Genomic DNA, 55937 nt, shown 5'->3' with positions numbered 1-55937 from the left:
AACGCGCGACTTACGATCGCGACCGGCCGTTCACCGCCTGGCTCTACGCCATTGCCCGCTATCGGCTGATCGACCATTTTCGCAGGCGGCGCCTGTCGGTGTCGATCGAGGATGTAGAGACGATCTTGATCGTCGAGGGGTTCGAGGATGCGGCATCGGCACGCATGGATGTGGACGCGCTGCTCTCCACTCTGTCCCCCAAGCAGGCGCGCGCGATCCATGATACGCATGTCGATGGCCTCAGCATATCCGAAGCCGCCGCCGGCGCCGGCATCGGGGAATCCGACGTTAAGGTATCCGTGCATCGTGGACTGAAGGCGCTCGCCGCCCGTATCCGGGGAGAGCGGACATGAAGACCGAAGACCTCATCCGTTCCCTCAGCCGCGACGCGCCGCGCGTATCGCGAAGAGCGATGGGTCGCAGGATTGGGCTTGGCATCGTGGGTGGTGGGCTCGTCACGGCGCTGCTGGTAGCGAAGGTTCTGGGCATCCGGCCCGATCTCCACACCGCAATGCACGGCTTCTCGTTCTGGATGAAGTGGACCTACACCGCTTCGCTGGGCATCGGCGCAATCGTTGCCGTCATTCGCCTGTCGCGCCCGACATCCTCCGGCTTGCGCGGATTGTGGTGGCTGATCGTGCCGGTCCTGCTGCTTGCCGGGATCGGCATCGCCGAGCTTGCCGCCACCCCGTCGCGCGAATGGCTCGGCATGTGGCTGGGGGCGAGCTGGAAGGTCTGTCCGTGGCTGGTGCTGACGTTGGCAATGCCGATCTTCATCGGCCTGCTGTGGTCCTTCCGCCGTCTCGCGCCCACGCGCCTGCGCGAAGCGGGCGCTGCTGCGGGACTTGCGGCAGGGGCATGGGCAGCGACGATCTATTGCCTGCATTGCCCTGAAGTATCGGCGATCTTCGTGCTCACCTGGTACAGCCTGGGCATCCTGTTGGCCGCACTTGCCGGTGCCTTTCTGGGGCCGCGTCTTCTTCGTTGGTAGGTGTGTGTAACCGGGGCCGACGCACCTGCGTAGGAGAAGGGCCAATCCGGCAAATCTACCTACAGGAGAGCATCATGACCCCATCCAAAAGCACTGCCACCGCAGGTTTCGCCGCCATGGCCGCCCTCATCGCCCTGTCCGGCACCGCAGCCACCGCGCCTGCCTTTGCCAAGAGCAGCGCCAAGCAGGTCGAATGTTTCGGCGTCAACGCCTGCAAGGGCCAGTCAGACTGCAAGACCGCCAGCCATGACTGCAAAGGCCAGAACGACTGCAAGGGACAGGGTTTCAAGTCCGAGAGCGCCAAGCAGTGCGCAGCCGATGGCGGCAGCCTGACCCCGCCGAAGTGATCGAGCGGCCCGGCCGTCGCTTCTGTCGTTGGCCGGGCTATTTTTCAGGAGCAATACGATGTTCGCGACCCACCGGTTCGGCCTTGGCCTGCGCAAGCCGCACTACAGCGATTTCCTGGACGGCGAAGCAGCCGTCCCGGTCGATTTCGTCGAGGTGATCTCGGAGAATTTCATGGTCGATGGCGGGCGCCCCCTCGATGTGCTGCGCCGGGTTCGGGAGCGTCATCTGGTGGCCCTGCACGGCGTCTCGATGTCGATCGGCTCGGCAGATGGTCTAGATCTGGACTACCTCGGGCGCCTGCGCTCGCTGGTCGATGCGATTGATCCGTTGTTCGTCTCTGATCACCTGAGTTGGTCGCGAATCTGTGGTTTCAACTCGCACGACCTGCTGCCGCTGCCCTATACGGCCGAGGCGCTGGACGTGGTCTGCGCTAATATCGATCGGGCGCAGGACTGTCTGGGCCGCACGATTCTGATCGAGAACCCGTCGAGCTATCTGGCACTTGAGGGTGAGATGAGCGAATGGGCCTTTCTCGCCGCACTGTGCCAGCGAACCGGCTGCGAGCTGTTGCTGGACGTGAACAACATCTATGTCAGCGCCCGCAACCACGGGTTCGATCCCGTCGCTTACCTTGCAGGCATTCCGGCAGACAGGGTGCGTCAGATCCATCTGGCCGGCCACAGCCAAGGCCGCGAGCTGCTGATCGACACCCACGACAAGCCGGTGCCGCCGTCGGTCTGGTCGCTATATGCCGAAGCGATCGCCCACATCGGCCAGGTCGCGACGATGATCGAACGTGACGACGCTATCCCCCCGCTTGCCGACCTGCTGGCCGAACTGGACACGGCGCGCCGTATCGCCTGCGATCCGGCGAGGAGGACAGCATGAGCCTTCAGGCCCTGCAGGCAGGATTCCGCGAGTGGCTCACCAACGAAGCGCGGCCCGCTCCTCTCTGCGCAGCCCGGTTCGAGGCCGGCTTAAGCATCTATCTCAATAACTACCGTGCCCAGCTGATGGATTGCCTGCAAGAAAGCTATGGCAACGTCCACGCCTGGCTGGGCGATGCCGCTTTCGAGGCTGCGGCAGCCACGCATATCGACCGCGCCGCGCCGACCAGCTGGACGCTGGATGCCTACGGCGCGGACTTTGCAGTCACGCTCCGGCGGCTCTATCCGGGCGATCCGGAGGTCGCGGATCTGGCTGTTCTGGAACACGCGCTGGCACAGGCCTTCACCGCGCCGGATGCCGCTCCACTCGATCCGGCCAGTCTGGGCGCGATCGAGTGGGATCACGCCCGGCTGCACTTCGTCCCCAGTCTGACCCTGCTGACCACGACCAGCAATGCCGCCGCGATTTGGTCGGCCCTTTCGCAGGGCACGGCGCCACCGGCAGCGCAGCCGCTTCCTGAACCGACGACGATCCTCGTCTGGCGTGAAGGGTTCACACCGGCCTTCCGCACACTCGAACCGGCCGAAGGGCAAGCGTTGGCAGGCCTGTCGAAGGGGGGCACGTTTGGCGCATTCTGTGCCGAATTGGTGGCGCATGTAGGGGAGAAAGCAGGCCCTGCAATGGCAGGCGCCTACCTCCGGCAATGGCTGTCCGACAGCATCGTTGCCGAAATAGCTGACGCCAAACTGTAACTCGGCAAAGTTGCATTGCGTAGGCCTTCCTTTAAAGGAAGGAGCTATTATCGCGGATTTGAGCAGATTGACGACTGCCGCACTGTTCCTTCAGGGAGACGGGACCGCGGTGCCACTTCGGCTGATCGTCGGCTTCGGCTTCTTGGAGCATGGCTGCCTCTAACTGTCGCGCTGGCCGGAGCACTTCGAGACGATCCTTCATGGCATGAGCGGCAGGATCGGGTTCGGAATCTTGGGTAATATCTCCTGCAACCTGCCGTTCTTCAGATGATCCATTACCTGATAAGCAAAACTCCGGACGATCCCGTGGCCAGAAAGAACTACGTCGATGCCGGCTTGCGTGCTGTTGACCGAGAGGTGCGGCCTGATCGAACTCCTATGTCCGTCTACAGCGCCGCTTACCGGTCTTTCCGTCGCTGATCTTTCTAGCCTTCGTGCGTCCAGATTTGTTTGCCCATTCAGGATTTTCGAGACGGGCCGTGAAGAGATCGGTGGATCCCGTGGAAAGGTTTCGGGAAAACCGCGAACCCCTATCTCGGCACTGCTTGAAGTTTCAAGGACAAGCGAACGTTGTCAGTTTCAGAAACCATGGCCCTTGCGTCATGCTTTTCCGGTCTTCAATAGCGACAGCCGGGTGTTCGCCATTAATGGCGGCAGGTTTTGTAGCATCGGTCGGGCCGCCGTTGCATCTCAGACCACGCCCGGAGTCCGTCTGGCCCTCGCTCGCCTCAAATCCCCCAGTGCGCTTCGTCGTTTTCTCGACGGTCAGGCCAATGCCGGCCTGATCCTAATGGCGATGGCAGCGCTTGCGCTCGTCCTGGACAATTCGCCTCTTGCCCCGGACTATGAGGCAATCCTGCGTTTTCATGTCGGACCACTTTCTCTGGCGCATTGGATCAACGATGCGCTCATGGCGGCGTTTTTCCTGCTGGTCGGACTGGAAATCAAGCGCGAAATGCTCGACGGGCAGCTCGCCTCGTGGCCGCGGCGTCTCTTGCCCGGCATCGCCGCGCTTGGCGGAATGCTTGTCCCCGCATTGCTGTTCTTTGGCCTCAATAGCGGTGAAACGGCGCGCGGATGGGCCATTCCTACTGCGACGGATATTGCTTTTGGATCTCGCTGCTCGGCACCCGTGTTCCGGCATCGCTAAAGGTATTCCTTGCAGCCTTGGCGATCATTGACGACCTCGGCGCTGTCATCATCATCGCGCTCCTCTATACAGCGCAAATCTCCATGGTTGAGCTCGCTTGCGCGGGCGAAGTCGTGACGATCCTGATCGCTCTCAACCGCCTGAAAGTGCTCAGGCTGCTGCCTTACTCACTCGTCGGCGCATTGCTGTGGTTCTTTGTTTTCCGCTCGGGTATCCATGCAACATGGCCGGTGTCGCGCTGGCCCTGACCATTCCGCTTGATATCACGCCGAGGAAGCACGACAGCGACGCCGCCAGTCCACTGCACCGGCTCGAAAAGGCGCTGCACGTGCCGGTGGGCTTCATCATCGTCCCGCTGTTCGCCGCTCGTAAACGCAGGTGTCCCGGTACTCACCCTGCCGCTTCGCGCGCTTGCCGAGCCGGTGACGCTTGGCGTCGCAGTGGGGTTGCTTCTCGGCAAGCCGATTGGCGTCTTCGGATTTACCGCGCTTGCTGTCTGGTTTGGTCTTGCCGATGCGCCTGCCCACGCAAGCCGGATGCAGATGCCGGGGGTCGCCCTGCTGTGCGGCATCGGTTTCACCATGAGCCTGTTCATCACGCTGCTGGCGTTCCCCGGTGCTCCGATACTCCAGTCAGAAGCGAAAATCGGTATACTTGCAGGCTCCCTCCTCTCGGGGCTGGCCGGCTTCATCGTTTTGCGCCTGGCGCACCGGGAAATCCCGGATCAGGCGTAAAGGAGCGAGAGGGTTAGCGCGCGCAGCCCACGACGAGCGCAACCAGCGGCGCACCCATGTGCGCGTAGTCGCTGAACCGGTAGCCTCCGGGCCCCGTGACCAGGAGATTGTTCTGATGACCGTTCGGCGTCAGGAAATCCGACGAGGCGCCGATCAGCAGCGCCAGCAGCGCGGCATCTGGACTTACATGCAGGAGGTTTGCTGCATCGATCGCCAGTGGCCCCGGCCTGTCCGATCGGATCAGGAACGCATGCAACGCTATGCTGATCTCCGTTAAAGTCCGCTGGTATCAATCCCGTGCGATGCGATGCGTGGATATCTATTGGCTCCGCTCGCATGGCCCCAGTGCCGCCAGAACCATGCGATAGTCTGCGTAAGCTTGCTGTTTGGAGGGGAAAGCGCCCGAGACGTAAGCACTTTGCGGAGGTGACGCCGGAAGGAAACAGGCAAGGTTGTACCATTCGAGCGTGTCTTTGGTGGGGGGATGCAGATCGCCTCCCGTCAGTTCCGAAAACGAGACACCCCAGTTTTCGGGCTGGCCGGGCATGTGACGCACGGCGATGGTCACCGGCCCCTTTTTCGTATCAAGGAAGATCTGCGTGCGACCCTGCCCCGCAAGATTTCCGGGAACATAGCCCAGTTCCCTTACACCGGTTACGGGGGCTGGCGCACGCGGCGAGACCAGCGCACGAAGTACCCCGCGCAGGCGGCTCTCCCGTTCTGGAGACCAAAGCTGCTGCGCGGCGGGTTCCACCAGCTTGATCTCTTTGGGTCGACCAGGCACGCGCGATGCGAAAAGGAAAACATCCTTCCCCATCCAATCGGTGGCGCTTTGCGCTGAAGCTTCGGGCAGATCGACCAGATACTGCAGCGAACCACCGATCCCGTTCTTGCCGTATAGCAGCGCCCGCGTGCTGGCTTCGGCATAGTAGCGACGATGATTTGGCAGCCCTGTGCCCGGTGCAGTGCCCGCTACGGGCTTCAATTGCGTTATCCGCGCAAGCACGACAAGGTCGGCCTTTTTCGAGAGCTCTACTGTGTCCACGTAGGTTGCCTGGTCCGCGGAAAGGGAACGGACCTGCGCACGCGAGGCACTGGATATGAGCGAGCAGGTGGCGGCCGCCAGGCCGATCAGCAGGATTGGGAGGCGAGCGGGCATAGTTCAGGGGTTCCGCTGAAAGGATACAGGGGTGGGCGAGAGGAACTTGCCTTCAGGGCTACGCCCTGGACCTCGCGAGAGAAAGGCAAAATCTGCCCCCGTTGGCCGCTGGAAAACCCTCAGCCCGAATTCCGGCATGACTGCGAGCAGATGGTCGAAGATGTCGGCCTGGATCGTTTCGTATTGCGCCCAGACGGTAGTTGTTGCGAAAGCGTAGATTTCGAGCGGAAGGCCATTCTCGCTGGGCGCCAGCTGACGCACCAGCAGGGTCTTGTCGTCGGCGATATCCGGCCGCGCTTTCAGATAGGCCAGTACATAGGCGCGGAAAGTGCCGAGGTTGGTCAACCGCCGTGCATCGAGCACTTCGCTGGGAGCATGCTCCCGGTTCCACCCCTGCACTTCGTCCTGACGCTGCCGGAGATAATCGCGCAGCACACCGAACCGCGCGAATTTCGCAAGGTCGGCCTCACCGAGAAAGCCGATCGAACTCTGGTCGATCATCAACGCTCGCATGATCCGGCGGCCGCCGGACTCGGACATGCCGCGCCAGTTGCGGAAGCTCTCCGTAATCAGGCGATAGGTGGGGATCGTGGTGATCGTCTTGTCGAAATTCTGAACTTTCACGGTGTGCAGGGCGATGTCGATCACATCGCCGTTGGCATCGAGCTTGGGCATCTCGATCCAGTCGCCAACGCGGACCATGTCGTTGGAACCAATCTGCACGGACGCGACGAGCGAGAGGATCGTGTCCTTGAAAACCAGCATGAGAACCGCCGCCATGGCGCCGAGGCCCGACAAGAGCAGTAGCGGCGACTGGTTCATCAGCGCCGCCAGCATCAGGATCGCGGCTGCGGCATAGACCAGCAGGTTGGCCACTTGGACATAGCCTTTGATCGGCCGGTTCCTGGCATCGGGGCGGCGCTGGTAGAGCTCGTTGCCGAGAGTCAGCGTCGCCGTGACGGCAAGGGCAAGCGTCAGGATGATGATCACTGCGCAAAGGCTGTGGACGAGCGAAACGAACTCCATCGGCAGGCCAGGCACAGCGGCGATGCCCACTTGCACGATCACGGTCGGCAGGATGTTCGAAAGGCGCGCGGCGATGGCGCCGACATGGCGGGCTTCCGCTTCGAACGGGCTACGCCCGAGCAGGCGAAGCACGCCCTTGAGCACGATCCGCTTGGCGACCCAGTTCGCCAGGGCCGCACCGGCCAGTAGCGCCAGCAGGGCGATGCCCGTCTGCATCCAGGGCTCGCTCGCCCAGGGCAGGTCCAGGGTTGGAAAACGGAAAGTCGATGGGGATCGGGTAGGCAAGACGGTTCCTCAAAAGGATCGGTACGGCGACCTGTTCAAGTCCTTGGCAGTGGTTTTCCGGCGCTCTCGGGTGTTAATTCCAGCGCGAGAAGACCGCAGAGGCAGGCCAGTATCATGACGTAGGCCGGTACGAGCGGGTTGCCCGTCACATCGATGAGCCAGGCGTTGAATAGGGGCGCCGTGCCTCCGAACAACGAGGTAGACAGGTTGTAGGCCAGCGCAAAGCCCGCAAATCGTACCGAGGTGGGGAAGAAGGCCGGGAAGGTCGCCGAAATCGTGGCGAGTTGGGGCACATAGAGCAGGCCGAGCAGGACGTAGCCGATCGCCGCCTGTACCGGGCCGATGCCCATAAGATGGTAGAGCGGGATGACCAGCAGGGTGAGCCCCAGCAGCGATGCCCGCCACATCGGTTTGCGACCGATCCGGTCGGACAGGGCTCCTGCAAACGGGAGCAGGAGCATCATGAACAGCATGCCCGAGATCGGCACGATCAGAGCCGTGTCGGTGGCAAGGCCGAGGCGGCGCTCCAGATATGTCGGCATATAGCTCAGCAGCGTGTAGTTGACCACGTTGAGGGCGATGACGAGGCCGCTCATCGCCAGCAGGGGGCGGCGATAGCGGGAAAGCAGGTGGCGAAGTCCGGCTGGTTCCGCCTCTCCGCTCTCGCGCTGCGCCTCCGCTTCCTGGAACAGCGGCGTCTCCGCCATGCGCGCCCGCAAGTAGAGGCCGACCAGCCCCAGCGGACCGGCCAGCAGGAACGGCAGGCGCCAAGCCCATTCGCGCATCGCCGTATCCCCCAGCAGCAGCGAGAAGCTCAGCATCAGCAGCGCGCCGGCGCTGAAACCGGCCAGAGTGCCGACTTCCAAGAAGCTGCCGTAGAAGCCGCGCTTCTCGTCCGGGGCATATTCGGCCATGAAGATCGCGGCACCGCCGTATTCGCCGCCGGTGGAGAAGCCCTGCACCATGCGCAGGACCACGAGCAGCGCGGGTGCCCAGCCGCCGATAGCGGCATAGGAGGGGATGAGGCCGACGCCGACAGTGGCACCGGCCATGAGCAGGATCGTCAGGCCGAGCACGGCCTTGCGGCCATAGCGGTCTCCCAGCGGCCCCCAGAAGAGGCCGCCCAGCGGACGCACCAGGAACGAGATCGCAAAAGTGGCAAGCGCGAATAGCGTCGCCTCCGCCGTCTCGCCGGGAAACAGGGCGGCGGAAATGTAGCTCACGCCATAGGCGTAGATACCGTAGTCGAACCACTCGGTGGCATTGCCGATGGCGGATGCGCAGATGGCTCGGCGCAAGTCGCGCGGTTCGGCTCTCCCTGTTACGGCTGGCCCTGTTACGGCAGGCAGTATTCTGGCGGGCGGATTCAATGACGGCTCCCTGTTTGTCCGGACTCGTCCGGTGCCGCGGATGTTTCCGGGGCGAGCGGATCGAGCGAAGCGGCCAGCGGCGAGGTGCGCGGCAGGCCGACGTAGCTTTCCTGAAGGTGGGCGGGCACGGGGTCCGACTTCGCCTGCCGCAGCAGTGCGAACGAAAGCGCGGCGCTCGCGCAGGCGGCGATGAACAGGAACAGTCCCGAAGCGCCGGTCATGGACACGGCCAGGGATCCCGTGGCCGGTCCGGCAGCGGCGCCCAGCGAATAGACGAGCACGAGACCGCCGCTCGCCGCCACGCGCTTTTCCGGCACGAGGTGGTCGTTGGTATGGGCCGCGCACAAGGGATAGAGCGCGAAACTCAAGCCTCCGAACAGGGCGCCGAGCCCGAGCAGCAGCATCCCCGCCTGCGCCGTGAGGGCGATCGCCAGCGCGGCGGCCAGCGTTCCGGCGAAAGCGAGCACGATCACCTTGCGGCGGTCGATGCGGTCGGACAGCCAGCCGAGCGGCCATTGCAGCACCACGCCGCCCAGGATCACCACGCTCATGAAAAGGGTGGTCTGCGAAAGATCCATGCCCAGCCGGCGCGCGAACACGGCGCCGAGCGCATAGAAAGCGCCGAGCATCACCCCGGTCAGCCCGGCACCGACCATACCGAGAGGCGAGGTTTGGTAGAGTTCCCGAAACGGCAGCGGCGCGAAATCGCCGGTTTCGGGCGCGGCGATACGGGTCAGCAGCACTGGAATCGCCGCCAGGGAAATCAGGATCGATCCCACCAGCAGCGGCACTGCCGGTCCCCCCGCTCCCAGGCGGATAAGGAACTGCCCCGCCGCCTGCCCGCCGTAGAGCATGATCATGTAGCCGGCCAGCACCATGCCGCGACGATCGGGTTCGGCGCGCTCATTCAGCCAGCTTTCCACGCAGACGTAGATCCCCGCGAGGCACAGGCCATCGAGGAAGCGCAGCGCGCCCCAGAACACCGGGTTGGTGTGGAGCGCATAGGCCAGCGTATCTGCGCTGAGCAGCGTGACGAACGCCGCGAAGGCCCGGATATGGCCGATGCGCCCGACCAGCGCGGGCACACGAACCGACCCCAGGGTGAGGCCGGCGAAATAGGCGGTCCCGACGAGACCTATCGCCAGCGCACCGCTTCCCGCCCGCTCCAGCCGCAGCGCGACGAGCGTGTTGAGGAACCCGCCGCCCGCCATGAGCAGGAAGATGGCGATCAGCAGGCTGCGGACGGGAAGGATGGCCTTTAGCATGACAATGCTAGCATGATGATGCGGCGCCCTTTCCACCGAGCGGGGAAAAGGGCGCGTTTTCCGGTCAGGCCGCGGCGCGGTCGGTGGCGGTGCCCGCCTCGACCAGCGCGGCGTGAAGGGCACGGACGGCTTCCTCGAAGTCCGGCGCCGCAACGATGAACTGGACGTCCACGTTACGGATCTGGTGCTGGAGCGCGACGAGGCCGATGCCCGCGCCGTCCAGTGCGGCAAGAGCGCGGGGCACCAGTCCGGGCTCCGACAAGTCGGTGCCGATCACCGAAACCATCGCCACTTCCTGCGCGGTCACCACCGATCCGGGCCACTGCGCGCACAAATCGTCGACGATCTGCGCGGCCTGTTCGCTGCCGGTGCCGCTGAGGTAATGGGTGATGGTATTGGCGTTGGAACTCTTGCTGACGATCCAGGCGCCGTGGCGGGTCAGCGTTTCCAGGATCGCCGCGTCGTAGCCCTTCTCTCCCACCATGTCCTGCTCGAAGAATTGCAGGGCCTGGACCGAAGCGAGCCCGGTGACGATCTCCACGCGCGGTGCCTTCGAAACGTAGTCGCCCTCGATCAGCGTACCCTCGTCATGGCGTTCGAACGTGTTGCGGACGCGCAGCGGGATACCCGACTGGCGCAGACCCCTGCCCGCACGCGGATGGATCGCTTCCATGCCGAGGTTGGCGAGCTGGTCGGCCACGTCGTAGTTGGTCCAGCCGATCTTGCGCGCCCGGCTTTCGCCAACGAGACGGGGATCCGCGCTGGAGAGATGGAACTCCTTGTGGATGACCGCCTCGCGCGCGCCGGTGACGACGGCGATACGGGAGAAGGTCATCTCGGAGTAGCCGCGGGCATAGCGGCGCACCATGCCGCCTTCGCAGCCCGCGTAGCCGGTGACGATCGGCATCTCGCGAGAGAGATCGATCGAGGCGAAGGCGTGCGGATGCGTTCGTCGAGATCGACTAGATCGTCCTGGCTCCAGACGGAAAGATCGACGAAGACGGCATTGACCCCGCGATCGCGTAGGAGCAGCGCCGTCGAGTGCGCGGCATGGGCCTCGCCTAGACCGGCCAGCATTTCCCGCAAGGTGGCGATCTGCTCCGAGAGGCGGAAATGGCCGTGGCGGCGCAGGCGGTCGAGATCGTCGAGGCAGGATTCCAGCGCGGCGATCCGCTCTGCAACGAAACGATCCGCTTCCTCGCGGCTTTGCGGGCGCGCGAACATTTCGGCATTGCGCGCCCACATGGCGCCCAGCACTTCGGTCAGCGCGGTGCGCCATGCGCCCGGCGTTTCGTTGCGCACGAAATGGCCGTGAACGCCCGGCTCGCCGCTCTTCTTGTGCTCGAGCAGCAGATCGGTCATCCCGGCATAGGCCGAGACGACGAAAATCCGATTGTAGATATCCGCGCCCTTGCGTCCGGCGACCAGTACGTTCTCGAACACGGTGGAGGTGGCGGCCATGGACGTGCCGCCGATCTTCTCGACGCTGTGCGTTCCCGTCATGCCGCTACTCCTTCGACAAGTCCCTCGATTGCGCCGGAAATCGGCACTACCGGTGAGAAATCGCGCGCAGCGATGAATTCGGGACGCGGCGCGGGCGCGGCATAGGGCGACGTCAGCCGGTTGCTGACGGCGTTGTAGACCAGGAAGGCATTGGCGCGCGGGAAAGGCGTGATGTTGCCGTTGGAGCCGTGCATGATGTTGCAGTCGAACACCACCACCGTACCCGGCTTGCCGACTGGCGCGTCGATCCCGTGGCGATGGGCCAGCTCGGCCAGGCTGAGTTCGTCGGGAACGCCGTATTCCTGGCGGCGCAGCGACTGGCGGTAGTGGTCCTGCGGCGTTTCGCCGACGCAGGACACGAAAGTCCCCTGCGAGCCGGGGATCACCATGAGCGGCCCGTTGTTCGGCGTGTTCTCCGCCAGCAGGACCGACATGGACAGCGCCCGCATCGCGGGCATCCCGTCCTCGGCATGCCAGGTCTCGAAATCGGAATGCCAGTAGAACTCCTTGCCCGCGAAGCCCGGCTTGTAGTTGAGCCGGGTCTGATGAAGGTAGACCTCGTCGTCGAGCAGGAAGGCGGCGACACCGGCCAGTCTCCGGTCCGCGGCAAGGCGGGCCATGACGTCGCTCTGGGCGTGGATCTCGAAGATCGAGCGGACTTCCCGGCTGCCGGGTTCGGCAATGACCGTCTCGTCCTTCAGACCGGCGGGATCGGCCAGGAGGCGCCCGGTTTCAGCCTGCAGCGTGACAACTTCCTGCGCGGAGAACAGGTTTTCCAGCACGAGATAGCCGTTCCGGTCGAACTGTTCGACCTGGGTTGCGGTCAGCGGCGCAACTGGGTGCCAGGCCCGCCGCGCGACGGGTTCGTCCCGCGGCTGTAGCCTGGGTTCGGTTTCGCATCGGGTGGGATAGAGATCCTGCATCGTTTGCCTGTCCCTCCCTCAGTCAGCCAGAGCCGGATAGGCGCCGTTCTCGTCGTGGACCTCGCGGCCGGTGACGGGCGGATTGAAGGTGCAGGCGCAGAGTATGTCCTCCACCGGGCGCACGATGTGGCGGTCATGGGCATTGAGCGCATACATCACCCCCGGCTTCAGTTCGTGGGTCTCACCGGTGCCGAGATCCTCGATCGTGCCGCTGCCCTGAAGGACGAGCACGGCTTCCAGATGGTTCTGGTAGTGCATGTGCAGTTCCTCGCCCGCGAACATTGTAGTGACGTGGAACGAGAAGCCCATCCGGTCATCCTTGAGCAGCAGACGGTCGCTGACCCAGCCCTTGCCCTGGACGTGACGGTCGGACTTGCGGATATCTTCGAGATTGCGAACGATCATGGGTATGTTCCTTTAATGCTGGGATCGGGCTCAGGCGGCGACGCCGAGCTTGCGCGTCGCTGCGAGCGCGGGGAGCGCCTCGGCCACGGCTTCTTCCAAGATATCGAGACCGGCGTTGAGCACGGCATCGTCGATCACCAGCGGCGCCAGCACCTTGACGATCTCGTCGTAAGCGCCACTGGTTTCGATGATCAGGCCCTGCGCGAAGCAGGCAGCGGTGATCTTTCCGGCCACCTCGCCGCTCCCCACATCAATGCCGCGCATCATGCCCCGGCCGCGGGTGGACAAACCGTGGCGGGCGGCGATCGCTTCGAGGCGGCGTTCCAGGATGCCGCTGCGGCGGGCAATATCATCGGCGAAGGCCGGATCCGCCCAGAATTCGCGCAAGGCCGCCGTGGCCGTCACGAAAGCGTGATTGTTGCCCCGGAACGTGCCGTTGTGCTCGCCGGGGGACCACTGATCGAATTCCGGCCGCATCAGGGTCAGCGCGAAGGGCAGGCCCATGCCGGAGAGCGACTTGGCCAGAGTGACGATGTCGGGCGTGAAGCCCAGGCCGTCGAAGCTGAAGAAGTCGCCGGTGCGGCCGCAACCGGCCTGGATGTCGTCCACGATCAGCAAAGCGCCGTGCTTGTGGGCGATGGCGGCGATCCGGCGCAGCCACTCGGGCGAAGCGGCATTGAGGCCGCCTTCGCCCTGCACGGTCTCGACGAGGAAGGCAGCAGGCGCATCGAGCCCGCTGGACGGATCCGACAGGCGCTGTTCCAGCAGTTCGGCCGTATCGACATCCGGCCCGTAGTAGCCGTCGAACGGTTCATGGCTGACATGGTTGAGGGGAACGCCCGCACCGCTGCGCTTGCCCGCATTTCCGGTACAGGCCAGCGCGCCCAGAGTCATGCCGTGGAAGCCGTTGGTGAAAGCAATCACCATCTCGCGCCCGGTGACCTTGCGCGCCAGCTTAATGGCCGCCTCGACAGCATTGGTGCCGGTGGGGCCGGTGAACATCGCCCGATAGTCGAGCCCGCGCGGCTCCAGGACCACTTCCTCGAACGTGCGCAGGAACTCGCTCTTGGCCTTGGTGTGGAGATCGAGCGCATGCGTGACGCCGTCACGGGCGATATAGTCGATCAGGGCCTGCTTCAATACCGGGTGATTGTGTCCGTAGTTCAGCGAGGAGCAGCCCGACAGAAAATCGAGATAGCGCCCGCCCTTGCTGTCGTGCAACCAGACGCCTTCGGCGCGGTCGAACTGGCGGGGCATGGCGCGCGAATAGCTGCGAACCTGGGATTCGCGGCGGTCATAGATGCTGGTGTCCGGCGCATGCGCGCTCGGTTGGGGAATCGTCGTCATCTGGAGGAATTTCCTGTTCAGTTGGACGGAATGAACGGCAGCGGCGAAATGCTCGCCTGCCATTCGGTATCGTGCGCTCCGGCGAAATGGGCATCGCGTTCGAAGCGCGTGGAGCGCGTCAGGACGGCGCCGTGGCGCGCGCGAAAGCGGAAAAAAGCGCCCAGGAGGCCGAGTTCGCCTCGGTAATGGTCGTGGTGAGTTCACGCGCGCCGCGCGAAGCGCTGCGGGCGATCAATGCGTCGAGCATGCGCCCACCCAGGCCCTCCCCGCGCGCCTCGGCCGCCACGGCGACCTGCCAGACGAAGATACAGTCGGGACGGGAGGGCGGACGATAGGCGGAAATCCAGCCGAGCAGCCGGCCTTCCCTTTCGGCGACCACGCAAGTGCCGGCAAAGTCGCTGCACTGGAGAAGATTGCAGTAGGCCGAGTTGCCGTCGAGCGGCGGCGATGCCGCGATCAAGGCGGAAATGGCCGGCCCGTCCTCGGCTTTGGGTTCGCGCAGGACGATAGCAGCGCCGGAATTTCCTTCCGCAACGCCGCCCTCGTCGCGCGCGCGGATCGGGCTCGCGGAATCGCTCTGCGGGCCAACTTCATTCACATTATCATCGAATATTACTTCACCCTCCGAAGCACGTTCGCGTGCTTGGCCGTTGCCATGTCATTCGTGGTTCTCGCGTAATACCATAGGGATTGTGAGAGTATGCGCAACAGTACGGTTTCAAAAGTTCGCTTTCACACCGTCATGGAACTGCAATTAATTCGATTTTCGAAGCATCTTCACGCTTGGCGCAAACCCGCAGGAAAGCTAGCTATCGGGCATGGAAATCGATCTCACACCGGCGGCACTTCTGGCCCTGCGAAAAATTCTCGACGCAGCCGAGCTAGAGAACCGGAAAATGGCCGCTGCGACGAGCTTGACCTCCTCGCAGGCACTGGTGCTACGGCAGATCGGAGGCAACGAGACGATCACGCCGAGCGCGGTCGCGAGCGCCCTGGGTTTTGGACAGGCGACGATCACCAACATCGTCGATCGCCTGGTGGCGGCGCAGCTCGTGACGCGCACGCGCGGCCTTACCGACAAGCGGCAGGTATTGTTGCAAGTCACCGAACTCGGCCGGGAAAAGCTGAAGGCCTCGCCGTTTCCGCTCCAGATGCGCTTCAGCCAGGGTTATGCCGGCCTTGCCTCCTGGGAGCAGGCGATGATCCTGGCTGCGCTCGAACGGCTCGATGGGTTGCTTACGCCCGAGAGCGCAGGCCTGGTCTGATTAAACTGCTTCGAACGGACGGATTTAGAGAATCGGCGGAGATTGCCACGCATCCTTCCCATCACATCGAAGTCGTCGCTGGAGCGCTGGGGAGACAGACCGACAAACAACACTGAACATTGGGCGGAATGGCCGAAAAGGTCATCGAGCGCTTTGAATGCAAGTGCAACCAACCCCACCCCTGTCAGGGTGACTTGAGACGCGGACAGAGCCGCCATTCAGCGCCTTCTACGAGCGTCTCCGAAGCGGTCATTCGTTCACCGAGAGATCTGCCACGATGAACGGCCGGCAATGGGACATTTTGCTCGGTCCGGTTCCGAGCACGTAGCCCAAGAAAGCTGACGCTCCTGGCATAGAGATTGCCATCTGTGCTTTGACAGCTACGCGCCCTTTGCGGGCATTCAGCCCAACGTGTCTCGCTTCTAAAAGCGGACACGCTGGGCTGTGGAGGAAAAATTGTGCGAGTGTTCAGCCGATGGCGAACTTGTCGCGGTTCTGCGCGATGAACTCGTCGAGCGTCGTCAGTGGCACGGCCCAACTGCGGACGGCGTCGAGATCCACCTTATAACCTTCGACGTTGTTCCATGACTCGTGCTGATAGCCCAGCTCGCCATAGGGTTTTGCCAGCGCCTCTTCCTTCGACAACGTAACTGCCGAAACAAGCTTCCCCGTAGCCGCAGTGATCTTAGCCGCCACCTCAGGCATCGTGAAGGTCTCTGCGGCAAGGTCGATCTCATGGCCATGGAAATGGTCCGGATTGGCGAATGCGGCCGCCGCGAATGCGCCGATATCCTTCGCCGCGATCCAGTCCATGCCGGTATCCGCTTCGATCGCTGTTTCGAACCGGCCACGTTCACGTAGCGAGGGATACATGGATTCCACCATCGGCGGCACAAGGTCCTCCATAATCATAGCTGGCTTCAGAATCGTCCAGTGACGGAAGCCCTGCGCCTTGACCATGTCGTTCACGGCCGCCTTGTTGTTCCAGTACAGCGGCTCCCAACGGCCTTCGTCCCAACCGACGAAGTTCTGCTGATCGCCTGCACGGGCGACAGAGGTGTGGACGACCATATCGACACCTGCGCGACGGGCCGCCTCGATGAACGCCTTGCCGGTGACAATCTCGGTATCCGGATCGCCGGGATGCGAGCCCATCTGCACGGAGAACGCGCCCCATGTCCCCGCCAACGCTGCATCGAGACTGGCAGAATCGTGATAGTCGCCCTTGACGACCTCGACCCCTCGAGCCGCAAGCGCCCGCGCTCCAAGCGAATCCGGATCGCGCACCAATGCACGGACGGCACGGCCTGCCTGCAAAAGCGCTTGAACGACGGCGCCGCCCTGTTTGCCAGTAGCGCCGGCCACCAGGATTAGAGGGGTTTCGGAATTCGACATTGTGAGCCTTTCTTGATCGACAGCGCGGAATGCGCATCAACTTGCAGCCACAAGGATGGGGCCGATCATTACGAAACGCAAGAGTTTCGATACGGTTGATTTTCGTAAAAAAGGATTTATAAGGTTGCCATGACCGTACCAGCCCAAAGCCATCAACATCGCTTGCCTCCAGCGGAACGCGGGCGGTCGCAGGACAGCAGCCGTGATGACCTGATTATCAGCGCCGCACTCGAGCTGCTCGGCACCAACGGATATCACGGCCTAACAATGACCGATGTGGCTTCGCGTGCGGGGGTATCGAAGGCGACGCTGTATCGACGTTGGACGGCAAAGGCGGACCTTGTCGCTGATGCGGTCGCCACGCTGAGCCCGGTGAGCACACCTCGCTATCCGGGCACATCGTTGCGCGATGATCTGCTCGCGCTGTTGGAGCAGGCCAGCAATTGTGACGGGAGAAGTGCGGTCGTGATTGCGACCATGGAGCAGGCGCGGTCGCACCCGGACCTTTATCGATCCCTTACCGAAAGGTTCAGTACGTTCATCCGCACTGAACTACATAAGCTGGCGCAGAGATCCGCGGATGCTGGACATGTGCCGTTGTCAGAGGCCGAACTCGACGTGATGGTGGATACGGTGATTGCGCTTCTCGCCCATGACGCGGGACCAGCCGGTACTTCAGTTCCGCGCGACCGTCTTGCCAAGCTAGTCGATAACGGGTTGATGCTGCTGCTCACTGGGACACGTGAAACGGATTAGGGGTCATTGGCCTGCGAGGCACGCTCGCCACTGACACGTGAATCTCTCGAGATCGTCGATCAAGAAATGTAAAAGGCAGCTATCTCTCTGTCCCAGTCCAAAACCGGACAATCGCCTAACGGCCCATATGTCCTTCCTGAACCTCACTTGCCCATGGGCAATTCCCCTCTCGGCTCGACCTTCGGCAACAGATGGTGCAAAGAGTCGTTGCTGTCTTGCCCGCATGGCCGGAACGAACGACCACCTTACCTCATACCCGATGGCCGGGAGTAACGACTTGTCCGATCTGACTATTCCCGACGACCTGCGCACCTTCTTCGAGAATTCGCCGGTAGCCCTGGCCTTGGGAAGTCCGGACGCGGACAATCCGCTGATCCTGGTGAACGGCCGCTTTGCGGACCTGACGGGCTATTCGCAAAAGGACCTTGCAGGTCGCAATTGCCGCATTCTGCAGGGGCAGGCAGAGGATCATGAAGCCCGAGCTAGACTGCGGACTTTCCTGGGCGACGATGCTGCGGTCAATGTGCGCACCCCGATCCCCAATTTTCGGAAGGACGGAACGCCTTTTGTGAACCTGCTTTACATGTCGAGGCTGCGCACCCTTTCCGGCACGACGCGCTACATTTTCGCGTCGCAGTTCGATGTCAGCCGCGCCCAGCCCGATCGGCTCAAGGCATATGACAGCGACCTTGGCCTGACGCTGACGCGCCTTAGCCCGGTGGCCGCCGAGAGCGGCATCATCCTCGAGGGCACCTTGACGACGATCGCGAATTCGGCCGCGACGATCGCCCAGGCAAGGCTGACCCTGGCCGGTCTAGACGACGGCGCGATCCTTTGAGCGGCGACGAACGGACGCGCGGTATCCCGATCGTCGGGATCGGCGCATCGGCGGGCGGGCTTGAGGCCCTGCGTGAGATGCTCTCGGTGGCCCGACTGCCTACTGAAATGGCATTCGTGGTCGTCCAGCATCTCGACCCCAACTACGAGAGCATGCTGGCCCAGCTGCTGGACCGGGCTAGCCCGCTCGACGTGCTCCAGTGCGAGGGCGGCGAAGAAGTGCTGCCAGACCGCGTGTACATCATACCGCCGGGCCGCGGTCTCGCGCTGCAGGACGGCAAACTGCAGCTGACCGATTTCGCCCAGCCGCGCGGGCTTCGCCGTCCGATCGACGATTTCTTCATCTCGCTCGCCGCCGAGAAGCAGACCGATGCCGCCTGCGTGATCCTCTCCGGTACGGGAGCCGACGGATCGACGGGATTGCGTGCGATCAAGGAGCAAGGCGGGGTCTGCGTCGTCCAGACACCGGAAACCGCGCGCTACGATGGGATGCCCGTATCCGCGGTCGGGACAGGCCTCGTGGATTACGTCAAGCAGCCGTCGGAGATCCTCGATTGCCTCGGCGCGTTCTTCGCCCGACGCCGAGGCGAGCCCCACGAACGCGAAGCCGAACTTGTCGCCGATCATGTCGATGACCTGTGCGCCACCTTGCGCAAGGCCGTCGGTCACGATTTCTCGGGCTACAAGCGCTCGACGCTGGTACGGCGCGTCGAGCGGCGCATGCACGTGCTGAACATCGATTCGGCCAGTGGCTATCTCCAACGCGTGCAATCGGATTCAGGCGAATGCGAGGCGCTGTTCCGCGATCTGCTGATCAATGTCACGCGGTTCTTCCGCGACCCCGAGATGTTCGACGCGCTGCGCGAGAAGGTGATCGAGCCGCTACTGCGCGACCGTTCCAGCGACGACGACATCAGGGTCTGGATCCCGGGCTGTTCCAGCGGGGAGGAGGCATACAGCATCGCCATGCTGTTCGCCGAGACGGCACGGCGCATGAATTTCGCCAACCCGGTGCAAATATTCGCCTCCGACATCGACGAGCAGATGCTGCAGATCGCGCGGGAGGGAATTTATCCCGCCTCCGCGCTGGCTGATATCCCTTCGCCCATGCGCGAGCGGTGGACGACGCCGCATGGGGAGAAATTCGCAATCTCGAACAAAATTCGCGATCTTATCCGGTTTTCCAACCACTCAGTTGTAAAGGATCCGCCGTTCTCGCGGATCGACCTTGTTTCCTGCCGCAACCTTCTGATCTACTTCGACGATCGCCTGCAGCAATCGGTAATGCCGATCCTGCATTACGCGATCCGGGAGGGCGGATACTTATTCCTCGGGCCTTCGGAAAGCATCGGCCGCTTCGACCATCTGTTCCCGGCTCTGGATAATCACGCCCGCATCTTCGAGCGCGCCCCCGGCAACCCCCGATACCCGATCGACTTGCCGGGCGGAGAGCGAGGCGTTCAGCGTCACCGCGAAGATAGCAGCAATCGGGATGTCAGGCGCAAGCAGTCCGACGCCGGCATAGCCGTCCAGCGCCTGGTCGATCGTTATGCGCCGCCTGCCATGGTACTCAATCAGGACGGCGCGGTGGTTGCCGCCTATGGCAAGTTGAGCCGCTATTTCGATTTCCCGGTAACCCGCACGGGCGGCACCAGCGCGATCTCGCTAGCCAAGCCGGGCCTGCGCGACGTGCTCGGCCCGCTCGTGCGCCAGGCCCGCGATGCCCGCGATGCCCGCAAGAAGGTGGTGGCCCGCGAGGTCGAGGTGCGTTCGGATTACGGCATCCAGCCTGTCGAGGCGATTTGCGAGCCGTTGCCTGACAACTCGCTGTTGCTTATCCTGCGCGATCGCGGCCCCTTTCAGCCGTTCGACGGGCCGGACTTTACCGAGATCGAAAGCGGCGACGATCACATGGAAGCGCTGGAAGAGGAACTTCGCCTCACCCGCCACAAGCTGCGCACCGCTGTTGAGGAACTGGAGACAGCGAACGAGGAGTTGAAAAGCTCCAACGAAGAAATGATGTCGATGAACGAGGAGCTGCAGTCCACCAACGAGGAGCTGTCCACCGTCAACGACGAGCTGAAAAGCAAGGTGGACCAGCTTACCGTCGCGAATGCTGACTTGCGCAACTTCTTTGAGTCCACCGAACTGGCGGTGATCGTGCTCGACGGACAGCTTCGTATCCGCAGTTTCACCGAAGCGGCGACTGCCATTTTCCCGTTGCAGCAGACCGATCGGGGGCGCCTGTTGGCAGACGTCGCAACGCGCCTGGACGACAGCACTTACCTTGACGACGCGCGGCGCGTGGCGAGCAGCGGCGAGCCTCTCCACCGCCGGGTTCGCACGAGCGACGGCGGCCGAACCCTGTCGCTGCGCGTTCTGCCCTATCGGACCCAGCACGGGACGATCGATGGCGCCACGCTGGTACTGAGCGACATCACCGTAGCCCTGCTGATGGAAGACGATCTGGCTGCCGAGCGCGAAAGACTCGATCTGGCCGTGAAGACCGGCGGAATCGGGATCTGGGAGTATCGTCCGGATGAAGACGACGTGATCCTCGATACCACGAGCCGTAGCCAGCTTTCGTTGCCGGCCAATGGCAATGTGAGTCTCGGCCATGTACTGGCGAAGGTACATCCCGAGGATCGCGCCTCGCTCGAAGACTGCATCGCTCATACCCTTTACAGCGATCAGGACATGGAAATCGCCTTCCGGGTGTGCGACGCGGAGGATGCCGCCGCCTGCCGTCAGCTCAAGGCTTACGGCCGGCTCATCGACTCGCGTCCGCGCCGCTTGGTGGGGGCAACGATCGACCTGACGGCCGAATATGCAGTCGCTGAGACGCGCGGCCTCATGCTGCGCGAAATGAACCACAGGGTGAAGAACCTGTTCGCAGTGGTCAGCGGCATTATTTCGGTTGCCGGTCGGTCTCACAACGACGTTCGCAGCTATGGCGCGGATCTGCGCGAGCGCATCGCGGCGCTGGGCAGGGCACACTCCCTGGCATCGCCTTCCGGCGACGAGCAGCAGACATTCTCGCTTCGTACCCTCATCGAAACGACGACGGCCGCCTACGCTGGGCAATCCGGGATTCTGGTCGAAGGCCCGCAGATCGACATCGATCGCAACTGCCTCTCCCCTCTTGCCCTCATCCTGCACGAATGGACGACCAATGCCGCAAAGTACGGCGTCCTGGGGCCGCGCGCGGGAACTCTTCGAGTGCGCTGGACGTTGAGCGCCGACGGGATTGACTTGCTGTGGGACGAAGAGGGTGATGACACGATTGATGTGGGCGAGGGATCGGGCTTCGGGACATTGCTCGTCACCACTTCCGCGCGGCAACTTGGTGCCCGGATTTCCCGTGAACTGCGCGATGGCCATTTTGCCCTTCGATTATGGCTGCCTGGCGGTGTGATGGTTCGATGACCGACACCGTACTGATCGTCGAGGACGAACTGTTCGTCGTCCTCGATCTGGAAGATCTGATCGCCGAAGAGGGTTTCGCTGTCTCCGCGCATTGCGGCACTGTTGCCGCCACCATGCGGGCGATCGAGCGTCAACGACCAGTCTGCGCTATCCTCGATGTCCGCCTCCCAGACGGAGAAGTCTTCCCGGCGGCGGATCGAATGCAGGAGATGAAAGTTCCGCTTATTTTTCATTCAGGCCACGCTAACGAGAATGCTCTGCGCACTCGCTATCCGGATGCGCAGATATGCCCCAAGCCCAGTTCTCCTTCCCACCTGCGCGAGGCATTAAAGAAGGCCGTCGGCAGAACAGCCTGATCCAGCACATATGGATTGGGGCTAGATCACAACTGGGATCCAACTGGCATTTCCGCTACGACGTCGGAATGGAGTATGTTGATGATCTATCCCCCCGCGAGTGGCAGCTATCCTAGCATTCCCGGTCAGGACCGGACAGTCGCGTCTCGGCCACTTATGTCTTCATGGCAATTTAGTTATGACCGCGCTCAGTTCAGCCGTTCGCAGATGAGGCTTTAAGCGGCTTCAGCGCGGATTTGGGCCTCAAGGCGACGACGCACTTTCAACGCGCCATTGTCCACCTTTGCACTGATCTCCATAGGCAGTGTTGCGCCCGATTGCAGAACGCGCTCGATGGATTCGATGGCATCGATATCCTCGGGCTGGATGCTGCTGCCCATGCCGCGCTGCATATCGCCCAACTGCGGCCGGTCGATGCCGAAATCACGCGTGGTATTCACGAAATAATGCAGGCGCGTCGGGCTCGCGGGGGTGATAATGTGGAGATAGTTCTGGATGCCCAGCGGGGCGCCGCTTTGCGCATCTATCATCGCCCCGCCTGTGCGGATCAGGCAGGGTCCCAGATATTCGGCATCGAAATGCTGATGGACCGGCCCTTTTTGATCGGGAAACTGGACGGCGAGCAACGGATTGAGCGGCATGTTCTCACCCCTTCGCTGCACCGTGATGCTTTCCGGCGTTTCGATCACGGATACCGGAATGGCGACCACCTTTTCCCCTCCCGGAATGGTCTTGTCATGAATGAAGGTGACATGGCTGAGATCGAGCAGATTTTCGATCAGCAGCGTATAGCGAGCCTCCACCGTGGCAAGTGGATGCTGCTCGACCGCCCAATCGCCGCGGCCCAGACCGATGGCACCAAGATCGGGCAGCAGGGCGGGATCAGCTTTGTCGGCAGCCCCGGTCCAAATCCAGATCAAGCCGCCCATCTCCTCGACGGGATAGCGGCGCAGTGCGGATTTTGTTGGGACGCCGCTCTGGCTCGGCGCGCGCAGACATGAGCCGTCCGGGCCATATTCAAAGCCGTGATACCCGCATTGCAAAGCGTCGCCCACCAGTCGGCCCTTTGCTAGCGGAAACGCGCGGTGGGGGCAGATGCCTGCGACAGCAACGACCTCGCCCGCCCGCGCGCGATAGAGGATCACCGGCTCGCCCAGAATGTCGCGAGCCAGCAGATCGTGCCCCACTTCATCGGAATAGGCAGCCACCCACCATTGATTACGGGGATAGGGCTCTTGCGTCGTAAGCGGATAGGCGTTGGTCGTCATGTCTCTCTCCCTTCGGATGCCCTTTGGCTTGAAGCCAGGTTTGTCACCCGACCAACATCTTTGTCAATCGATAAACTTGCACCTTATTCGCTGCCGGGGCATGACGCTGGGCATGGCTCGCTCCGCCCCCGCAAAGGCCCGCTATGACGGCCAGGAAAACCGCCGCCTCGTGCTTGAGGCGGCGCTGAACGTCTTTTCCGATCTGGGCTTTGCCGGCGCCAGCACGCGAGTAATCGCCGCCGCCGCAGGGATTGAGCAGGGCCATCTGGCCTATTACTTCCCCTCGAAACTGGCGCTGTGGCAGCAGGTAATCGAGGTCTTCGCCCGCGACGGGGAGGCCTATCTGGCTGAGCATCTAACGCAGCAGGCGCTGACCGATCCCGTGCGGGCAGCACGCGCCATCCTGCCGGGCTATCTTCGCAGCTTTGCCGCTAATCCACGCCTGACACGGTTGATGCTTCAGGAGTTTTCCGTTTTATCCCCCCGGCACGAGTGGGTGGTCGAGCATATCGGCAAGCCGATCTGGCAGCGGTTGAGCCCGCTGTTTCAGGCTCTGGCCGATCGTGGCCATCTGGGCTGCGCTAAGCCTGAGATGGCCTATTTCAGCTTGATCGGTGCCGCTTTGATTACCTTTGGCAATCCAGAGCTGGTGCAATCCCTGACCGACGCCGATACGCAGGGGGAAGCATGGATCGATCAGGCCATCGCCCATATGCTACGGCCCGTACTGCCATCTTGAAATGATTCAACCCTCGGACGTTCATGGACGCAGAGGAGAACGACAGGGTTTGGTCGCGAGCTGCCCAGCGTGAGTGTCAACTATCCCAGTATTCCAGCTCCGAACCAGACGTTCCGCAAACGGCCAGTCCAAGGCTTCCTGGATGGGAAAAGCTGACGGTCCGCACCTGGGAGCGCAAAATCGGCGGCTGAATGACTGACAAGGGTCGCGAGTTGCCTAAGCGTCGAACACCTTGGGCAGGGACATTGCCGCCATTCTCCGATTTGGGCCAAAGGGCAGCTTGCAGCCTAACACCCGACGTTCCGAAAGACGGCGTGCGGGAAGAAACGGGCATGACGTCCCAACCCTCACTCCGCTTTCCACTTCACCGGGATGCGAAGGTAGGTGACGCCGTTCGCTTCCGCCTCGTCAAAATGACCCGCGCGAATGTTGACCTGGATCGAGGGCAGCAGGAGCTTGGGCACGGATAGCCCAGCGTCACGCTGCTCGCGCATGGCGACGAAATCATCCTCTCTCACGCCGTCATGGACGTGGATGCTCGACCGTCGCTGCTCGCCCACTGTCGTCTCCCAGCGATAATCTTCGCGGCCCGGTGCCTTGTAGTCGTGGCATAGGAACAGCCGCGTCGCGTCGGGCAGTGTCAGCAAGCGACGGATCGAACGATAGAGCGTGCGTGCGTCCCCGCCGGGGAAGTCGGCGCGAGCAGTGCCATAGTCGGGCATGAACAGCGTATCGCCAACAAAAGCCGCATCGCCGATCAGATAAGCGACGTCCGCAGGCGTATGGCCTGGGACGTGCAGTACCTCGACCGTCAGTGCGCCGATCGCAAAGTGGGCGCCATCCTCGAACAGGCGATCGAAGTCCGATCCATCTGTCTTCAGGTCATTCATCGCGAACACCGGGCGGAAGATCTTCTGCACGTCGCAGATATGCGCGCCTATCCCGATCCAGGCGCCAGTATGGGCCTTGATGAAGGGGGCGGCCGAAAGGTGATCGGCATGGGCGTGAGTTTCCAGCACCATCGCGATCCGCCAATCCTGTTCGCGGGCGAAGGCGACGATGCATTCGGCCGAGCGCGTATCAGCGACGCCGCTCGCCATGTCGAAGTCGAGTACCGGGTCGATCACCGCCGCTGTGCGCGTCGCGGGATCGCAGACGAGGTAGCTGACCGTGTTCGTCGGTTCGTCGAAGAACGCCTTGATGAAAGGTTGAGTCATGGTTTCCTCCGTTAGTGCTTGCTAATATATTAGAGAATGCTACATAAGCAATATCTAATGGAGTGCCGATGATGTTCAAACCGCCGATGGACCTGGCGACATTCGAAGTGAAGGCCGGACAGGTTGCCGACACGCTCAAGGCGATCGGCAATGCGCGCCGGTTGATGCTGCTGTGCAAGCTGGTCGAGCATGGCGAATTGACAGTCGGTGATCTGGCCCGCGATGTGGGCCTGTCGCAGTCGGCCTGCTCGCAGCACCTCGCCAAGATGCGCGACGAAGGCCTCGTCGCCTACCGACGCGAGAGCCAGACGCTTTGGTATGCCATTGCGGACGCCCGCGTCGAAACGCTGCTTGGCACCCTTTACCAGCTCTATTGCAAGGATTGATGCGATGACGCTCGCGACCCTTTCCCCCACCGATACCCGCGCAGCGATCGATGCCGGTGCGCGTCTGATCGACATTCGCGGTGCCGACGAACATGCGCGCGAGCGCATTCCCGGTGCGATTAACGTGCCGCTCGACCGGATAGGCGAGCTCCCGCGTGACGATCGTCCGGTCGTCTTTCACTGCAAGTCGGGGATGCGCACCGCCGCCAATGCGGAGCAGCTCGGCGCGGCAGCGGGTGGTGCGCCGGCCTATATCCTCGGGGGTGGCATTGATGCGTGGCGGCAGGCAGGACAGCCCACCGTCGCCGATCGGTCGCAGCCGTTAGAGATTATGCGGCAGGTGCAGATTACCGCCGGTGGGCTGGTGCTGATCGGCGTTCTGCTCGGCACGTTCGTCGCTCCTGGCTTCTTCAGCCTGTCGGCATTCGTCGGCGCTGGGCTGATGTTCGCTGGTATGACGGGATGGTGCGGCATGGCCAATCTACTGTGCGTCATGCCTTGGAACCGGCGCACGGCTACCTGAGACGATCATGGACGCTGCCACCATCCTTGCCGCGCTCGTATCAGGCGGCGTGATTGGGTTAATTCTCGGCCTTGTGGGCGGGGGCGGGTCGATCCTCGCAGTTCCGCTCCTGATTTATGTCGTCGGCGTCGGATCGCCGCACGCCGCGATCGGGACGGCCGCTGTCGCTGTTACGGTCAACGCGCTCGCCAGTCTGATCGGCCATGCACGGGCGGGCCGCGTGAAGTGGCAGTGTGCCAGCGTTTTCGCGTTGTCGGGCATGATCGGTGCGGCGCTGGGGGCGGAGCTGGGTAAGGCGTTCGACGGCAAGCGGCTTCTAGCTCTTTTCGGGCTGCTGATGATCGGTGTCGGTCTGTCGATGTTGCGCAAGCGCGCACGCGCAAGCGCCGGACGTGCGGCTGACCCGCGACAGCGCGGCGACTCTCCTGCCGCGTCTGGTGCCGATCGGACTGGGCGTGGGGCTTGCCGCCGGCTTCTTCGGGATCGGGGGCGGGTTCCTGGTCGTGCCGGGACTGATCTTGGCGACCGCGATGCCGCTGCCCTTCGCGATTGGCACGTCGCTCGTTGTCGTCAGCGCACTCGGGCTGACCACTGCCACCTCCTACGTCCTGTCAGGGCTAGTTGATTGGGGCGTGACCGCAATGCTCGTCATAGGTGGCATCGCTGGGACGATCGGCGGCATCGCGCTGGGCAAGGCCCTTGGTACCCGCAAGGGGCTGCTCGAACATGGATTTGCCTCCGTGGTTATCGCGATTGGGGCCTACATCACTGCGTCATCAATCTAGGCCGCACCCCTCTCCCGAAATGGGACTGCAGAACGGCGTAACGTGCGACTGGCTTCAGTACGATAAAGCGGGCAGTGGCGGATTGTATGCTCGAGACTGGCGACTGGCCGCTTTCGTCCAGACCCGACCTTCGGAGTTTGCTTCGGGAACGACCTGAACTGGTCGCGACCTGCCGGTTACCGGACAGTCCGGACCTGGGGATGCGAAATTGGTGCCTGAATGGCGACAAAGGGTCGGTCACGAAACCGCACGCCGACCCGATCGAATGCCAGCTATCTCGTTCCGCGTCTTCGAAACTGTCGTTCTGGACAGTCCAACATCCCAGCCACTCGGAGCCGCTTTGAATCTGGAGAACATCGCCTACTTTGGCGGTGCCAAGACCAGGGTCGAAGATCAGCTGTTTTGGCCCAGGCAGTGCGCAGAATCGAAATCCCAACGGCGGTGCTCCTAGACTGACCCTCACAAGGTCCCAACACGCCTGCAAGTTGGCCTTAGAACGGTGGCTCCCGCATAAACCCTTATCACGCTCAACGCCTTGACGAGAGCCCAGGGGCTTTCCATCTGACCGGGGCAAATCTGAACCATGCGAGCCAAGGATACGATGACGACAGATTCCGCTATCGCCTCTGAAACCCGCGCCTTCGAGGCGGATGTCTCCAAGCTGCTGCACATGATGGTCCATTCGGTCTATTCGGACCGGGACGTATTCCTGCGCGAGCTGATCTCGAATGCCGCTGATGCGTGCGAGAAGCTGCGCTATGAAGCGATTGGCGATCCGTCGCTTTTAGGCGACGATCCGCAGCCGAAAATCACCATCACACTGGACAAGGATGCCGGCACGCTGACCGTGGCGGACAACGGCATCGGCATGACCGCTGCCGATATGGGCGAAACGCTCGGCACCATCGCCCGTTCCGGGACCAAGGCTTTCATGGACAGGCTCTCCGCGGACAAGAACGGAGAAGGCCAGCAGCTAATCGGTCAGTTCGGCGTCGGTTTCTATTCGGCGTTCATGGTGGCGGGCAAAGTCGACGTCGTGTCGCGGCGAGCGGGTGAAAGTGATGCATCCAGCTGGTCGTCCGATGGACTTGGCACGTACACAATTGCGCCCGTAGATCCAGCGCAAGCACCTGCCCGCGGGACCAAAGTCACTCTCCATCTTCTTGATGACGCGAAAAGCTATGCGGAGCGCTACAACCTCGAGCGGATCGTCAAGGCCCAATCGGGCCATGTACCGGTCCCCATTTTCATCGAGAAAGCCGGAAGCGACGAGGAAGCTCGGCAACTCGCGGACGGCTTGGCGCTGTGGACCAAGCCGAAGTCGGACATCAGCGAGGAAGATTACACCGACTTCTATCGCAGCGTGGCGGGCCAGTTCGATAAGCCCGCCCTGACGCTCCATTACCGGGCAGAGGGGCGGCATGAGTATTCGGTGCTGACTTTCATTCCGGAGAGCAAGCCATTCGATCTGTTCGATCCCGATCGCAGCGGGCGCATTAAGCTTTACGTCCGGCGCGTGTTCATCACCGATGAGGCGGAGATCCTGCCGCGCTATCTGCGCTTCGTGCGCGGCCTCGTCGATTCCGCGGACCTGCCGCTCAATATGTCGCGCGAGATGATCCAGGACAGCCCCGTCCTTTCGGCAATCCAGAAGGGCGTGAGTAACCGCGTTCTTTCCGAGCTGGAGAAGCTCGCCGACGCCGAGCCCGAACGCTTTGCGGCGATCTGGGAAAACTTCGGGGCCGTGCTGAAGGAAGGTCTCTACGAAGACTTTGCACGGCGCGAGACCCTGCTCGGCCTTACCCGCTTCAAGACCACGACCTCGAACAGTGAGTGGCGCTCGCTCAAGGATTACGTTTCCGCACTGAAGGAAAACCAGACGGCAATCTACTATGCGACCGGTACCGACCTCGAACGGATCGCCGATTCCCCGCAGCTTGAGGGTTTCAAGGCACGCGGCATCGAAGTACTGCTGCTACCCGACCAGATCGACAACTTCTGGACGTCGATGGGCGCGGAATACGAAGGCAAGCCGTTCAAGTCGGTTACACAGGGTGCGGCCGATCTCAGCCTCATTCCCCTGGCGGAAGGTCGCGAGCCAGCCAAGGCCGCCGAGGATGTGACCGGGTTCATTGATTTCGCAAAGGAAGCCCTGGCAGATCATGTCTCCGACGTTCGGATTTCAGACCGCCTGACCACGAGCGCGGTTTGCATTGTCGCCCCCGACAACGCGATGGACCTCCAGCTCGAGAAGATGCTGCGTCCGCCGGCCGTGCACCGGAGCGGGCGAAGCCTGTTCTGGAAGTCAATGCCGGGCACACGTTGATCGGGAAGCTGGCGCAGAGCAGTGCCACGAACGATGAACGGCGCGACCTTTCGTTTCTTCTCCTCGACGAAGCCCGGATCGCCGAGGGCGAAGCACCGGCCGACCCGCGGGGATTCGTGGAGCGGCTTGAGCGCTTGATGGCCAAATCTCTATAAGGCCAGCGAGGGGAGCCGCTTGGCTCCCCTCCGTCTTGCCACGCTCATCAACCAAGAAGCTTGGTGACTGAGGGTACTGTGGCTGCCCGAGGTTACTCCCGCGTCTTCGTCAGCCGCGTAAAACTTCGTCGTATATAGAACGACAGATCGATTGGCCATTGACGCCCTGGCACCAGGGAACGCGTCTCGCACGCATGCCGATAATAACGCTTCTGCAAGTCCCGATAATCCAACGGCCGGCGGATTGCGATCCACAAGCCCGACTTCCGGCCTATAAGGGTGGCCAACCACCTCAGATATCGGCTGATCAAGGTGCGCGGCCCGCCGACTGATCATTCGCACCGCTTTGCGCTACCAGTGCCGAGCAATCCGAGTGCTAGGAAATGTACTTTCTCGTTCGTTCCGCTTCGCGATGGGAGCGAAATCTGACGCTAATTTCGGTGTCGGATCGACGGATCACGGAACATGGCGGTTCGAGCAGCCCAAGGGCGACGCCGCGTGAGAACCGCGTGAGTTCGGTGCTCGTCAGCGCATAGAGAGTCAGGTCCGAGGGATCAATCTGTCTCATCCTCTTTGTCTCCACTCTGTCGCGCAAAGCCTCGGAAAAGCATACGGAGCCGTCCCGGTCGGCTCTTCCCCTCGCATCACAAATCCTTTGCACCATCGTCCAGGACTGCTTCTCCTTTGCCGTATCAGAGATCACCGTTTCGGTGGATTAGAGCTGCAAGTCCTTCGCTGCCCCCATGGACGCCGTTGCGCCCCGGCGTGGCGGGATCGGTCGCGAGTGGCACTCTGGCCTGTCGCCGCCGCTAAGGAAATTGGGAAAGACGCGACACCGACAGGCCACAACCAGGGTCAGGCAGCTTCGCTAACCTGATCCTTCGTCTCGCCAAGTCGAGCAGTGACCGGCTCGCGCCGCGGATCTCGATGCGCCGCGGCTTCATCGCCTCGGGCACGACACGTTTGAGATCGACGGAAAGCAGGCCGTTTTCGAATGTGGCATTTCCGGCTTCGACGAAATCAGCAAGCTGGAACCGCCGCTCAAAAGAGCGCGCCGCAATGCCGCGATGCAGATACTCGCATTTGCTGTCGTCTTCAGCGCGCTTGCCGGTGACAATGAGCAAGTTCTGTTGAGCGACCAGTTCGATATCTTCGGGTCTAAACCCAGCGACCGCGAGCGTAATGCGGTAGCTATCCTCGCCGAGCTTCAAAATATCGAAGGGCGGATAGCCGTCCTCCTCACGCGCGCCTGCTTCGAGCAGATTGAACAACCGGTCAAAACCGACCGTCGAGCGCTGATAAGGCGTAAAGTCAAAGTTGGTTCTCATTTTTCCAAATCCTCTGTTGAGCGATCTGGGCATGAGCTACGCCGGTAGCAAAAGAGCCGGCGTTCTCCATGACCCACCGGGCCCGAACGCGGCGCCCGGCAATCGCTAGCTAATGTAGTCGAATTCCGCTTCAAGATGGGGCTCGAAGATTTTTTGCAGAACGGGATGCATCGGCGGCAACGGCGTCTCATCCCTGGCGCGACAGAATATCATTCCAGCCGCAGGACATGGTTCACCGGCCGCCATTCGGTCGGTCGGATCAGACGGTCATGGGCGATTCTGACTGAATGGAGAGCGCCCTCGATCTCGCGCCGCCAGTGGTCGAGAAAGTCGAACAGCACCGGAAAATCAGGCGCAAGATCGTATTCCTGCCAGATGAACAGTTGCAAGATCGAGGGCGCATCCGGAAGGTAGAAATGAATTTCCGCAGTCGTCAGCCCGTAACCTTCCAACTGCGCCAGAAAGCTGCGGTCCATCATTGGCGCGAGCGGATCGGATTCTCGCCTCGTTCAAGATCGCGCATTGCGGCAAGGATGTCGTCGATCGGTACGGCGCGTTTCGCACCGGGCGGTTTGCGCAAGGCGGGCTCATTTCGGACCGCGGACCGATCGGAAGCCCACGATGCGAGTATGGCACGCTTCACTTCCGGCTCCAGGCTCGGGTGATGTGCAACATCGAAGGGGTGAAGAAAACGCGAGAATGGCTGCGACATGGCCGTCTCTCCTTTCCTTGAGTCGCGGTGATCAAGTGCGCGGTGATGCCGCACACGAGATATTTTGGTGGTTCATTGAGTCGCGTCAAGATGCCAATGCAGTGGCTGCATGCCGCTCGAACGCGCGCTTTTGGCACTCGTTGGGCGGGACTGCCAAAATTTTTTTGGCACCCTCTTGAAGCGCAAAAGGGGTTTTCATAATTTGCCCGCACCTGTCGCGCAGAAGAGCGATAGGCCCATCACATCTTGTTTTGCATCTGGAGGTTTTGCCATGCATTTCCGCCCCTTGCACGACCGTGTGGTCGTCCGCCGCATTGAAGCTGAAGAGAAGACTTCAGGCGGCATCATTATCCCCGACACCGCCAAGGAAAAGCCGCAAGAAGGCGAAGTCCTCGCCGTCGGTCCTGGTACGCGCGACGATCGCGGGCAACTCGCTGAACTATCTGTCAAGGTCGGTGACCGGATCCTGTTCGGCAAATGGTCGGGGACCGAGGTCAAGATCGATGACGAGGATCTGCTCATCATGAAGGAGAGCGATATCCTTGGCGTAGTCGAAACCCAGGCTGAGCTGAAGCAGGCGGCCTGAGCACGCCTGCCGTCCCTCTAACGTTCAGGAAGGAAAAATCGGAAAGGAGTTTGGCAATGGCTGCCAAGGAAGTAAAGTTTGCGTCCGATGCGCGTGATCGCATGCTGCGCGGCGTGGATACGCTGGCCAACGCGGTGAAGGTGACGCTTGGGCCCAAGGGCCGCAACGTCGTGATCGAGAAGTCGTTCGGTGCGCCGCGCATCACCAAGGACGGCGTCACCGTCGCCAAGGAAATCGAACTCAAGGACAAGTTCGAGAACATGGGCGCGCAGATGCTGCGCGAAGTCGCCAACAAGCAGAACGACAAGGCCGGTGACGGCACCACCACCGCCACCGTTCTAGCCCAGGCGATTGTTCGTGAGGGGGCAAAAGCGGTCGCCGCGGGGATGAACCCGATGGACGTCAAGCGGGGTATCGATCTCGCCGTGAACGCCGTCGTCAACGATCTCGAAAGCCACGCCAGGAAGGTAAGCGCCAACAGCGAAATCGCGCAGGTCGCGACCATCTCGGCTAATGGCGACGAGGAAGTCGGCCGTATTCTCGCCGAGGCGATGGATAAGGTCGGCAACGAAGGCGTCATCACCGTCGAGGAGGCCAAGAGCCTCGCGACCGAACTCGAAACGGTCGAGGGCATGCAGTTCGACCGCGGCTATCTCTCGCCCTACTTCGTCACCGATGCCGAGAAGCTCAAGGTTGAGTTCGACGATCCCTATATCCTCATCCACGAGAAGAAGCTCTCGAATCTGCAGGCGCTCGTCCCGCTGCTCGAGAAGGTGGTGCAGTCGGGGCGCCCGCTACTCATCATCGCCGAGGACGTCGAAGGCGAGGCCTTGGCAACGCTGGTCGTCAACAGGCTGCGCGGCGGGCTCAAGGTCGCGGCGGTCAAGGCGCCGGGCTTCGGCGATCGGCGCAAGGCGATGCTCGAGGACATCGCCGTCCTCACCGGCGGCAATGTCGTTAGCGACGATCTCGGGATCAAGCTCGAGACCGTCGCCGTCTCGATGCTGGGTAGCGCCAAGAAGATCATCATCGACAAGGATAACACGACCGTCGTCGATGGCGCGGGCTCGCGTTCCGACATCGATGCCCGCCTCGCCCAGATCCGCTCACAGATCGAAAACACGACCAGCGATTACGACCGTGAGAAACTGCAGGAGCGTGTGGCCAAGCTCGCGGGCGGTGTGGCGGTGATCCGCGTCGGTGGTGCCACCGAGGTGGAGGTCAAAGAGCGCAAGGACCGCGTCGACGATGCACTTCATGCGACCCGTGCTGCCGTAGAGGAAGGCATCCTGCCGGGCGGCGGGATCGCACTACTGCGAGCATTGAAAGCACTTGATGGTCTCAAGGTGGCGAATGACGATCAGCAGTCAGGCATCGACATCGTTCGCCGAGCTCTTCGGGCACCCGTTAGGCAGATCGTTGACAATGCCGGCGAGGACGGCGCGTTCATCGTCGGCAAGCTGCTCGAGAGCGAGGACTACAACTGGGGTTTCAACGCTGCCACCGGCACGTACGAGGATCTGGTAAAGGCTGGCGTCATCGATCCGGCAAAGGTCGTGCGTACTGCGCTCCAGGATGCAGCGTCGGTCGCTTCGCTGCTCATCACCACCGAGGCGCTCGTTGCCGAACTGCCGAAAGAGGAGAAATCCGCCCCGATGCCGGCGATGGATTATTGACGTTAGACGGGGCCGGCGCACCAGCCGGCCCAGGAGTCTCTGATTCCATCGACAAGCAAGGGCTTCGTCGACCTCCTCTTCTGGCAGGCAGCTTGGGAACCCTGAGAGGGAAAGCTGCCCGTCCGCACCTGGGCAACAAAAATTGCCTCTGAACGCCCGGTAAGGGTCGATTCATCCTTCGCGCCCGATGCAAACCTGCGGATTTGTCAAGATATGCGGGATGATGGAGCCTGCACCTACAGAAGGCACCTCAATCTGAGATATCACAGGGGCGAGCAAATGAACTACGCTTTATGGTCGACGAAGTTTTCGTCGATATGCAACAGGCGATAGGCCGATCTCGCGGCGGAAAGCGGCATGGAAGGCGCTGTCGCTGAGGTAGCCTGCCTGTGCTGCCACGGCGCTGACGGTCGTCGTGCTTGCGGCAAGCTGGCGCGCGGCCACCCGCATTCGCCAATTGGTGGCATAGCTGACCGGCGGCATGCCGACGCGGCGCGCAAACCGCTCGGCAAAGGAAGATCGTGACAGTCCTGCTAGCGAGGCGAGTTCGTCGAGCCGCCAAGGGCGTGCCGGATCCGCATGGATGGCATGCAGCGCCTTTGCGACCGGAGGGTCCGACAGGCCGCCGAGCCAGCTGGGGACCTCCGTCCTGGCACCGAGCTGGCTGCGAAGGGCCTGCACGAAGAGCAGGCGGATCATGTCGTTACACGCGGCTCGCGCGCCGGGTAGATTGCTTCGCCACTCGGCGTCGAGTTGGGCGATCAACCATCCCATCGGCGTTGTGGAGGCCTGCTCCGCGTCGATCAGCAACAGGCCAGGTAGCAGCGGCAGCAGCAAGTCCGCCTGGGCGTCGTCAAAGTTCACGCTCCCGCCGAGGATCTCTGTTTCCGCAGCCGCTCCTACCTGGCCACGAGTGGCATCATCCTCGAACACTAGCGATGCATCGATCGGCTGCAATGTCGGGGCGCTGGCCAGTACAAAGGGTGTGGCCGCCACCATGAAGCAACTTCCGGCCGACAACTGCCGGACGGAGCCTTCAGCCAAAATCCAGCAGGTGCCGGAGCGAACGACGTTGAACTTGACGTGCGTGGGCGAGAACCGCAGCGCCCATGCACCGCCCGCGGTGAAACGGACGGTGCATGCCGCGCGCGCTTGCACCAGACCAAGCACACCGGACAAGGGGTCTGCCGGCGCTTCCTGGACGATCACGACATGATTTCGGATGAATGAGGGTCGATCATCCGATCGCCTTACTTCAGAAATTGGCTCATGACGAGCTTGCAAGAACCCATCGGATCGCCCTTCGGCGCCGCCTCCACCGCTGGCGATGTACTCGCCGGCCTCGACCTTTCCGGCCGCACCGCCATTGTCACCGGCGGCTATTCCGGCCTCGGCCTTGTTACGACAAAAGCGCTCTGCAGTGCGGGCGCAGAGGTGATCGTGCCTGCGCGCGACCTTGAACGGGCCGAAGCCGCGCTCGCGGGTATCGAGCGGGTGGAAATCGCGCCCATGGACCTGATCGACGTAGCATCGGTTGCCGATTTTGCCAGTGCCTTCATCGCTCGCAGGCAGCCGCTTCACCTGCTGATCAACAGCGCAGGCATCATGGCCACACCCTTGCGGCGCGACGCGGCCGGCCATGAGGCGCAGTTCGCGACAAACCATCTCGGCCATTTCCGACTTACCTGCCATCTCTGGCCGCCTTGGCGCGCGAGGTGCCCGCGTCGTTGCCGTATCCTCGCGCGGACACCAGATTGCGGGTGTCGATTTCGAGGACATCGATTTCGAACGCCGCGCCTATGACAAATGGGCAGCCTACGGACAGTCCAAGACGGCTAACGTCCTGTTCGCCCGTGCTCTGGACCAGAGGGGCGAGGAGCAGGGAGTTCGCGCCTTCTCGCTGCACCCCGGACAGATCATTACCGATCTGGCACGGCATCTCTCGAAAGAGGAAATGGCAGGGTTCGATGCATTCGACGCGCAAGGCATGCCGATCATCGACCCTGCACGCGGCATGAAGACCGTTGAGCAAGGCGCGGCAACGGCCCTTTGGTGCGCTACGAGCCCGCTTCTTGAGGGCATGGGCGGCGTCTATTGCGAGGATTGCGACATCGCTGGCATCAATGCCGAAGAAACCGGCCGCAAAGGCGTGGCGCCTTGGGCTATCGACGATGAAGCCGCAGAGCGTCTCTGGTCAGTCTCCTCGCGATGGACGGGGTGTTCTTTCTAGACAATCGCAAAGCGATATTCGTAGGAATGGTAGTATCGTCGGGCGCGCGCAGCGCCTCTCACTCCAGCATTGGCACCTGGATCATCTGTTCCTCATGCTCGCTGCGCGCGCCACGGCTCGTTCTCGCCGTGGGCCGCGCGTCGCGATCATCTTGTCGACGTCTCGCGGCGGTAGGCGCTGGGTGTCATCTTGGCGGACTTGCGGAAGCTGGCGCTAAACGCCGAGGGGGTCTCAAACCCCACCTCGAGCGCGATCGCGATGATCGGTAACCCGGTGTGGGCCAGCAGCTCCCGGGCGCGGTTCATGCGCAAGGACGTGAGCCATTCATGCGGCGTCATGCCGGTCGCCAGCCGGAACGAGGTGGCAAAATGGAAGCGGCTCAGTTCGACGATCCCGGCTAGTTCGTCGAGGCTGATCGCGTGGTCGAGATGGGCGATCATGTAATCGTTGATCCGCCGGACCTGCCAATCCGCCAAACCCCGTCGCGGTGCGACAGCCTGTGCGGCGCCGAAGCTGGAGTGCGCGCGGATCAGCTGGGTGCACAGAAGATCCACCGCTTGCTCCACGAACAGCGAGCCCCGGCATCGGACGAGGCTGCTTCCTTGCCGAGGATCGCCATGATCTGCGCCGACGTCGGATCATCGAAGCAGTTCCGGCCGATCAGTTCGACGCGGTGTGGCACGGCCATCGCTTCCGCCGCCGACTGAAGCCGCCAATCCGGCAGGTAAACGTGCGAAACCTGGATCGGCCCTTCGACATCCCAGCGCCCGTCCTCGCCCTCCGGAATGAGGGTGATCGATCCTCGGCGCGTGCGCGATTCCACGCGCTTGCTGCCCTGCCGCCAGGTCGCCTGCTGGGCAGTGCCGTAGTACGTCATGACAACGTGGGTATCCAAGCCCGGAAGCGCTGCGTGGAGCGCGCCGTGGGTCCAGGGCCGGGTGAGCCGGGTGCCGCCGCGCAAATCCTGGTCGGCCAGCACCGGCGGCGTATCGAGGATATGCTCCATCTCCGCGCGTGTGGACGCGCGTTCGCCTGCTGACGGAACATTCGCTGTCTCGGACGGGGAAGCGGCCATCGTTCATCCTCGGCGTGTCGCCTGACACTATCCGAACGCCGTTCTGCATCAACCGCAATCTGGCGACAGTCGCCGCAACCCCGCGACAGAAGCGAACCGGGCAATCCCGTACATCTCTTCTCACAGGAGGCGCATGCCGCGCCCGACAGGAGGACAAGATGGACAGGAAGAAGATCACGATCATCGGTGGCACCGGCCTTGTCGGTGCGAAGCTGGCCCGGCTGCTCGCGGTGGCAGGGCACGAGGTCGTCGCGGCCTCACCCGGCACCGGGGTCAACAGCGTCACCGGCCTGGGGCTCGACGAGGCGCTGGCCGGCGCCGACATCCTCGTGGACGTATCGAATGCCATGTCGTTCGATCCCGCCGAGGTGCGCGCTTTCTTCGACGCCTCGGGCCGGAACCTCATCCGCGCGGCCGCTGCTGCCGGCGTGAAGCACCATGTGGTTCTATCCATTGTCGGTGCCGACCGCATGCCCGGCAACGGCTATTTCGACGGCAAGCTCATCCAGGAGCGGATAGCCGCCGGTTCCGGGCTGCCTTACACCATCGTGCGCTCGGCCCAGTTCTTCGAATTCCTGGCCGCCATCGCCGACGGATACACCGCCGATGGTGTCGTAAGGGTGAGCGGCGCGCAGTTTCAGCCGATCGCTGCCGACGATGTCGCCGCGAACCTCGCCTCGATCGCGCTGGAGGCACCTGTAAACGGCATCGTCGAGATCGCCGGGCCGGAACGCAGGCCCTTCGATCTCATCATCGGCCGCTATCTCAAGATGCGGGGCGATGCTCGCCGCGTCGAACGGGATCCCGATGCCGACTATTTCGGAGGCCGCGTCGACGATCTCTCGCTCGTCCCGCTCGGTCTCCATCGGCAGGGCAAGCAGGATCTCACCACCTGGATGAGCGCGCAGGCCATACCCACCGCCTGATGCCGCCCGAACTCTTCACAATCCGCTCGTGAAAGGACAGTCCCATGAAAACCCTGATTTCCACGCTCGCCATCGCCGCCGCCTTCGCGGCACTTACCCCAGTCGCCCACGCGCAGGCGCACGCCCACGATCACGCGGCGGCCCGGGAGACGGCTCCCTCACCATCGGGCGTCAAGGCGACGCTCGTCTACCAGCATGCGATCCCGGACGTCCCCGGCAAGAGCGTCAAGGGCGTACTCGTCGAGTATCAGCCGGGCGGCTCCAACGGATCGCATGTCCACGCGCGCTCGGCGCTCATCTATGCCACCGTCATCCAGGGCGCCGTCGTCAGTCAGGTGAATGGCGGGGAGATCCGCACCTTCAAGACCGGCGAGAACTTCACCGAACTGCCCGGCGACTTCCACAACATCAGCGCCAACGCCAGCAAGACCGAGCCGGCCAAGCTGCTCGCGGTCTTCATCGTCGACACTGACGATGCCGTCCTGACGACACCAGCAAAGCAGAACTGACCCGCACTCCCACCATCACGACACCGAGACATAGAAAGGATATGTCATGAACCGCCTGAACTGGTTTGAAATCGCTCCCGACGGCGCAAAGGCCTTGATGGGCGTCCACCACTACATCACCAAAGGCACCAGCCTGCCGGAGGAGCTCATCCACCTCGTCTTCCTGCGCGTATCCCAGATCAACGGCTGCGCCCACTGCATCGATCTGCATACCCGCGATCTGCTCAAGACCATGCCGATCGACAAAGTGGTGCTGGTGCCGGTGTGGGACGAGGTTCCTCATCTCTTCAGCGACCAGTATCGAGCCGCACTGGCGTGGGCCGAGGAAGTGACCAACCTCAGTGAAACCCATGCATCGGATGAGGCTTATGCAGCAGTCGCGGAGGTGTTTGAGGCGAAGGATCTCGTCGATCTTACATTAGTGATTGCCGCTATGAATGCCTTCAATCGGCTCGGCGCGCCGTTTCGCCTTCCCGTCGCCGCAAAGCCCTGATCCTGAAGGAAGGTTCAGGTCTTCGCATTGACTGACAGCAGATTAATCGAAACGCGAGAAGTTAAATGGTGGGAGGCAAGCCGCTCTTCCACCATTTTCTCTCAATTGGCGCACATTCCGAGCAAGGTTTTGTCAAAGAAGCTTGATCAACAGGTTCCAGTTGGGATGGGATATCTTTGGCGCCAGGCAATAGACTACTTCGGCCGGCCGCCTCGCAATAGCTGACGTTCCGCAGGTGGAGATTGCAAGTCTGGCGCTGAATGACCGGGAAGGGTCGACCGCGGAATCAGGACTGGCCTGCTATGGTTTTAGCAGAAAGGTCCGCAGTGGCGTCGATAGGCGCACCCGCCTCCTTCCGTTCAGAGTAGCGGTCCACTAGCTGCGCCGCATGCGGTCGCATCAACACCGTGAAGCGCACCAGCTCCTCCATCACATCGACGATGCGCTCGTAATAGCTCGACGCCCGCATCCGGCCATCTTCGTCGAACTCCTTGTAGGCCATCGCCACCGAGGACTGGTTGGGTATCGTGAACATCCGCATCCACCGGCCTAGCAGGCGCAGCGAATTGAGGGCGTTGAACGATTGCGAGCCGCCGGACACCTGCATGACTGCAAGCGTTCGCCCCTGCGTCGGCCGCATCCCGCGCATCTGGAGCGGGAGGTGATCGATTTGCATCTTCATGATGCCGCTGATCTGGCCGTGCCGTTCGGGGCTGCACCAGACCATGCCTTCCGACCACAGCGCGTGCTCGCGCAGCTCATGCACTGCCGGGTGATCGTCTCCCGCTATCTGATCGGGTAGCGGCAGATCGCTGGGATCGAAAATCCGCGTCTCGGCGCCGAAGAATTGCAGCAGGCGCGCCGCCTCTTCCACGGCGAGGCGTGAAAACGAGCGCTCCCGCAGCGAGCCGTAGAGCAGCAGAATGCGCGGAGGCGGTTGGTCCGGGCCAAGGCCAGCGGCGGGACGAGCCAGTGCGAAAGCCTTGTCCAAAGCAGGAAGATGATCGGGGGCGGCGAGTTCGCGCAGTCTCATGCGGAAATACCTTTCTCGTACCAGGGGCGGGTCCGCTTCACCAAGGCGACGATCGACAGCATCACCGGCACCTCGACTAGCACGCCCACGACCGTTGCCAGTGCAGCGCCGGAACTGAGGCCAAAGAGGCTGATGGCGGTGGCCACAGCCAGTTCGAAGAAGTTGGAGGCCCCAATCAGTGCAGATGGGCCAGCGACGCACCACGCCACACCGAAACGGCGGCTGAGCCAATAGGCGATGCCGGCATTGAGATAGACCTGAAACAGGATCGGCACGGCAATCAGCGCGATCACCAGCGGTTGCCGGATGATCTGCTCGCCCTGAAAGCCGAACAGCAGCACCAGAGTCAGGAGCAAGCTGGCAAGGCTGATCGGGCCAATGGCTGACAGGAAACGCTGAAGCCGCTGCTCGCCGCCGCGAAGGAGGGCTCGGCGGAGCAGTTGCGAGATGACCACCGGGACGACGATGTAAAGCCCCACCGACAGCGCCAACGTGTTCCACGGCACGGTAATCGATGCCACGCCCAGCAGCAGCCCCACTAGCGGCGCGAAGGCAACGACCATGATCAGGTCGTTCAGCGCCACCTGGCTCAAGGTGTAGTTCGGCTCACCGTCGACGAGGTTGGACCAGACGAAAACCATCGCTGTGCAGGGCGCTGCAGCCAGCAGGATCAGCCCGGCAATGTAGGACGACGATGCGCCTTGAGGTAGCATCGGCGCGAACAGATAGCCGAGGAAGAACGTGCCGAGCAGCGCCATCGAGAACGGTTTGATCGCCCAGTTCACCACGAGGGTGACGCCGATGCCGCGCCAGTGCTGCCGAAGGCTATGGAGCGCGCGGAAATCGACCCGCAACAGCATCGGGATGATCATGAGCCAGATCAGGCCCGCCACCACGAGGTTGACGTTGGCGATCTCCAGCGATGTGATCGCCTCGAAGGCGCCGGGGATCAAATGGCCGAGACCGATCCCGACTACGATGCACAAGGCCACCCACAGCGAGAGATAGCGTTCGAACAGCGACATGGTCGTCAGTCCTTCCCGGAAGGGACAGGCGCGGTCGCGGTGCCACCGCCCAAGGCGATCTGCATGTAAACCGTGTCGAGCCAGCGGCCAGCCTTCCAGCCCATGCCGGTCAGGCGGCCGACATGCTCAAAGCCGCAGGAGCCATGCAGCGCGACCGAGGCCGGTTCGCCGCCGCCGATAACGGCGACCATCTGGCGGAAGCCATAGGCGTCAGCGGCCTTCAGCAATGTCTTGAGCAAAAGCTTGCCAATGCCGCTGCCGCGCCGGTCGTGCGCCACGTAGATGCTGTTCTCGCAGGCATAGGCGTAGGCGGGGCGATCCCGGAACTGCGTGGCGTAGGCATAGCCGACCACTTGATCACCGTCGCAGGCGGCAAGGAACGGCCAGCCGCGGCCGGTCACCGTCAAGATCTTCTCTATGGTCTCGTCCTCGGTCGGTGGCACGACTTCGTAGGTCGCCGTGCCGTGAAGGACATGATGCGCATAGATGGCCGCGATGACCTGTGCGTCGTCGACTGTCGCGCGGCGAACTGAAAGGGTCATCGCCGGGTCGCTTTGACGACTTCGCCGTCTTCCTTGACGAAAGTGCCGCACTGCTCGGTGGGCAGGAGGTCCAGCGCTTCTTCGGAAGGGCGGCAGAGCTTCACGCCCAGCGGCGACACCACAAGCGGCCTGTTGATGAGGATGGGATGCTCTATCATTGCGTCGACCAGGGCCTCGTCCGTCAAGGTCTCGTCGCCGAGGCCCAGTTCGGCATAAGGCGTACCCTTCTCGCGCAGCAGAGCGCGCGGGGTGATGCCGGCCCGCGCGATGAGTTCCATCAGCAGCGCGCGGCTTGGCGGCGTCTTCAGGTACTCGACGACATGAGGCTCGATGCCCACATTGCGGATCATGGCCAGGGCATTACGAGAGGTCCCGCAAAGCGGGTTATGGTAGATCACGATATCGGTCATTGTTGCCTCTTCAGCAGCAGGTCAGTTCGGCCAGCAGCGGCTCGCACAGTGCGGCGCGCCCCTGGCAGCAATCCTTGGCCAGATAGATCATCAGTCCGCGCAGCGCGTCGAGGTTGGCGCGCTGGATTTGTTGGCGGCCACGCTTCTCGGAAACCACCAGGCCGGCCTTCACCATCACGGCCAGATGCGTCGAAAACGTGCTCTGGGTCAGTCCCGATGCATCTACTAATTCGCCGGTCGACAGGCCATCAGCTCATGTCGGATCAACAGGCGGAACGCATCGAGCCGCGTATGATGGCCAAGAGCGGAGAGTATCAAGAGTGCATCGCTGGTGTCCATGCATCGTAATTATCCGATGCAATCAAACCAGTCAACAAGCCATCGATAATTGCCGATGCTTTAATCGTCAGGCTTGAGGGCAGCTTGGGACCAATTGCGAAATGGAAGCTGGCATTCCGAGATTGGCTTGACGCGCGGTTGGAACGGAAAACCTCACCGTCTGCTCTGTGTATCAAAAATCGCCCCTTGAACGGCCAATTTGGGTCGCCTGCCGCCGAATAGGCGGGGAAAGGGCACGCTCACGTTCTCCCTTAGCGTGAGGCGCCCATTCCATCCAAGAGGCCACAGCCTCACTCCTCCGGCTCGCATCCTCGCGACGGCAGAAATCGGCGCCCCACGACCGCCATTCTGAGGATGCCGACCCAAGCTCACACGGTGCTGACCGTACCGCCATCTATGACAAATTCAGCGCCGTGGATCGCCCCTGCGCGATCCGAAGCCAAATAGGCGATAAGGTCGGCGACTTCGGAAGGCTCCGCCCCGCGGCCGATTGGAATGCCGCCGAGAGCCTCAAGGACTGACTGCCTCGCATCCTCGATTGTGCCGCCATTCGTGTCCTGCAGGCGCTCCAAGAAGCGGCCCGTCGACTCAGTCATGATCCAGCCAGGGGAGACGACGTTGACCCGCACACCCTTGGGACCAAGCTCCTTGGAGAGCGATTTGCTGTAGGTCCTGAGCGCGGCCTTGGCGGCGGCATAAGCTGTCGTCGATTCCGGCAATGGCAGCACGGACTGGATGGACGTGACATGCACCACGGCGCCGGCACCCTGTTCGATCATCCTGGGCACCAGCAGGCGATCGAGGCGGACGGTCGCCAGAAGGTTGAGGCTCAATTCCGCAAGCCAGTGTTCATCGGTCAAGGCAACGAAGCCGCCGCCCGGCGCGGACGAACCGCCGATGACATGCGCGAGAATGTCAATGCCGCCCAGGCGTTCGAGAGCAGCATCCGCCAGCGCCTTGCTGCCTTCCGGGGTCGCGAGGTCGGCCTGGACGAACTCCACTCCGTCGATGGGCTCCGGCGTTCCGCGCGCGGCGGTGATAACGCGCGCGCCTCCGGCCAGAAACCGGTCTACCGTGGCGCTGCCCGCACCTTTGGTGCGCCGCTGACGAGTACGCGCTTTCCTGCGAACTCGGTCCGATCAGCCTTGATCGTCATGCCGTGACCTCCACTGCCTTGATCGCATCGGCTTCGATCGCGAAGCAGTAGGTGAAGCGGATGGGACTACCGGGAAAGTCGCCATGGGCGGGGCCTTCGACGACGACCAGACCGTCTTCGCGGCGGATAGCATCCGGCGTGAAGATGGCTTTCACGGCGATGACCTCTTCCTCGAACAGGGTCCGGATCTGGTCGTGGCCTTCAAAGCGCTTCCCATTATCCAGGAAAGCCGCGTCAGCAGCAAACGGCTTGAGCATGGCGTCTGCATCGAGCCGTGCGTTGGCCGCGACATAGTCGGCGATGGGTTTGGGTAGTTCGATCGGCATTGCTACGCTCCTTGCGATGACGAGGAGAATTTAGCGCCGCACAATGATTGTGATAATCGGGCTAAACCGGCATGTGGCGTTGCGAAAGGCGGGACAATGTCGAAACACGGTTTGATCGAATTTGACGCTGTGCTCGCTATAGCACGGCGGGCATCGTTCCGCGCGGCAGCGCTGGAACTGGGGCTTTCCACCACCGCACTAAGCAATGCCGTCGGCAAGTTGGAAGGGCAGCTTGGCGTCCGACTGTCGCATTGCCTCGCCTGAAGCGCTCCCGGCAAACCTGCCGTTGCCTCATCTAAACTGCTCCCGGCATTGGCCGGGAGGGAACGATGCGGAAGGTGAGCATGGCGACGCGAAGGGAATTGATTGAAGCAGTCGGCGAGCGGTATCGCTCGGCTGATCGCGCGACCAAGGGCAAGGTTCTCGACGAATTCGTCGCGATCACAGGTTTCCACCGTAAGCATGCAATGCGACTATTGCGGGCGGAGCCGTTGATCAGGGAAACGACGCGACCGGAGCGCAGGATTTACAACGAGGCGGTGCGCGGAGCGTTGCTCGTGTTGTGGGAAGCCAGCGACCGCCTGTGCGGCAAGCGACTGCGCCCGCTTATCCCGATTCTGATCGAGGTGATGGAGGCCCATGGCCATCTTGATCTCGAGCCGGCGATCAAAGGAAGGTTGTTGCAGATGAGCCCGGCCACGATCGACCGTGCTCTGCGCATTGCGAAAGGGAACAGTCAGAAGGTCCGGCGTCGCGGCGTGGCAGGATCCGAACTTAGGCGCAGTGTTCCGATCCGAACATTCAGCGACTGGGGAGATCCGGCGCCGGGACATATGGAGGCCGACCTTGTTTCGCATAGCGGCCCGGTGGCGAAAGGGAGTTGGGCGTGGACGCTGACGTTGACCGATATCGCGACAGGCTGGACCGAATGCGCTCCGCTACTGGTTCGTGAGCAAACGCTATTGGTGGAGGTACTTAAGGAAGTGCGCAAGCTGATGCCGTTCCCGTTGTTGGGGTTCGATTCCGATAATGACAGCGTGTTTATCAATGAGACCGTGCGCGACTACTGCGCGGCGACGGAAATTGCCTTTACCCGCTGCCGCCCCTACCGAAAGAACGATCAGGCCTGGGTCGAGCAGAAGAACGGTTCGGTTGTGCGTCGTCTGGTCGCTATCGCCGGTTCGAGGGGCTGGAAGCAGCTGGGTTGCTGGCCGAGTTGTATGCAGCGGCCCGCCTGTTCGTGAACTTCTTCCAGCCTTCATTCAAGTTGGCGGAGAAGCGCCGCGACGGCGCCAAAGTCCACAAGCGCTATCACGCTCCCGCGACCCCGTTCCAGCGTTTGATGGATGACCCGCGGACCAGCGAGCAGACACGCGAACGGCTACGGGACCTCGCCGCCAGACTGGATCCGGTTCGACTGCTGCGAGATATCCGCACCGCGCAGCAGAAACTGGTGGTCCTGGCGACGCCGTCGTCTTGGCAGATCCAACCGAAACGTCACCCCACCCGCTGGGGGCGTTCCTCTCGAGCCTGAAAGTTTTATGGCAGAATGGTGAGGCGCGGCCCACGGCGGTTGATAAGACGCCGCGCAAGCGAGAGCGGCGCCGGCCAGATCCACTGCTTCAGGTTACCGACCAGTTGAGGGATTGGTTCGAAGACGAGCCTTGGCGTACCGGGCGGGAGTTGCTGGAGAAATTGCAGGCCGAGCAGCCGGACATCTACCCAGACGGCCTCCTGCGGACTATCCAGCGCCGACTGAAAGGCTGGCGTACCGAACACGCGCGCGCGCTGGTGTTCAACCACTCTTCCGGACTGGCCAACGCCGCGCCAGTCGACGCGGAAACCACCCTTACGGCCATGTGACGGATTGCCGTTCCGCCTCGCCTACGGCTCAGCTGCACGGCAATCCGTCACATGCAATGGCAATGATGCGCGAGGGCCTGTAAGGAACAATTACGTGAGGCAACGCTCGCGCCGTTCGGGAACGTTCCTTCGTGAGGCAACACGAATCATCATCCAGTTTGTCGCGCTACATGCTGCGTCTGGTTCTATTCAGTTCATTCGCATTGGTGCTCGCGACCCGTAAGGTTCACCGCAGTTCAATCGATCTCGACCGCGACAGCCTGAAGGGGCCATTTTACGCTCAATGCTATGCGATATCGCCGTTCGCGCTTCTGTTCAGCGGTGGAGTGAGCACAGCGGGGCACTCGCATCCCTACGTGCAGGTCGCGGGTGTCTTTGCACTTCTGAGTGGCTTCTTGTTTTATGGGGTCGTTCAGATTCGCTGGTTTCGGCAGGAACTCGACCAGTCGTTCCTGCGCTCATTCACCGACGCGTCGATAGGTATAATCGTGAGCGTTGCAATCACATTAGGCATCAGCGCTTTGTTCCGTTAGAGCAGTTCCCGAGGATGAAACTTAGCCACGTCGACCATCCTGTTGTGAAGATCCAAATCATGTCGCTGAGCGACCGGGCCTGCCAGTAGGTGAAGCGCACGAATGGCGGCTGTGCCGACGTTCGAACTCAAATCCGGACTGTCGCCTACCGGCCAGAGTTGGGCGTCCAGAGTGGGAAAGCGGTCCGTCCGGACCTGGCAACGAAAAACTGCCTGCCGAACGACCACAAAGGGTAGGTTTCGCTGGAATCAACCGCCGGCTCCTGGGACAAAACTGCCGTTTACGAGCGCCACCCCGAACAGTAGGTTCCGGATCAAGCAGCCGTTCGCCGGGCTGCAGCCGGCTAGCCAGCGGACGAGATGCCTGGCCGATTGCGGAACGACCGATCGGCGACGTGGAGCGATTTACCGGCAGAGTAAGGAGAGGCTCCCGCGGTGGAGTCGCTCAACAATGCCCCGAGCCGAGCTATCCTAGACAATTATTTTTCCTCGCTTAGACGCTGGGTCAACGACGCGTCGAACCGGTTAGCTAAAGCCTCGCATGCTCCGCGCGCGCGATAGCCATCCGGATCGCCGCGCAGCTTAGCCAGCTTTTCTTCCCCGCCGGATGCTCGGGGTGACCGGTAATGAGGATGTCACAAGGGAGCATGCGCATGGTTGCAAAAGACTGGTGAAACTTGCGTACAACTGCAGGATGTTCTGAATATCTGTAGGTTCCATCGGTCAGTGAGTTCAGGCTGGCAGCGAAGACGATGTCGGTACAGGTATGAACATCGCCCTCTGCTGACCTGGTACACGATGACCAAGACCAGCTCATGCTACCGGGCGTGTGGCCAGGTGTCGCGTGTGCGGTAACAACGACGTTGCCCAGCCGGATTCGCTGCCCATCACGTACTACAGTCACACGGCTGACAGATGGATAGGTGAATAGCGACGAGCGCTGGGGATCCTCGGCGCCGCTGCGTCCGGCGCGCAGCACCGGGGCGGCGGCAGCACTGGCCATCACTTTTGCCCCGCTGGCGCTGGCCAGAGCGGCTATTCCTCCGGCATGGTCATAATGCGGTTCGGTGCTGAGAATGTATTTTACATCCTGAATGCTGAAGCCTGCCGATTTAAGACTTGCCTCAACAAGTGGGGCGGCTTGTGGAAGTCCAGCATCGATCATGATTAGTCCATCATCGGTGACAATCATCACCACATTCAAATGCGTGAAACCTACCAGCCAAGTCGAACCGAAGATATTGATCGGCCCGGCAGGCACAAGCCAGCGAGGGGCGAGATCCACTGCAATAGGCCGAGTAAGAGCGTCGGCTGCGCGCGAAGCTGGCGGATTTGCATCTGCGCTTCGCGCAGCAGAACTTACCACCAAGGCGAGCGCAGAATTCGCGCCCATCCTGGCAAAGCATCTGAAGCTAGCCATCAAAGGGTGGTGAAGTGGCATCGCGCTGGCCCGTCCGTAGAATGCGCGCGGGACGAATGCCTCCGCATGATACGCATCTCGTGCGTATGACTTTCTGTGGTGTGTGAACGAAGCGTTTCTTGTTATTGCCCGAGCGGCGGCCAAACACCAGACGCGGGTCAGCGTTGGGCATTACGCACGAACCGCAGCAATTTCACAAGCTCAGGATTGGACGAACCTGGGTTTGCTCAGACATGACGAAGGACAGCTTCCAAGTGATGAACATTAGCCGCTGTCCGATGACAATGGGCGTCTTGCTGCCAAGCAGCTATCAAACTTGCGAACGACCGGAAATGTCGGGAGCGGAGGTTCGAAGGTCCGGGTCGGAAAGTCGTCTTTTGGTCGGCAGGCGACGCAGTTGAGCGGCAACTATCTCTGTATCTGCGCTCCAAACGCGACAGTCAGCAACCGGCCCGTTCAAGGCACCCAGAATTGCTAAGCTGCCGGTCCGCAACTGGGGCTCGAAAAATGACCGCTGAGAGTCCGAGAATGATGACGTGGACGGCTCTCCACCCCTCCCGCAAGATAACCTGCGGATGAGCCGGAAGGAGAGCCACGATGGGAACAGTCACGACGATTGGTTTGGACCTGGCGAAGAACGTGTTCCAGGTGCACGGTGTGGATGCCGATGGTGTAGCGGTATTGCGCCAGCGATTGACGCGCAGTCGCCTGCTGAAATTTTTCGCGAAACTGCCGCCTTGCTTGATCGGAATCGAGGCTTGCGCCTCATCACATTTCTGGGCGCGTCAACTCATCGCTCTGGGTCATGATGTAAAGCTGATGCCCGCGCAGTATGTGAAGCCGTACGTCAAACGCGGGAAGAACGATGCGGCGGACGCTGAGGCAATCTGCGAAGCAATAACTCGGCCGACCATGCGGTTTGTCGGGATCAAGTCACCAGAGCAACAAAGTGCCATGATGCTGCATCGTGTTCGCCTGATTCTCAACCGTCAGCGAACCCAGTTATCGAACGCCTTGCGGGCGCACATCGCGGAGTTCGGCATCGTCGCCCCGATCGGCAGGAATGGAATTGACCAGCTTCTCGATATTGTAGCTGATACAAATGATGCCCGACTGCCCGCAGAGGTGCGGACTTGCCTCGACATGCTGGCAGCCCAACTGCGCATTGTGAAAGAGCAGATCCTCGAAAATGATCGCCGGATCATGGCAAGTGCGCGAGAAACGGAAATCGGCCGGCGGCTGATGGAGATACCAGGCGTGGGGCCATTATTGGCAAGCGCGATCGTCGCGACTGTCCCAGATCCCTCGATCTTTCGCTCAGGCCGCGACCTAGCAGCGTGGATTGGTCTGGTACCTCGACAAAACTCCAGCGGAGGTAAGGAGCGCCTCGGTGGCATCACAAAGGCTGGACATCGTTATTTGCGCCAGATGCTCATCGTCGGCGCCATCGCGGTCATTCGCTTTGCTGAGCGCCATAAGTCAAAGCGGCCTTGGCTCGTGCAGTTGCTCGCGCGAAAGAAGGTGAAGGTTGCCGCCGTGGCGCTTGCCAACAAGAATGCCCGCATGATCTGGGCGATGATGACCAACGGCGAACGGTATCGCGAACCGCAGATTGCATAGAATATAGCGCTCAGCGCTTACGATGTTGGGAAGGGCGGACAGGAGCTAATGCACAAAGTCGGTTGAAACCGCCGGATCGGGAAAACCCATGTTTCGACCCAGCACCTCGAGTGCGCGAGAATGGTCGGGACCCGAGCCGCGCTAATGGCATTATGGCCAGCGGTAATATGTGCCGCACCAATAGGCCGGACACATGGCCGCACCAACCAACGGCGCAAAGCCCAATATGCCACTTGCCAACGGAGAGCCGTCCACACAGGGTCGACGGTGGAACCGGCTGCGACGCGCCCAAGGCAGTCGCTCAAGGTCCAAGGGCGCGTTCCCCAAACCGGCCATGCCGGAAATCACCTGTTTGTCGGCAGCGTTATTGGCCCGCCAGGCCCGCCGATTGCCGCATGACACCAGGCGGGATAGAGAACCGCCGTTTCTACGCTGTAACCAGATGCTTCCTGGCTCGCTCATCGCAGCATAACTTTCAACCGAGCCTTTCGCTCTTTCCAATCAGACTGGGCCGTTTCCTTGAGATGTTGCGCGCTCCGTCTGATTGCATCGGCGCTGGCTCCAGTCTGCTCCCTTGCACACAAGACCTCGCCAGTTCAAAGCCCGCGGCCTGAATCAAGGCATTTAAGTCGTTCAGCAGGCGCAATCGACCGCCTAGCTTTTAGCAGCAGAAGCCTCGCTATCGCGAGGTCCGCCGGGAGCAGATCATGACACGACTTAAAGACCTTGCCATCGAAGCGCATGGAGGCCTCGAGCGTTGGCAGCAGTTCGGGCAGGTCTCTGTCGATCTCGTGCAGGGCGGCGTTTTGTGGCCGCTGAAGGGACAGCCACAGACGCTCGAGCGGACGACCGTCACGGTCGGCCTCAAGAAGCAGTGGGCTTCGCACGCACCCTTCGGCGCCGACAATCGACGCTCTCGCTTCGAGCCGGGCCGCGTCGCCCTGGAGGCTGAGGACGGAACAATGCTCGAAGAACTGCTCGATCCGCGGGCAAGCTTCGCCGGCCATACGTTGCAAACACCGTGGACGGAGTTGCAACTCGCCTATTTCGCCGGTTGCGCCATGTGGACCTATCTGAACATGCCGTTCCTGCTCGCCTGGCCGGGAACCGAGACAGAGGAACTGGAGCCCTGGCCGACCGACGACGGCGACTGGCGCCGCCTGGCAGTACGATTTCCTGCGGAAATCGCAACGCATAGCACCGTGCAGACGCTCTATTTCGACGTTGAGGGACTGTTGAAGCGCCACGACTACGATGTCGAGATTGCCGGCAACACGCCCGGCGCTCACATCATAGAAGACTATGCGGAAGTCTCGGGTATCAAATTCCCGACGAAGCGCCGGATCTATGCCCGCCAGCCGGACGGCAGCTTCGGCACCGATCCGCTCGTCGTCTCGATCGACCTCTCAAACATCCGCCTCGGCTAGCCGCCGGCTCTGGCACAGTGCGGGGCTGACCCTGTGCATGCCCCTTCGATCAAGGTATACAGTTATGAAAGCTATCGGTTTCCGCTCCTCCCTTCCGGTCAGCGATCCAGCCTCCCTCGCGGACATCGATCTGCCACGGCCAGACCCTGTAGGTCGAGACATTCTCGTGCGGATCGAAGCCATATCCGTGAACCCGGTTGACACCAAGATGCGGATGCGGCCTCCGGCGGAACCGGAGTCCTGGAAGGTGCTCGGCTGGGATGCCGCCGGCACCGTCGAGGCGGTAGGGCCGGAAGCGACCCTATTCGCGCCGGGCGACACCGTGTTCTACGCCGGGGCGCTTGGCCGTACGGGAACGAACGCCGAACTCCACCTGGTGGATGAGCGGATCGTTGGCAAAAAGCCCGCCTCGCTTAGCTTCGCGGAGGCCGCCGCCCTGCCGCTAACCGCCATCACGGCCTGGGAGGTCCTGTTCGACCGGCTCGACATCCGCAAGGCCGTGCCGGGCGCCGCGAACGCGCTCCTGATCATCGGCGGCGCCGGCGGAGTTGGATCGATCACGACGCAGCTCGCCCGCAAGCTCACCGATATCACGGTTATCACGACGGCTTCGCGCCCGGAAACAGCCGAATGGAGCCGCGGCCTCGGCGCGCACCATGTCATCGACCATTCAAAGCCGCTCTCGGCGGAAATCGAACGGCTTGGGATCGGACAGCCGGCTTTCGTGTTCTCGACCACCAACACCGATCAACATCTTATTGAGATCGCTAAGCTCATCGCGCCGCAGGGCCGTTTCGCCCTGATCGATGACCCAGCGTCGCTGGACGTGTCGCTATTCAAGGTGAAGAGCGTGTCAACGCACTGGGAGTTTATGTTCACTCGTTCGATGTTCGCTACGGCCGACATCGCGAAGCAAGGGGCGCTGCTCGACGAGGTGTCGAGGCGGGTCGATGCCGGAACGCTGAAGACCACCCTGGCTGACATTTTCGGGACCATCTCGGCCGAAAACCTGCGCCGCGCCCATGCCCTGATCGAAAGCGGACGTGCGAAGGGCAAGATCGTGCTCGCAGGCTGGCCGGCCCCCGGCGCGGGCTGGCGGGAAAAAGTGCCGCCCGAATGCCGCAGATAGTAGCCAAGGCTGCGGGCACGTCCATCGCGCACTGGAATCGGTACTTCTCGGCACGGGGGCTAGAGGGCGGCGAGCGGCCCGGCATCATTGCGAATCGCCCTCGGAACCTCGCCATGCACTCGCGCAAACGCGATACGCATCCGCTCCCGATTGGCAAATCCCACCTCGCGGGCGATGACCTCGATCGGCAACCGGCTCTGCTCCAGCATCAGCTTCGCGGCCTCGAGTCGCAGCGCCTCGATCGCCTTGGCCGGCGTCGTGCCGGTTTCCGCGCGAAAGAGCCGCGTGAACTGTCGCGAGCTGAGGCAGGCCGCCTCGGCAAGATCGTCGATCGTCAGGCTTTGGGCGAGGTTCTGTCGGGCGAAGTTCAGCGCGCGCTGGACCCTGTCCTCGTTGGCGCCGAGGTCAAGCAATGTGGAATGCTGCGACTGTCCGCCCGGGCGGCGATGGTACATCACCATGCCCTTCGCGACCGAGCGGGCGACCTCGACTCCATGGTCGCGCTCGATAAGGCCGACGACGAGGTCGGTTCCCGCCGTCATGCCGGCCGATGTCCAGATCGGGCCGTCCGCGACGTAGATCTTGTCCATGTCGACCTGGCAGCCCGGAAACCGGTCCTGCAGAGTCTGGGCGTAACGCCAGTGCGTCGTGGCGCGCGGCCGTTCAACAGGCCGGCGTCTCCGAGGATGAACGAGCCGAGGCAGATCGCCGCGACGCGGCGGGCGTCAAGCGCGGCGGCGCGAAGGAGACGAACGAGACCCGGCGAGGATGTTGGAATCTCCAGGCCCGCAGCGACGATCAGCGTGTCGTAGGGCGTGTCATCGAGCGCTTCCGTCATGACCTGCATGCCGGATGTGGAGGCGACCAGTCCGCCTTCCTCCGAGAGCACGCGCATGTCGTAGAGCGTCTTGCCGGCTTGCTTATTGGCCACGTCGAACGCCGCGACGGCTCCGAAGCAGACGGGTTGGAAACCGGGGCACAGGACGAGGCCGATCTTCATGCTTTCTCCGAAAACTTTGTCTCCGCCGGAAAATAGGTGCTTCGGCGGTGGCTCGCCATGCCCATGGCCGGAATGATGGCATCTGCGTCCTCTCGGCGCCGCAACGCCCCTGATAGCCATCCCTCAGTTGTCAGTCACAGGAAACCGCATGTCACTCGAAACCGCAAGGACCGATCATCTCGACGCCGACGGCGTACGCTACGCTTACCGGCGCCTCGGCTCCACCGCCGGAACGCCGCTCGTTCTGATGCAGCATTTTACCGGGACGATGGATGCCTGGGACCCGGCCGTTGTTAACAGTCTCGCCGAGACGCGGCCCGTCATCGTCTTCGACAACCGCGGCATCGGCACCTCGACGGGAACAACACCCGACAGCGTGGAGCAGATGGCGGCGGATGCCGAGACGTTCATACGCGGGCTTGGCCTCTCCAAGGTCGATCTTCTCGGCTTCTCCCTCGGCGGCATGCTCGCTCAGGTCCTCGCCGGGCAGCACCCCGGATTGATCCGCAAGATCATCATCGCCGGCGCGGCGCCGCGAGGCGGCGAGGAACATCTGCTCGCCGTCGTGGAGGACGCGTTTGCGAAGGACGCGCCGGATGTGCGCCTGCCCTTGTTCTTCACGCCCTCCGAAGAAAGTCAGCGCGCGGGCAAGGCATTCGTCACCCGGGCAACCGCGCGCACGCAGGACCGTGACCCGGACAGCGGTGACGATGTCAGCGAGCCGCAGGCGAAGGCGATAATCGGCTGGTGCGCCGCGAGGGATGAAGGCGATATGGCGCTGCGCGCCATCGGGCACCCCGCGCTCATCGTACATGGCAGCGACGACACGATGTTTCCCAGCATCAATGCCTACACCATGTTCAAGGCGATGAAGAACGCGCAACTCGTCCTTTATCCGGACTCTGGCCATGGCGCGCTGTTCCAATACCCCGAGACGTTCGTCGCCCATTGCCGAACCTTTCTGGACGCGTGAGGAGAAAACAGATGCGCGATCTTCAGCAGCAGGTGATCGAAGCTCATGGTGGCCTTGAGCGGTTCCGGCGGTTTTCCTTCCTGACAGCCAGGCTCCACCAGTTCGGCATTCTCTGGGATCTGAAGGGCCGGCCGGACACGCTTACCCACGCCGAAGTGCGGGTGAACCTGCGAAAGGAGGAGGTCTCCCACTGGCCGTTCCACCCGACGCATAACCGATCGCGTTTCACGCCGGACGAGGTGACGATCGAGACGCCGGAAGGCGATGTGATCGAGAGGCTCACGCAGCCGCGTGCAAGCTTTGCGGGATTCGCGATGGAGACGCATTGGAGCGATCCGCAACTCGCCTATTTCTCGGGCTATGCGATGTGGACCTACCTGACCTCGCCCTTCATCCTCGCGCAGCCGGGCGTCGTGGCGGAGGAGATTGCGCCCTGGTTGGAGCAAGGCGAAACCTGGCGCCGCCTGCGGGTGACCTTTCCCGCGACCATCGCCACCCACAGCAGCGAGCAGACCTTATACATCGGTCCAGATGGCCTGGTGCGTCGCCACGACTATGAGGTCGAGATCCAGGGCGATAACGCGGCAGCGCGCTATCTTCTCGAACCAGTAGTGGTCGAGGGTATCGTGCTGCCCTCCAAGTTTCGGGTTTATCCGCGCAATCCGGACAACACACCCGCCGCCAAGCCCCTCATCGTCGGGGTGGATCTTTCGGATTATCGATTTGAGTGACGCTGCTCGCCAAGGCGACCCGCCATCATCCGACACATTCGAAACTGGAGTTTCTTTCATGCCCACTCTCAAACTCGCGGACGGCACCGAGATTTTCTACAAGGACTGGGGTCCCACGCACGCACAGCCGATCGTCTTCCACCATGGCTGGCCGCTCAGTGCGGATGACTGGGACGCACAGATGCTGTTCTTCCTGTCCCACGGCTATCGCGTGATCGCCCATGACCGGCGTGGGCATGGCCGCTCGACCCAGACCGACACCGGCAATGACATGGACACCTATGTCGCCGATGTCGTGGCGCTCACCGACCATCTCGATCTCAAGGACGCAGTCCATATCGGCCATTCGACCGGCGGCGGCGAGGCAGCGCGCTATGTCGCCCGCGCCAAGCCTGGCCGTGTCGCCAAGGCGGTGCTCGTCGGTGCGGTGCCGCCGATCATGGTGCAGTCCGAGAAGAATCCGAGCGGCACCCCGATGGCGGTGTTCGACGGTTTCCGCGAGGCGCTCGCCGCCAACCGAGCGCAGTTTTATCTCGATGTGGCGAGCGGTCCCTTTTATGGCTTCAACCGTCCGGGCGCGAAACTCTATCCGGGCACGATCCAGAACTGGTGGCGGCAGGGCATGATCGGCGGAGCCAAGGCACATTACGACTGCATCGCCGTCTTTTCCGAGACCGACTTCACGCAGGATCTCCGGGCGATCGATGTGCCTACGCTGGTGATGCATGGCGATGATGACCAGGTCGTGCCGATTGCGGCCGCCGCGGAGCTGTCGATCAGGCTGTTGAGGCATGGTCAGCTCAAGGTTTACAAGGGGTATCCCCACGGCATGCTGACCACGCACTCTGATGTGCTCAACCCCGACCTGCTCGCCTTCATCCAGGGCTGAACGATCGCCCTCATCGAAATGGAGAAATCTCATGACCAGTTCCAAGGGCGTCGCTCTCGTTACCGGGGCATCGGCCGGGATTGGCGCAGTCTATGCCGACCGTCTCGCGAAGCGTGGTCACGACCTCGTCCTCGTTGCGTGCGATTTCGCGCGCATGGCGCAGCTAGGCGAGCGGCTCCGCAGCGAAAACGGAGTCGCCGTCGAAATTATCCCGGCAGACCTCACGCTGGACAGTGACGTCACCAAGATCGAGCAGCGCCTCGCCGTCGGCGACCGTCGATGCGCCGGTAAACCTGGACCTTTCCGCCGTACGCATCCGCTAGCTGACGCGGAGCTGCAGGAAGTCAGGCAGCGATTTCCTGTGTGAGCTGCTGCTGAGCGGTCTTCCAGTGCCAAGGGAGGAGTTC

54 protein-coding genes and 7 pseudogenes (1 of these 61 running past the window's edge) are annotated in these 55937 nt (G+C 62.2%); 32 read left to right on the top strand and 29 right to left on the bottom strand.

Annotated features, from left to right (window positions below; all coding sequences use genetic code 11):
* The 6 genes and pseudogenes from ADT71_RS08055 to nhaA all read left to right on the top strand — a co-directional run.
* Positions 1 to 353, top strand: the 3' portion of a protein-coding gene (locus ADT71_RS08055; protein WP_054436107.1) for a sigma-70 family RNA polymerase sigma factor. It extends 187 nt beyond the left edge of the window; only the last 353 of its 540 coding nucleotides appear in the window; the start codon falls outside the window, past its left edge; the stop codon is at positions 351 to 353.
* A complete protein-coding gene (locus tag ADT71_RS08050) occupies positions 350 to 991 on the top strand; it encodes a DUF1109 domain-containing protein (protein WP_054436106.1) in 642 nt (213 codons plus the stop codon). The genes ADT71_RS08055 and ADT71_RS08050 overlap by 4 nt, the downstream gene beginning before the upstream one ends.
* Before the next feature lie 74 nt (positions 992 to 1065).
* The gene (locus ADT71_RS08045) at positions 1066 to 1338 is read left to right on the top strand and encodes a hypothetical protein (protein ID WP_054436105.1); all 273 of its coding nucleotides are present in this window, start codon (positions 1066 to 1068) and stop codon (positions 1336 to 1338) included.
* A gap of 58 nt (positions 1339 to 1396) precedes the next feature.
* Positions 1397 to 2227, top strand: coding sequence for a DUF692 domain-containing protein (locus tag ADT71_RS08040; protein WP_054436104.1), 831 nt, complete (start codon positions 1397 to 1399; stop codon positions 2225 to 2227).
* Complete coding sequence (locus ADT71_RS08035) at positions 2224 to 2979, top strand: DNA-binding domain-containing protein (protein ID WP_054436103.1); 756 nt, start codon at positions 2224 to 2226, stop codon at positions 2977 to 2979. The genes ADT71_RS08040 and ADT71_RS08035 overlap by 4 nt, the downstream gene beginning before the upstream one ends.
* A gap of 790 nt (positions 2980 to 3769) precedes the next feature.
* Positions 3770 to 4863: pseudogene (gene nhaA, locus ADT71_RS08030) on the top strand (Na+/H+ antiporter NhaA).
* 13 nt (positions 4864 to 4876) lie between these two features.
* On the opposite strand, the gene ADT71_RS08025 reads toward nhaA, so the two are convergent.
* The 10 genes and pseudogenes from ADT71_RS08025 to ectA all read right to left on the bottom strand — a co-directional run bounded on the left by ADT71_RS08025 (position 4877) and on the right by ectA (position 14744).
* Positions 4877 to 5119, bottom strand: coding sequence for a hypothetical protein (locus tag ADT71_RS08025; protein WP_054436102.1), 243 nt, complete (start codon positions 5117 to 5119; stop codon positions 4877 to 4879).
* 63 nt (positions 5120 to 5182) lie between these two features.
* Positions 5183 to 6022, bottom strand: coding sequence for a hypothetical protein (locus ADT71_RS08020; RefSeq protein ID WP_054436101.1), 840 nt, complete (start codon positions 6020 to 6022; stop codon positions 5183 to 5185).
* A gap of 3 nt (positions 6023 to 6025) precedes the next feature.
* Positions 6026 to 7264: a mechanosensitive ion channel family protein gene (locus ADT71_RS08015; RefSeq protein ID WP_082370221.1), complete on the bottom strand. Its 1239-nt coding sequence runs from the start codon at positions 7262 to 7264 to the stop codon at positions 6026 to 6028.
* 104 nt (positions 7265 to 7368) lie between these two features.
* On the bottom strand, positions 7369 to 8682 hold the full coding sequence (locus ADT71_RS08010) for an MFS transporter (protein ID WP_054436116.1): 1314 nt from the start codon (positions 8680 to 8682) through the stop codon (positions 7369 to 7371).
* Positions 8683 to 8699: 17 nt separating this feature from the next.
* Positions 8700 to 9968 (bottom strand): MFS transporter, encoded by a 1269-nt coding sequence (locus ADT71_RS08005; protein ID WP_054436100.1) that lies wholly within the window; start codon positions 9966 to 9968, stop codon positions 8700 to 8702.
* 64 nt (positions 9969 to 10032) lie between these two features.
* Positions 10033 to 11471, bottom strand: a pseudogene (locus ADT71_RS08000) (aspartate kinase).
* Positions 11468 to 12394 (bottom strand): ectoine hydroxylase, encoded by a 927-nt coding sequence (gene thpD, locus ADT71_RS07995; protein ID WP_054436099.1) that lies wholly within the window; start codon positions 12392 to 12394, stop codon positions 11468 to 11470. The pseudogene ADT71_RS08000 and the gene thpD overlap by 4 nt, the downstream one beginning before the upstream one ends.
* Before the next feature lie 18 nt (positions 12395 to 12412).
* The gene (locus ADT71_RS07990; RefSeq protein WP_054436098.1) at positions 12413 to 12799 is read right to left on the bottom strand and encodes an ectoine synthase; all 387 of its coding nucleotides are present in this window, start codon (positions 12797 to 12799) and stop codon (positions 12413 to 12415) included.
* Between the two features lie 30 nt (positions 12800 to 12829).
* A complete protein-coding gene (ectB, locus tag ADT71_RS07985) occupies positions 12830 to 14146 on the bottom strand; it encodes a diaminobutyrate--2-oxoglutarate transaminase (RefSeq protein WP_054436097.1) in 1317 nt (438 codons plus the stop codon).
* 118 nt (positions 14147 to 14264) lie between these two features.
* Complete coding sequence (gene ectA, locus ADT71_RS07980; RefSeq protein WP_231635712.1) at positions 14265 to 14744, bottom strand: diaminobutyrate acetyltransferase; 480 nt, start codon at positions 14742 to 14744, stop codon at positions 14265 to 14267.
* A gap of 220 nt (positions 14745 to 14964) precedes the next feature.
* Here ectA and ADT71_RS07975 point away from each other — a divergent pair, with 220 nt between their 5' ends.
* Positions 14965 to 15411, top strand: coding sequence for a MarR family winged helix-turn-helix transcriptional regulator (locus tag ADT71_RS07975; RefSeq protein WP_054436096.1), 447 nt, complete (start codon positions 14965 to 14967; stop codon positions 15409 to 15411).
* Positions 15412 to 15879: 468 nt separating this feature from the next.
* Here ADT71_RS07975 and ADT71_RS07970 read toward each other — a convergent pair whose 3' ends face one another.
* Positions 15880 to 16806: an NmrA/HSCARG family protein gene (locus ADT71_RS07970; protein WP_054436095.1), complete on the bottom strand. Its 927-nt coding sequence runs from the start codon at positions 16804 to 16806 to the stop codon at positions 15880 to 15882.
* 129 nt (positions 16807 to 16935) lie between these two features.
* On the opposite strand from ADT71_RS07970, the gene ADT71_RS07965 reads away from it, so the two are divergent.
* The 4 genes from ADT71_RS07965 (at position 16936) to ADT71_RS07950 (ending at position 22181) form a co-directional block, all read left to right on the top strand.
* Positions 16936 to 17562, top strand: a complete 627-nt coding sequence (locus tag ADT71_RS07965) for a TetR/AcrR family transcriptional regulator (protein WP_054436094.1) — start codon at positions 16936 to 16938, stop codon at positions 17560 to 17562.
* A 277-nt stretch (positions 17563 to 17839) separates the two neighbouring features.
* Positions 17840 to 18400 carry a PAS domain S-box protein gene (locus tag ADT71_RS07960; protein WP_185999483.1) on the top strand — a complete coding sequence of 187 codons (561 nt, stop codon included), beginning with the start codon at positions 17840 to 17842 and terminating at the stop codon, positions 18398 to 18400.
* Positions 18397 to 21825, top strand: a complete 3429-nt coding sequence (locus tag ADT71_RS07955; protein ID WP_082370220.1) for a CheR family methyltransferase — start codon at positions 18397 to 18399, stop codon at positions 21823 to 21825. Before ADT71_RS07960 ends, ADT71_RS07955 begins: the two co-directional genes overlap by 4 nt.
* On the top strand, positions 21822 to 22181 hold the full coding sequence (locus tag ADT71_RS07950) for a response regulator (protein WP_054436093.1): 360 nt from the start codon (positions 21822 to 21824) through the stop codon (positions 22179 to 22181). The genes ADT71_RS07955 and ADT71_RS07950 overlap by 4 nt, the downstream gene beginning before the upstream one ends.
* 215 nt (positions 22182 to 22396) lie before the next feature.
* On the opposite strand, the gene ADT71_RS07945 is transcribed toward ADT71_RS07950, so the two are convergent.
* On the bottom strand, positions 22397 to 23449 hold the full coding sequence (locus ADT71_RS07945; protein WP_054436092.1) for an aromatic ring-hydroxylating dioxygenase subunit alpha: 1053 nt from the start codon (positions 23447 to 23449) through the stop codon (positions 22397 to 22399).
* Positions 23450 to 23549: 100 nt separating this feature from the next.
* Between ADT71_RS07945 and ADT71_RS07940 the strand changes: the two genes are divergently transcribed.
* Positions 23550 to 24188, top strand: a complete 639-nt coding sequence (locus ADT71_RS07940; protein WP_054436091.1) for a TetR/AcrR family transcriptional regulator — start codon at positions 23550 to 23552, stop codon at positions 24186 to 24188.
* Positions 24189 to 24535: 347 nt separating this feature from the next.
* On the opposite strand, the gene ADT71_RS07935 is transcribed toward ADT71_RS07940, so the two are convergent.
* On the bottom strand, positions 24536 to 25405 hold the full coding sequence (locus ADT71_RS07935) for an MBL fold metallo-hydrolase (protein ID WP_054436090.1): 870 nt from the start codon (positions 25403 to 25405) through the stop codon (positions 24536 to 24538).
* Positions 25406 to 25473: 68 nt separating this feature from the next.
* Here ADT71_RS07935 and ADT71_RS07930 point away from each other — a divergent pair, with 68 nt between their 5' ends.
* The 4 genes and pseudogenes from ADT71_RS07930 (at position 25474) to htpG (ending at position 29580) form a co-directional block, all read left to right on the top strand.
* Positions 25474 to 25791, top strand: a complete 318-nt coding sequence (locus ADT71_RS07930; RefSeq protein ID WP_054436089.1) for a helix-turn-helix transcriptional regulator — start codon at positions 25474 to 25476, stop codon at positions 25789 to 25791.
* 4 nt (positions 25792 to 25795) lie between these two features.
* Complete coding sequence (locus ADT71_RS07925) at positions 25796 to 26314, top strand: rhodanese family protein (protein WP_054436088.1); 519 nt, start codon at positions 25796 to 25798, stop codon at positions 26312 to 26314.
* Between the two features lie 7 nt (positions 26315 to 26321).
* Positions 26322 to 27099, top strand: a pseudogene (locus ADT71_RS07920) (sulfite exporter TauE/SafE family protein).
* Between the two features lie 601 nt (positions 27100 to 27700).
* Positions 27701 to 29580 (top strand): annotated as a pseudogene (gene htpG / locus ADT71_RS07915) (molecular chaperone HtpG).
* A gap of 809 nt (positions 29581 to 30389) precedes the next feature.
* Here htpG and ADT71_RS07910 read toward each other — a convergent pair.
* From ADT71_RS07910 to ADT71_RS33250, 3 genes are all read right to left on the bottom strand, one after another.
* On the bottom strand, positions 30390 to 30908 hold the full coding sequence (locus ADT71_RS07910) for an Hsp20 family protein (protein WP_054436087.1): 519 nt from the start codon (positions 30906 to 30908) through the stop codon (positions 30390 to 30392).
* 209 nt (positions 30909 to 31117) lie between these two features.
* Complete coding sequence (locus ADT71_RS07905; RefSeq protein WP_054436086.1) at positions 31118 to 31387, bottom strand: usg protein; 270 nt, start codon at positions 31385 to 31387, stop codon at positions 31118 to 31120.
* Positions 31384 to 31620: a hypothetical protein gene (locus tag ADT71_RS33250; RefSeq protein WP_054436085.1), complete on the bottom strand. Its 237-nt coding sequence runs from the start codon at positions 31618 to 31620 to the stop codon at positions 31384 to 31386. The genes ADT71_RS07905 and ADT71_RS33250 overlap by 4 nt, the downstream gene beginning before the upstream one ends.
* Before the next feature lie 271 nt (positions 31621 to 31891).
* Here ADT71_RS33250 and groES point away from each other — a divergent pair, with 271 nt between their 5' ends.
* A complete protein-coding gene (gene groES / locus ADT71_RS07895; RefSeq protein ID WP_054436084.1) occupies positions 31892 to 32206 on the top strand; it encodes a co-chaperone GroES in 315 nt (104 codons plus the stop codon).
* A 56-nt stretch (positions 32207 to 32262) separates the two neighbouring features.
* A complete protein-coding gene (gene groL / locus ADT71_RS07890) occupies positions 32263 to 33882 on the top strand; it encodes a chaperonin GroEL (RefSeq protein ID WP_054436083.1) in 1620 nt (539 codons plus the stop codon).
* A gap of 291 nt (positions 33883 to 34173) precedes the next feature.
* Here groL and ADT71_RS31995 read toward each other — a convergent pair whose 3' ends face one another.
* Positions 34174 to 35091 (bottom strand): AraC family transcriptional regulator, encoded by a 918-nt coding sequence (locus ADT71_RS31995; protein ID WP_054436082.1) that lies wholly within the window; start codon positions 35089 to 35091, stop codon positions 34174 to 34176.
* Between the two features lie 60 nt (positions 35092 to 35151).
* Here ADT71_RS31995 and ADT71_RS33245 point away from each other — a divergent pair, with 60 nt between their 5' ends.
* Complete coding sequence (locus ADT71_RS33245) at positions 35152 to 35685, top strand: SDR family NAD(P)-dependent oxidoreductase (protein WP_231635711.1); 534 nt, start codon at positions 35152 to 35154, stop codon at positions 35683 to 35685.
* A gap of 573 nt (positions 35686 to 36258) precedes the next feature.
* On the opposite strand, the gene ADT71_RS31990 is transcribed toward ADT71_RS33245, so the two are convergent.
* Positions 36259 to 36666: a helix-turn-helix domain-containing protein gene (locus tag ADT71_RS31990; RefSeq protein ID WP_197282948.1), complete on the bottom strand. Its 408-nt coding sequence runs from the start codon at positions 36664 to 36666 to the stop codon at positions 36259 to 36261.
* Complete coding sequence (locus ADT71_RS31985; protein ID WP_197282947.1) at positions 36642 to 37187, bottom strand: hypothetical protein; 546 nt, start codon at positions 37185 to 37187, stop codon at positions 36642 to 36644. Before ADT71_RS31985 ends, ADT71_RS31990 begins: the two co-directional genes overlap by 25 nt.
* 158 nt (positions 37188 to 37345) lie before the next feature.
* Here ADT71_RS31985 and ADT71_RS07870 point away from each other — a divergent pair, with 158 nt between their 5' ends.
* From ADT71_RS07870 to ADT71_RS07860, 3 genes are read left to right on the top strand one after another with little or no spacing between them, the layout of a single operon-like run.
* Complete coding sequence (locus ADT71_RS07870) at positions 37346 to 38113, top strand: SDR family oxidoreductase (protein ID WP_054436081.1); 768 nt, start codon at positions 37346 to 37348, stop codon at positions 38111 to 38113.
* Positions 38114 to 38157: 44 nt separating this feature from the next.
* On the top strand, positions 38158 to 38622 hold the full coding sequence (locus tag ADT71_RS07865; protein WP_054436080.1) for a cupin domain-containing protein: 465 nt from the start codon (positions 38158 to 38160) through the stop codon (positions 38620 to 38622).
* A gap of 46 nt (positions 38623 to 38668) precedes the next feature.
* Positions 38669 to 39115, top strand: coding sequence for a carboxymuconolactone decarboxylase family protein (locus ADT71_RS07860; protein ID WP_054436079.1), 447 nt, complete (start codon positions 38669 to 38671; stop codon positions 39113 to 39115).
* 286 nt (positions 39116 to 39401) lie between these two features.
* Here ADT71_RS07860 and arsH read toward each other — a convergent pair whose 3' ends face one another.
* The 7 genes and pseudogenes from arsH to ADT71_RS07825 all read right to left on the bottom strand — a co-directional run bounded on the left by arsH (position 39402) and on the right by ADT71_RS07825 (position 43946).
* A complete protein-coding gene (gene arsH / locus ADT71_RS07855) occupies positions 39402 to 40148 on the bottom strand; it encodes an arsenical resistance protein ArsH (RefSeq protein ID WP_054436078.1) in 747 nt (248 codons plus the stop codon).
* Complete coding sequence (gene arsB / locus ADT71_RS07850; protein ID WP_054436077.1) at positions 40145 to 41173, bottom strand: ACR3 family arsenite efflux transporter; 1029 nt, start codon at positions 41171 to 41173, stop codon at positions 40145 to 40147. Before arsB ends, arsH begins: the two co-directional genes overlap by 4 nt.
* A gap of 5 nt (positions 41174 to 41178) precedes the next feature.
* Entirely contained in the window at positions 41179 to 41715 is a 537-nt protein-coding gene (locus ADT71_RS07845) for a GNAT family N-acetyltransferase (RefSeq protein WP_054436076.1), read from the bottom strand.
* Complete coding sequence (arsC, locus tag ADT71_RS07840; protein ID WP_054436075.1) at positions 41712 to 42125, bottom strand: arsenate reductase (glutaredoxin); 414 nt, start codon at positions 42123 to 42125, stop codon at positions 41712 to 41714. The genes ADT71_RS07845 and arsC overlap by 4 nt, the downstream gene beginning before the upstream one ends.
* 10 nt (positions 42126 to 42135) lie before the next feature.
* Positions 42136 to 42464, bottom strand: a pseudogene (locus ADT71_RS07835) (ArsR/SmtB family transcription factor).
* 368 nt (positions 42465 to 42832) lie between these two features.
* Positions 42833 to 43504, bottom strand: coding sequence for an SDR family oxidoreductase (locus ADT71_RS07830; RefSeq protein WP_231635715.1), 672 nt, complete (start codon positions 43502 to 43504; stop codon positions 42833 to 42835).
* A 112-nt stretch (positions 43505 to 43616) separates the two neighbouring features.
* Positions 43617 to 43946: a nuclear transport factor 2 family protein gene (locus tag ADT71_RS07825; RefSeq protein ID WP_054436074.1), complete on the bottom strand. Its 330-nt coding sequence runs from the start codon at positions 43944 to 43946 to the stop codon at positions 43617 to 43619.
* Positions 43947 to 44042: 96 nt separating this feature from the next.
* On the opposite strand from ADT71_RS07825, the pseudogene ADT71_RS30180 reads away from it, so the two are divergent.
* From ADT71_RS30180 to ADT71_RS07815, 3 genes and pseudogenes are all read left to right on the top strand, one after another.
* Positions 44043 to 44192, top strand: a pseudogene (locus tag ADT71_RS30180) (LysR family transcriptional regulator); the annotation flags it as partial.
* Positions 44193 to 44275: 83 nt separating this feature from the next.
* A pseudogene (locus ADT71_RS07820) lies at positions 44276 to 45809 on the top strand (transposase family protein).
* A gap of 131 nt (positions 45810 to 45940) precedes the next feature.
* The gene (locus tag ADT71_RS07815) at positions 45941 to 46342 is read left to right on the top strand and encodes a hypothetical protein (protein WP_132470078.1); all 402 of its coding nucleotides are present in this window, start codon (positions 45941 to 45943) and stop codon (positions 46340 to 46342) included.
* A 528-nt stretch (positions 46343 to 46870) separates the two neighbouring features.
* Here the strand turns inward: ADT71_RS07815 and bla are convergent.
* The gene (gene bla / locus ADT71_RS30175; RefSeq protein WP_165913357.1) at positions 46871 to 47626 is read right to left on the bottom strand and encodes a subclass B3 metallo-beta-lactamase; all 756 of its coding nucleotides are present in this window, start codon (positions 47624 to 47626) and stop codon (positions 46871 to 46873) included.
* Positions 47627 to 48358: 732 nt separating this feature from the next.
* Here bla and ADT71_RS07810 point away from each other — a divergent pair.
* The 3 genes from ADT71_RS07810 to ADT71_RS07800 all read left to right on the top strand — a co-directional run bounded on the left by ADT71_RS07810 (position 48359) and on the right by ADT71_RS07800 (position 51937).
* Positions 48359 to 49381, top strand: a complete 1023-nt coding sequence (locus ADT71_RS07810; RefSeq protein WP_054436072.1) for an IS110 family transposase — start codon at positions 48359 to 48361, stop codon at positions 49379 to 49381.
* A gap of 707 nt (positions 49382 to 50088) precedes the next feature.
* Positions 50089 to 50808 carry a hypothetical protein gene (locus ADT71_RS07805; protein ID WP_054436071.1) on the top strand — a complete coding sequence of 240 codons (720 nt, stop codon included), beginning with the start codon at positions 50089 to 50091 and terminating at the stop codon, positions 50806 to 50808.
* A 64-nt stretch (positions 50809 to 50872) separates the two neighbouring features.
* Positions 50873 to 51937, top strand: a complete 1065-nt coding sequence (locus tag ADT71_RS07800; RefSeq protein ID WP_054436070.1) for a zinc-binding alcohol dehydrogenase family protein — start codon at positions 50873 to 50875, stop codon at positions 51935 to 51937.
* A 59-nt stretch (positions 51938 to 51996) separates the two neighbouring features.
* Here the strand turns inward: ADT71_RS07800 and ADT71_RS33240 are convergent, their stop codons facing one another.
* Positions 51997 to 52479, bottom strand: coding sequence for a GlxA family transcriptional regulator (locus ADT71_RS33240; RefSeq protein WP_231635710.1), 483 nt, complete (start codon positions 52477 to 52479; stop codon positions 51997 to 51999).
* Complete coding sequence (locus ADT71_RS33235; protein ID WP_231635709.1) at positions 52476 to 52937, bottom strand: DJ-1/PfpI family protein; 462 nt, start codon at positions 52935 to 52937, stop codon at positions 52476 to 52478. Before ADT71_RS33235 ends, ADT71_RS33240 begins: the two co-directional genes overlap by 4 nt.
* A gap of 148 nt (positions 52938 to 53085) precedes the next feature.
* Here ADT71_RS33235 and ADT71_RS07790 point away from each other — a divergent pair, with 148 nt between their 5' ends.
* Genes ADT71_RS07790 through ADT71_RS07775 form a run of 4 tightly spaced genes read left to right on the top strand, consistent with a single transcriptional unit; the run spans position 53086 to position 55897 of the window.
* Positions 53086 to 53910 carry an alpha/beta fold hydrolase gene (locus ADT71_RS07790; RefSeq protein WP_054436069.1) on the top strand — a complete coding sequence of 275 codons (825 nt, stop codon included), beginning with the start codon at positions 53086 to 53088 and terminating at the stop codon, positions 53908 to 53910.
* Positions 53911 to 53921: 11 nt separating this feature from the next.
* Positions 53922 to 54641, top strand: coding sequence for a hypothetical protein (locus ADT71_RS07785; protein WP_054436068.1), 720 nt, complete (start codon positions 53922 to 53924; stop codon positions 54639 to 54641).
* 58 nt (positions 54642 to 54699) lie between these two features.
* A complete protein-coding gene (locus ADT71_RS07780; RefSeq protein ID WP_054436067.1) occupies positions 54700 to 55530 on the top strand; it encodes an alpha/beta fold hydrolase in 831 nt (276 codons plus the stop codon).
* 31 nt (positions 55531 to 55561) lie between these two features.
* The gene (locus ADT71_RS07775) at positions 55562 to 55897 is read left to right on the top strand and encodes an SDR family NAD(P)-dependent oxidoreductase (RefSeq protein ID WP_054436066.1); all 336 of its coding nucleotides are present in this window, start codon (positions 55562 to 55564) and stop codon (positions 55895 to 55897) included.
* The last annotated feature ends 40 nt before the right edge of the window (positions 55898 to 55937 follow it).

Source organism: Novosphingobium sp. ST904, from assembly GCF_001298105.1.
Taxonomy (GTDB): domain Bacteria; phylum Pseudomonadota; class Alphaproteobacteria; order Sphingomonadales; family Sphingomonadaceae; genus Novosphingobium.
Note: the sequence above shows the minus strand (reverse complement) of the source record. Positions and strands in the feature narration are given on the sequence as shown.

What these genes read in the sequence shown, in the direction of transcription:
- ADT71_RS07945 (WP_054436092.1), bottom strand. Translation starts at nt 23,449, where the DNA reads ATGACGACCAACGCCTATCCGCTTACGACGCAAGAGCCCTATCCCCGT.
- ADT71_RS07940 (WP_054436091.1), top strand. Translation starts at nt 23,550, where the DNA reads ATGACGCTGGGCATGGCTCGCTCCGCCCCCGCAAAGGCCCGCTATGAC.
- ADT71_RS07785 (WP_054436068.1), top strand. Translation starts at nt 53,922, where the DNA reads ATGCGCGATCTTCAGCAGCAGGTGATCGAAGCTCATGGTGGCCTTGAG.
- ADT71_RS08020 (WP_054436101.1), bottom strand. Translation starts at nt 6,022, where the DNA reads ATGCCCGCTCGCCTCCCAATCCTGCTGATCGGCCTGGCGGCCGCCACC.
- ADT71_RS07925 (WP_054436088.1), top strand. Translation starts at nt 25,796, where the DNA reads ATGACGCTCGCGACCCTTTCCCCCACCGATACCCGCGCAGCGATCGAT.
- ADT71_RS33250 (WP_054436085.1), bottom strand. Translation starts at nt 31,620, where the DNA reads ATGTCGCAGCCATTCTCGCGTTTTCTTCACCCCTTCGATGTTGCACAT.
- ADT71_RS07780 (WP_054436067.1), top strand. Translation starts at nt 54,700, where the DNA reads ATGCCCACTCTCAAACTCGCGGACGGCACCGAGATTTTCTACAAGGAC.
- ADT71_RS08035 (WP_054436103.1), top strand. Translation starts at nt 2,224, where the DNA reads ATGAGCCTTCAGGCCCTGCAGGCAGGATTCCGCGAGTGGCTCACCAAC.
- ADT71_RS07950 (WP_054436093.1), top strand. Translation starts at nt 21,822, where the DNA reads ATGACCGACACCGTACTGATCGTCGAGGACGAACTGTTCGTCGTCCTC.
- ADT71_RS07775 (WP_054436066.1), top strand. Translation starts at nt 55,562, where the DNA reads ATGACCAGTTCCAAGGGCGTCGCTCTCGTTACCGGGGCATCGGCCGGG.
- ADT71_RS08015 (WP_082370221.1), bottom strand. Translation starts at nt 7,264, where the DNA reads ATGCAGACGGGCATCGCCCTGCTGGCGCTACTGGCCGGTGCGGCCCTG.
- ADT71_RS33245 (WP_231635711.1), top strand. Translation starts at nt 35,152, where the DNA reads ATGACGAGCTTGCAAGAACCCATCGGATCGCCCTTCGGCGCCGCCTCC.
- ADT71_RS07905 (WP_054436086.1), bottom strand. Translation starts at nt 31,387, where the DNA reads ATGATGGACCGCAGCTTTCTGGCGCAGTTGGAAGGTTACGGGCTGACG.
- groES (WP_054436084.1), top strand. Translation starts at nt 31,892, where the DNA reads ATGCATTTCCGCCCCTTGCACGACCGTGTGGTCGTCCGCCGCATTGAA.
- ADT71_RS31985 (WP_197282947.1), bottom strand. Translation starts at nt 37,187, where the DNA reads ATGGCCGCTTCCCCGTCCGAGACAGCGAATGTTCCGTCAGCAGGCGAA.
- groL (WP_054436083.1), top strand. Translation starts at nt 32,263, where the DNA reads ATGGCTGCCAAGGAAGTAAAGTTTGCGTCCGATGCGCGTGATCGCATG.
- ADT71_RS07810 (WP_054436072.1), top strand. Translation starts at nt 48,359, where the DNA reads ATGGGAACAGTCACGACGATTGGTTTGGACCTGGCGAAGAACGTGTTC.
- ADT71_RS33235 (WP_231635709.1), bottom strand. Translation starts at nt 52,937, where the DNA reads ATGAAGATCGGCCTCGTCCTGTGCCCCGGTTTCCAACCCGTCTGCTTC.
- ADT71_RS07990 (WP_054436098.1), bottom strand. Translation starts at nt 12,799, where the DNA reads ATGATCGTTCGCAATCTCGAAGATATCCGCAAGTCCGACCGTCACGTC.
- ADT71_RS08005 (WP_054436100.1), bottom strand. Translation starts at nt 9,968, where the DNA reads ATGCTAAAGGCCATCCTTCCCGTCCGCAGCCTGCTGATCGCCATCTTC.
- ADT71_RS07870 (WP_054436081.1), top strand. Translation starts at nt 37,346, where the DNA reads ATGGACAGGAAGAAGATCACGATCATCGGTGGCACCGGCCTTGTCGGT.
- ADT71_RS07965 (WP_054436094.1), top strand. Translation starts at nt 16,936, where the DNA reads ATGACCGTACCAGCCCAAAGCCATCAACATCGCTTGCCTCCAGCGGAA.
- arsC (WP_054436075.1), bottom strand. Translation starts at nt 42,125, where the DNA reads ATGACCGATATCGTGATCTACCATAACCCGCTTTGCGGGACCTCTCGT.
- arsB (WP_054436077.1), bottom strand. Translation starts at nt 41,173, where the DNA reads ATGTCGCTGTTCGAACGCTATCTCTCGCTGTGGGTGGCCTTGTGCATC.
- ADT71_RS07825 (WP_054436074.1), bottom strand. Translation starts at nt 43,946, where the DNA reads ATGCCGATCGAACTACCCAAACCCATCGCCGACTATGTCGCGGCCAAC.
- ectB (WP_054436097.1), bottom strand. Translation starts at nt 14,146, where the DNA reads ATGACGACGATTCCCCAACCGAGCGCGCATGCGCCGGACACCAGCATC.
- ADT71_RS07805 (WP_054436071.1), top strand. Translation starts at nt 50,089, where the DNA reads ATGACACGACTTAAAGACCTTGCCATCGAAGCGCATGGAGGCCTCGAG.
- ADT71_RS08040 (WP_054436104.1), top strand. Translation starts at nt 1,397, where the DNA reads ATGTTCGCGACCCACCGGTTCGGCCTTGGCCTGCGCAAGCCGCACTAC.
- ADT71_RS07845 (WP_054436076.1), bottom strand. Translation starts at nt 41,715, where the DNA reads ATGACCCTTTCAGTTCGCCGCGCGACAGTCGACGACGCACAGGTCATC.
- ADT71_RS07800 (WP_054436070.1), top strand. Translation starts at nt 50,873, where the DNA reads ATGAAAGCTATCGGTTTCCGCTCCTCCCTTCCGGTCAGCGATCCAGCC.
- ADT71_RS07975 (WP_054436096.1), top strand. Translation starts at nt 14,965, where the DNA reads ATGGAAATCGATCTCACACCGGCGGCACTTCTGGCCCTGCGAAAAATT.
- ADT71_RS07860 (WP_054436079.1), top strand. Translation starts at nt 38,669, where the DNA reads ATGAACCGCCTGAACTGGTTTGAAATCGCTCCCGACGGCGCAAAGGCC.
- ADT71_RS08045 (WP_054436105.1), top strand. Translation starts at nt 1,066, where the DNA reads ATGACCCCATCCAAAAGCACTGCCACCGCAGGTTTCGCCGCCATGGCC.
- thpD (WP_054436099.1), bottom strand. Translation starts at nt 12,394, where the DNA reads ATGCAGGATCTCTATCCCACCCGATGCGAAACCGAACCCAGGCTACAG.
- ADT71_RS33240 (WP_231635710.1), bottom strand. Translation starts at nt 52,479, where the DNA reads ATGACGGCGGGAACCGACCTCGTCGTCGGCCTTATCGAGCGCGACCAT.
- ADT71_RS07970 (WP_054436095.1), bottom strand. Translation starts at nt 16,806, where the DNA reads ATGTCGAATTCCGAAACCCCTCTAATCCTGGTGGCCGGCGCTACTGGC.
- ADT71_RS07935 (WP_054436090.1), bottom strand. Translation starts at nt 25,405, where the DNA reads ATGACTCAACCTTTCATCAAGGCGTTCTTCGACGAACCGACGAACACG.
- ADT71_RS07865 (WP_054436080.1), top strand. Translation starts at nt 38,158, where the DNA reads ATGAAAACCCTGATTTCCACGCTCGCCATCGCCGCCGCCTTCGCGGCA.
- ADT71_RS08050 (WP_054436106.1), top strand. Translation starts at nt 350, where the DNA reads ATGAAGACCGAAGACCTCATCCGTTCCCTCAGCCGCGACGCGCCGCGC.
- ADT71_RS07910 (WP_054436087.1), bottom strand. Translation starts at nt 30,908, where the DNA reads ATGAGAACCAACTTTGACTTTACGCCTTATCAGCGCTCGACGGTCGGT.
- ADT71_RS07790 (WP_054436069.1), top strand. Translation starts at nt 53,086, where the DNA reads ATGTCACTCGAAACCGCAAGGACCGATCATCTCGACGCCGACGGCGTA.
- arsH (WP_054436078.1), bottom strand. Translation starts at nt 40,148, where the DNA reads ATGAGACTGCGCGAACTCGCCGCCCCCGATCATCTTCCTGCTTTGGAC.
- ADT71_RS07930 (WP_054436089.1), top strand. Translation starts at nt 25,474, where the DNA reads ATGATGTTCAAACCGCCGATGGACCTGGCGACATTCGAAGTGAAGGCC.